Genomic DNA, 57,671 nt, shown 5'->3' on the forward strand with positions numbered 1-57,671 from the left:
ATGATTATGACATACAGACCGAGTTCGGGGATATCGCAAACTTGCTTGCCTATGTTTCTGTCGGCGACCGTCCGAAGGATATTGAGCGGCTTGTCGCGGCACTGGCGGAGATCCGTCGGAACTATCGCAAGGATCCCTCCAAGACGCTCAAGATGGAGTATATCGATCCCGTGGTCGTCTGCGGTCCGCAGGATGCGTTCTATGCGGAGAAGGAGTCCCTGCCCATCCAAGAGACGAAGGGACGCATCTGTGCAGAGTTTGTCATGTGCTATCCTCCCGGCATCCCGATCCTTGCACCGGGAGAGGAGATCACAGACGAGATTCTGACTTACATCCGCTATGCGAAGAAAAAAGGCTGTCAGATCACAGGGCCGGAGGATATGAGTATACAGCGTCTCAATGTAATGACGGAGAGATAGGCTATGGAATTTTGGTATACGGAAGAACATACACCGAATGTGCGGTTCTCCATCCGCGTAGATCGTCAGCTCTACAGCGGGCAGAGTGAGTTCCAGCGCATTGACGTATTCGAGTCGCCCGAGTTCGGGCGATTTTTGACGCTTGACGGCTATATGATGCTCACAGAGAAGGATGAGTTCATCTATCATGAGATGATCACCCATGTACCGATGTGTGTGCATCCGGAGGCAGAGAACATTCTCGTGATCGGCGGCGGGGACGGAGGGACGGTACGGGAGTTGCTGCGCTACCCGTCGGTGCGGCATATCGATCTCGTGGAGATCGATGCGATGGTGATCGATGTCTGCCGTGAATATCTGCCGTCGACGGCGGCAGGACTGGATGATCCGCGGGTGAGCATCCACTGTGAAGACGGGCTGCGCTTTGTGCGCCGACCGGTCGATGTCTACGATCTCATTATCGTGGACTCGACGGATCCGTTCGGACCAGGAGAGGGTCTGTTCACCAAAGAGTTTTATGGCAACTGCTTCAAGGCGCTCAAAGCTGACGGCATCATGATCAACCAGCATGAAAGCCCCTTTTACGAGCAGGACGCCTATGCCATGCAGCGGATGCACAAGCGCATTGTTCATTCGTTCCCATACAGCCGCGTCTATCAGGTGCATATTCCGACGTATCCGTCGGGGCATTGGCTGTTTGGCTTCTCATCCAAGAACCGCCGCCCCGTGGAGGGCGTCGATTTTGCACGATGGAAGGCACTCGGCATTCGGACGCGCTACTACAATACGCAGCTTCATGCAGCAGCATTTGCTCTGCCGAACTATGTGGAGGAGATACTCGAAGATGTGGAACCGCAACGTTGAAACATTTCTCGGCTGCGATAACACCTATGAGGAGAGCCATATCGTCCTCGTTGGTGCGCCGTTTGACTCGACGACCTCCTATCGTCCTGGTACGCGGTTTGCTGCCCGTACAATGCGGGCGGAGTCATACGGACTGGAGACGTACAGCCCGTATCAGGAACTCGATCTCGAGGATGCACGCGTCTTTGACGGGGGGGATTTGGAGCTGCCCTTTGGCGATACCGAACGAGCACTGGCGATGATCAGGGAGCGCGCAGGGGCGATCCTGCACAGCGGAAAGCTGCCCTTTCTGATCGGCGGGGAGCATCTGGTCAGCCTCCCCGCAATCGGAGCTGCGGCGAAGCGATATCCCGATCTCTCCGTCATTCACTTCGATGCACATACTGATCTGCGCGAAGAATATCTCGGCAACAAACTCTCCCATGCGACCGTTATCCGCCGTGCGTGGGATCTGCTCGGCGATGGGCGCATCCATCAGTTTGGGATACGCAGCGGCGAACGTGCGGAATGGCAGTGGGCACGGGCAGGGCATACGGATCTCCATCCATTTACCTTTGCAGGCCTCTCAGATGTGATTGCCGGCCTCCACGGACGTCCTGTCTATCTGACGATTGACCTCGACGTTCTCGATCCCTCCGTCTTCCCCGGTACGGGAACGCCGGAGGCAGGCGGTGTCACGTTTATCGAACTGATGAAGGCGGCACTCTCCGTTGTGCGTGGATGCAGGGTTGTCGCATGCGACATGATGGAGCTCTCGCCGCCGCTTGACGCCAGCGGTACATCGACGGCAACGGCACTCAAGCTCCTGCGGGAGATTCTGCTCGCACTTTCGGCAGATTTTATCCGTCCGCCGCAGGTGTAGTGATTTCCGTTTGATACCGATGAAGTGATTTGTTATAATAGCAAGGAAACTGCGACTAAGGGAATCGCTGATAAAACGAGGTGTGCCGGATGGTCGTACCGCATTTATCAGTGCTTCCCGAAGCATGGAAAGATGGTGGAGTCTATGAAGGTAACGGAACAGGATCTCAGGGTAACCGCGCATCTCTCGCGTCTTTCGATTCCGACCGAGGAAAAGGAAGAGGCACTGGCGTCTCTGGGAGACTTTCTCTCATACGTGGATAATCTCTCGCGTGTTGATACGCAAGATGTGCAGCCGACGACGTATGCACTGCCCATCGAGAATGTCTTTCGCACAGACGAGGTGCGCCCGTCTCTTTCCAACGAGGCGGCGCTTTCGAATGCACCGCTGCAGGAGGACGGGTATTTCAAAGTGCCGAAGGTACTCGAAGGGTAAGGAGGGGCTGTTTTGAGTCTATATGAAAAACCGGCGCATGTCCTGCACGATATGCTCGCGCGCAGCGAGATCAGCGCCCGTGAACTGACCGAGGATGTGCTTTCGCGCATGGATGCCGTAGAGGGCGATGTCGGCGCATACCTTCTGGAAACACGCGAGGGTGCGCTTGCTCAGGCGGATGCCGTGGATGCAAAACGTGCCGCAGGAGAGAAGATTCCGTTCCTCGCAGGGATTCCGGGTGCTGTTAAGGATAATATCTGCACCATCGGTGTACGCACGACAGCCGCGTCCAAGATCTTGGAGAACTTTGTTCCGCCCTATGATGCGACGGTCATGACGAAGCTGCACGCAGAGGACGCCGTCATTCTCGGAAAGACGAATCTCGATGAGTTTGCCATGGGCGGCTCGACGGAGAACTCCGCTTTTCAGCCAACGCACAACCCTTGGGACACGGCACGTGTTCCCGGCGGGTCGTCGGGCGGCAGTGCCGCTGCCGTGGCATCGGGAACGGCAATTTGGGCACTCGGCAGTGATACAGGCGGGTCGATTCGTCAGCCCGCATCGTTCTGCGGTATTGTCGGACTGAAGCCGACCTATGGGCGCGTGTCTCGCTACGGTCTGATGGCGTATGCGTCATCACTCGATCAGATCGGACCGCTTACGCGTGATGTCACGGATGCAGCCCATCTCCTAAACGTAATTGCAGGGCATGATCCGATGGACTCGACGGCCAGCCGCGCCAATGTTCCCGACTATACACAGGCACTCCGTGCAGATGTCAAGGGGCTGAAGATCGGACTCCCGAAGGAATATTTTATCGACGGAATGGATCAGGAGGTTGAGGCATCCGTCCGCAAGGCGATTGCGGATATGGAGGCGATGGGGGCAGAGGTTCGTGAAATCTCCCTGCCGCATACGGACTATGCCGTCTCCACCTATTATCTGATTGCACCTGCAGAGGCGGCGACCAACCTCGAGCGTTATGACGGTGTCAGCTACGGCGTGCGCGTCGATGGGGAAGATCTCGTCGACATGATGACGCGCACGCGCACGGAAAAATTCGGTGCGGAGGTCAAACGTCGCATCCTTATCGGCAACTATGCTCTTTCTGCGGGCTACTACGATGCATACTATCTCAAGGCACTCAAGGTGCGGACGCTCATTCAGCAGGACTTCATGCGTGCCTTTGAGGAGGTCGATGTCATCATGACGCCGACCGCACCGACCCCCGCCTATAAGATTGGTGAGATGACAAGCCCCCTGCAGATGTACCTGCAGGATATCTCGACCGTGCCTCTCAACCTTGCGGGGCTGCCCGGTATCTCCGTTCCCTGTGGCTTTACCGCAGCGGGACTTCCCATCGGACTGCAGATCATCGGACGTCCGCTCGCGGAGGAGACGATCCTGCGTGCGGCATATGCCTATGAGCAGGCACATGATTTCCATACAAAAATGGCACCGATTGGAGGAAAGGCATGAAATACGAAACCGTCATCGGTCTTGAGATTCACTGTGAACTTAAGACAAAGACCAAGATTTTCTGCGGCTGTGCGACGGGCTTCGGCGCAGATCAGAATACGCATGTCTGTCCCGTCTGCCTTGGGCTTCCCGGTGTCCTGCCCGTCGTCAATCGTCAGGTCGTAAACTACGCCATCAAGGCAGGGCTTGCAACCAACTGTGAAATCAACGGGTACAGCAAGTTCGACCGCAAGAACTATTACTATCCCGACCTTCCGAAGAACTTCCAGACCTCACAGTTCGACCTCCCGATTGCTGAGCACGGCTGGGTGGATATTGACACGGAGGCGGGCAAGAAACGCATCCGTCTGACCCGCATCCACATGGAGGAGGATGCAGGGAAGCTCGTGCACTCCGGCACGACGATCAAGGATTCCTCCTCGTCCAACGTGGATTACAACCGTACGGGCGTGCCCCTGCTTGAAATCGTCTCCGAGCCGGATATGTCCTCGGCGGAAGAAGCGCGTGCCTACATGGAGAAGATCAAGACGATCATGGAGTACATCGATGTCTCCAACTGCCGCATGGAGGAGGGGAATCTCCGCGCAGACATCAACGTTTCTCTGCGTCCCGTCGGCTCGGACAAACTGGGCACACGCACGGAGATGAAGAACATCAACTCCTTCAAGGCACTTGAGGATGCCATCAACTACGAAATCGAGCGACAGACTGAGGTGCTCGAGGACGGCGGTCATATCATTCAGGAAACGCGCACATGGGATCCAGAGCGCGGCATCACCCTCTCCATGCGCAGCAAGGAGGAGGCACATGACTACCGCTATATGCCGGAGCCTGACCTGCCGCCGATTGTGACGAGCGCGGAGGAGATCGAGGCGATCCGCAAGGAGCTTCCCGAGTTGCCAGACGCTCGCCGTGCTCGTCTGATGGATGAAGCGGGGCTTTCCGCTTACGATGCGGGCATCATTACAAGCTCACGTGCGATGGCGGAATACTACGATGCCATTACGGCGACGGGCGCGGACGCGAAACTCGCGGCAAACTGGCTGATGGGCGATCTCGCAAAGAACCTCAATGCAGAGGGCAAGACGATCGAGGATTCACCCGTTGATGCAAAGCGTCTCGGTGAGATGATCCTGCTCATCTCGAAGGGCACGATTTCCTCGAAGATCGGCAAAACCGTATTCAAGGAGATGTGGATATCGCCCGATGCACCGGAAAAGATCGTTGCGGACAAGGGGCTCATCCAGATCACCGACACAAAGGAGATCGAGGATATTGTCGATCAGGTCATCGCAGCGAACACAAAAGCCGTTGAGGACTATAAGGGCGGCAACAAAAAGGCAATCGGTGCACTTGTCGGACAGGTGATGAAGCAGTCCAAGGGTAAGGCGAACCCACAGATGGTCAACGAACTCTTGGCAAAAAAACTCGGCTGAGACAAACAGCCTTTTCCGAAAGGGAAAGGCTGTTTTTGTCAAAGGGGGCATTTCCATGAACTATAAAGCCGCTGTATTTGATTTGGACGGAACACTTGTCAACTCACTGGACGATCTGGCGGACAGTGCCAACGCCACACTTCGCGCACACAGCTTTCCCGTGCATGAGGTGGAGGCGTATCGCTATTTTGTCGGAGACGGCACACGAAAGCTGATGGAACGCATTCTCCCGCAGGAGAACGCTTCGGATACGATCTTTGTGGAGCAATTTATGTCTGAGTACAAGGACTGCTACGCGCGAAATCTGCTCCAAAAGACGAAGCCATACGACGGCATTATGGAGATGCTTGAGGAACTACGACGACGCGGTATTCCGATGGCAGTCTGCACGAACAAACATCAGTCTGCGGCAGAGATGATTGTGAAGACGCTTTTCCCGCACGGTATTTTTCAGGAAATCATCGGCGATCAGGAAGGACTGCCGCGTAAGCCCGACCCGCAAAAGGTGCTTCACATCATGAGAAATTTTGGGGTTACGGGAGAGCAGACCGCATATTTTGGCGATACAGACGTGGATATGGACACAGCACGCAATGCACGAGCATTTGCGGTCGGCGTTCTCTGGGGATTCCGACCAGAGGAGGAACTCGTGGCACATGGGGCAGATATTCTCTTGACACACCCGATGGAACTATTTGAAAAGGTGATGTTTGCAGAGCGATGAAACATAGAAAAGCGATAAAGCAAGCCGCGCAGACGATTCCCGTCTGCAAAGGGCGAACCTATGAACTTCAAATTGACCGCCTCGGGACAAGCGGGGAGGGAGTCGGACGCTATGACAACTTTACTGTCTTTGTCCCGAATGCGCTCCCAGGCGAGACTGTCTCCGTCATCATAGAAGAAGTAAAGAACAGCTATGCACGCGGACGCATCAAGCAGATCCTGCATGAGAGTGTCGATCGCGTTGCCCCCCTCTGTGAACTCTACGAGGAATGCGGCGGCTGTCAGCTCCAACACCTCTCCTATGAGGCTCAGCTGCGTACAAAACGTGCACAGGTCGCAGACGCACTGATCCATATCGGTAAGCTTCCGCAAATTCCCGTGATGGAAACGCTGCGTGCAGAAGAACCGTGGAACTATCGGAACAAGATGCAGTTTCCAATTGGACGAAATAGCGGAAAGATCGTGATTGGCTGCTTTGCACAGGGCAGTCACAGGATTATCAATACGGAAAACTGCCACATCCAGCGTGCGGAGAACAACGACCTTGCAAATGCTGCACGCGAGATTGCAGAGCAGCTTCACATTCCGGTCTATAACGAGGACACGCACAAAGGTGTCCTGCGGCACATCGTCGGGCGCGTCGGACGCAGCAACGATCTCATGGCGATCATTGTCACTGCAACAAAGCAGCTCCCACGCGCAAAGGACTTTGTTCGCATGATGCGCGAGCGTCTGCCAAACCTCGTCAGTGTCCATCAGAATATCCAGACCTATCGCAACAACGTCATCATGGGGCGCGACACACAGCTGCTCTGGGGACGACCGACGATTATCGATTCTTTGGGGCGGCTGAACTTCCACATCTCCCCGCGCTCCTTCTTTCAGGTCAATACAAGACAGGCAGAACGCCTTTACGAGCAGGCACTCACCTATGCCGACCTGCATGGGACAGAGACTGTCATCGACGCCTATTGCGGCACAGGAACAATTACGCTGTTTCTTGCTCAAAAAGCGCGAAAGGTCTACGGCATCGAAATCGTACAGCCCGCCATCCTCGATGCACGAAAAAATGCACGCGACAACAATGTAAAGAATGCCGAGTTCATCGTTGGCGATGCGACCGCCGTCATGCCTGCACTCTACAAGCAGGGGATTCGCCCCGATGTCGTCGTCGTCGACCCGCCGCGTGTCGGCTGCACCGAAACCGTCCTTCGCACCTTCGCAAATATGAAGCCGCAGCGCATCGTCTACGTCTCCTGCAACCCTGCAACACTAGCACGCGACCTCGCCATCCTGAAAGAACTCGGTTATCTTGCGCAGGAAGTTCAGCCGGTGGATCTCTTTCCACAGACTTCGCACGTTGAGAACGTTTGCCTGCTGAGAAAACAAAAATAAATGAAAGGGACAAATCATGGATACATTTCGACCAAGATATCAGGTTCCATTCGACGAATATGAGCCTGCTCTTATTGAATGGGATGCAGACGAAGAGATTATCCATATACCTAATGATTCGTTTGAGGAGCTTATTGATTATGATGATCAAGATGACCAGCATCTGCATCGCCGCGAGAATTTTGTAGATTACGATATTATCTTAGATCATCATATATTAAAGGGACAACACGGAAGTCTGTTGACAGCTGCAGCAGGGGGGCTTGCCTTTGGCACGGTTGGAGCGATTGCTGGGTATTGGATGGGAGCAAAGCCGGATAAAAAACTGTGTTCACGTATGAGCTTAGTGCTCTTCTTTACCGATGGAAAACGGGTCGAACGTATTGATCTTATTCAACCCACTGCTCCTGTAGAATATAACTCCTTTCAGTATGACCAAAAGTTTGATAATCTAAAAGAATGTATTTGTGCTTTAGAAGCATTTAAGCTGGCAAATTCCGGTAGAGAGGATGTATCACAGTCCGAAATAAATGATATAGCAGCAGATGTTATATACGAACTAAATAATCTCATCATGGGCGAATATGATACGTAGAAAGGTCATAATGGAAAATAACAACATTATCGACATCCCAAGCCTCCAGTGGTACCCGGGGCACATGCGGAAGGCGGAGCGTCTGGTTCAGGAGAATCTAAAGTCGGTGGATGTGGTGGTGGAGCTTCTCGATGCGCGTATTCCGATGAGCTCTGCGAATCCTGTTCTGCGCGAGATGGTGGGCGGTAAGCCGCGTCTCATTGTGTTGAACAAGGCGGATCTTGCGGATGAAAATGTGACACGTGCGTGGGTCAAGTATTATGCCGCAGAAGGGCTTTCTGCTGTTCCCGTGGATGCCGTGAAGGGGAAGGGAACGAAGGAACTCGTACAGGCAATTGCACGGTGCGCAAAGCCAAAAACGGATAAATTGGTGCAGCATGGGGCGAAACCGCGCGCCGCACGCTGTATGATTCTAGGCATCCCGAATGTCGGTAAATCATCGCTGATCAATCGTCTGTCGGGCGGAACAAAGACGAAGGTGGAGAACCGTCCTGGTGTGACCCGCGCAAAGCAGTGGATCCGCCTTGGCGCACAGCTTGAGCTGCTGGATATGCCCGGCATCCTCTGGCCGAAATTCGAGGATCAGCAGGCGGCACTTCATCTTGCATTTACAGGGGCAATTAATGACAATGTTTACGATGTAGGAAGTGTGGTATTGCTGCTCCTGAACCGTTTGAGAGAGGATAGTCCGCAGTCACTGTGTACGCGGTATCGGCTGGATGAACCTCTGCCTGAGGGGGCTAATTTGCTTGATGCCATTGGCCGAAAGCGCGGATGCCTCCGTGCCGGCGGGAAAATTGATTATGAAAAGGCGGAGCAGGTAATTTTGACGGATTTTCGGAGCGGCAGATTAGGACGTATTTCCTTGGATGCCGTGCCGCATATCCCGTCCGTGTAAGCAGTGCGGTGAAGGAATCAGAGAAAATGACGATAAAAGAAATAGAAGATGTTTTTCGTCGCGGAGATGTGACGGAGGATTTTCTCAATGCCTGCAAATGTGACGTACGTAAATCCGTCCAATCCATTCTTCGCCGCTATGAACGCACCCAACAGGAGCGTATGCGTCTCTATGCAATGTATTCGTATGAACGCTGTGCTGCCGAGCGCGGGAACTGCATCGTCGCCGGTATAGATGAGGCCGGGCGCGGCCCTCTCGCGGGACCTGTCGCTGTCGCTGCAGTGATCCTGCCGCAGGAGTACCTGCTTCTGCGCCTGAACGACTCAAAGAAGCTGTCTGAAAAAGTGCGGGAAGAGCTTTATGAAACGATCGTGTCAGATGCTGTTTCCTATCATGTCGAGCTCATTGACGCTGAGACGATTGACCGCATGAATATCTTGGAGGCGACGCGTAGAGGGATGTATGATGCTGTTGCCGCGCTTTTGCCAACACCGCAGGAGGTACTGATTGACGCTGTGGCGCTTCCACGTCTGCGCATGGCATCGCAGTCGATCGTCAAAGGGGATGCCAAATCCGCATCGATCGCGGCGGCGTCGATTCTGGCGAAAGTGACGCGGGATCGCTTGATGCTGACGTATGACAAGGAGTATCCAGTATACGGATTTGCGCAGCATAAGGGCTATGGAACACGGGAACATATCGAGGCGATACGTAAATATGGGATCTGTCCACTGCATCGTAAAACGTTCGAGCCCATTCGCTCGATGATAATTAACAGAAAAGGCTGTGAATACTGTGCCGATTGAAGCAAATGCAACTGCAGCGGCGGCTGCCGTCTCCGCACCGCAGCGGATTTCATCGGAACGCCCGACCGAAGGAGTGCAAGGCCGCGGCGATCAGGAGAATGCCTCAGCGGCATTCAGTCAACGAACCAACGTGTCCATTGAGACTGCGATTGACCATATGGCGGATGTTCTGTCCAAAATCAGCGGACGTCAGCAGATGAATGTTGAGCAGATTCCGCAGGAGCTCAAAGAGGTCATACGGAATATTATTCGGCAGTCTTTTTCGATTGAGTCCACACTTGCACAGGGACTTGGCAGTACAGCGGCAAGTCAGCGCTTCTCGACGGATCAGCTGACGACGATGGCACGTATGCTGAATCAGATGGGGACGATGGCGGAGACAAACGAAGTTCCCCGTGTCAGCGATGATGTGGCAACGCTGCTTGCGGCATTGAAAAATGCCGTTGCCAAGGATGCGGGCGGGACGTTTGAGCCGATTATGCTGACGAAAGCCGCATTTCAGCTGATTGATACAGGAAACGCCGAACTCCTCCCGAAGGATTTGCAGACCGTCCTCTCTCAGCTGAATGCAGGCGCAGGTGCTGCACCCACCGCGACAAGCGGCGGCGGTACCTCCTCTATGATGTTTTTAAATCAGCTGGTTCAGTTGCTGATGCCGCGTGACGCGGAAGCGGCGACGCAGCAGACAATGCCGCAGCCGGGAGGGACGCAGTCACCGGTACAGGCAGGAGAGGCACAGGCGACACCACAGCAGGGAAGCGCAGCACTCCCCGCAGAAGAGGGCGCGGCGCAGATGCCGGCAAGTGGACAGAACGCACGCATGGCAGCACCCTCTGCGGGCGCAATGCAAAATCCTGCACCTGCTGCCACAGCTGCATCAGATACTGCGGCTGTCACAGAGGAACTTCCCGCCGACAATATTGCACAGGGGGCAAAACAGGGGGAGGCCTCCTCTACACCGTCGGCAAAGGGAACGGAAGCCCCTGCACTTCGTCAGGCGGATACTGCCGCAGCCGGTACCGGCACGAAAGGAAATGCCGCGTCCTCTCTGCCTGCGGCAGAGGCACAGCGCGGGCAGGAAGGTACAGACGGGACACTAAGTTCTGCCCGTCAGATCATTAGTGAAGGGGTGAGGACGGGAACAACAGAAGCCGTAAAACAAACGCCCCAGAGCACGGAGCAGGCCGCCCGTTCGCAGACGGGGCGGGCGGAGACAGCGGCGACACAGCCGCCAGCTTCCTCGATGCAGGGCTCAGATGCCGCAAAGACGGCCGAGACGCCGACAATCATTCCGAAGTTCATCACGCGTCCAATGGAGAATGTGCCGCAGATGATGAGTACGCTTCGTGATTTGGCACGAGTGCTGCTGCAGAATGAAAACCTCAGCCAGCGTGAGACACTGCTGCTCCAGAACTTCGTCAGCGGACGTACGCAGATCTTGAGCGAGGGCGATGCAAAACAGCTTCAGCAACTCATCCAGCTGACGCAGCAGAATATTCCGGGAACTGTTCGCCAAGCGGCTTTTGAGCAGCAGATGCCGGATCTCCCGCGCCTATGGGCATTTATGCAGATGGCAGATCTGGTCAAGACGCGCAGGATGACAGCAGAGCAGTACAGACGTGCGGGGCGGGATGTCGCAGCACTGGCTCTGACTATGCGTCACTCACTTGAGGGAGAGAATGCGGCGCCGCAGCCAGGACAGCGTTCCATGAGCTATGTGATGCCGCTTTTCATGGGGGAGACCGAGTATCCTGCCTACATTCATGTCTATGATGAGTCCCATAAGGATGAGGCGACGGATCAGGTCAAGAAAGAGACTTGGCTCAGAATTTGTGTTCTCACGGACTACATCGGCACCGTCGAACTCATCAACCGCATTTACGAAGAGAATCATGTCGATATGCGCCTCTATTTTTCTGATGCAGATGCCGCATGGGAGTTTCGAAACGAACTCGACAGCATACGTGAGTCCGCCGATGGAACTTCTTTGGTGATTGAGGGGATACAGATCGGCGCGATTGGTGAGCGCCGTTTCTTTACCAACTGATGATGACGGTCATCGCATACCCTATTGACGATCACGGGATCGCTTCATATAATATTCTCGGGGGATCGAAAGACGAAAGGCAAGGATGGTGAGATATGCCGGATCACGCGGACAGGGAAGAGGAGCAGCGCGAAGAAGAACCGCGTGCTGTTGCCGTCAAGTATGATGCAAAGTCGGATCGTGCGCCGCGCGTGACGGCAAAAGGCCGTTCTCTCGTTGCTGACCGCATTTTGGCGGAGGCACGCAAAAACGGCATACCGGTCTATCAGAATAAATCGCTCGTCAATATGCTGATGGCGCTTGAGATTGACCGCGAGATCCCTCCCGAGCTCTATCGTACGATCGCCGAAGTGCTCGCCCATGTCTATCGGATCGACCGTCACATGGGGAGCAGGAAATCGCCATGAGCAATAAGGTGCTAGGAGATCGCGGGGAGGCCTGTGCTGCTCGCTATCTCGGCGCGCAGGGATATCGAATTCTGGCGCAGAAGTATCGCACGAAAACAGGGGAGATCGATCTGATCGCAAAGGATCATGATACGTTGGTCTTTGTCGAGGTAAAGACACGACGAAGCGTCCGCTGCGGACTTCCTGCAGAAGCGGTAAACTACCGGAAGCAGCGCAGGATCATACAGACGGCGATGTTGTATCTGTGCGAAAAACAGATGGATCAAACACCCTGCCGTTTTGACATCGTTGAGGTCTATGCCGCGGGAAGCGAGTGGAGGATCCATCATCTCAAGGGTGCCTTTGAGGTGTGATGCGGAACAAAGGATGCAGGTGCTGTTCATGTCCTGCATCTTTTCTTTTGCTTATGGAATCGAATCAGTGAATATGCTATAATGACAACGATATATGCGGTGGACAGAACCGTAATAGGAGGTACTATTTTGAATGTTGCGAAGCCAATTTATGTCATTGGACATCGTAATCCGGACACGGATTCGATCTGCTCCGCGATCGGGTATGCCCATCTAAAGCAGGCCATGGGCGTCAATGCCGTAGCCGCACGTGCCGGCAAAGTGAATAAGGAGACGCGGTTTGCATTGGAGTACTTCCATGTCGAAAAACCGCTCTTGATCCCCGATCTCTATCCGCGCGTCAAGGATATTGCGATGGACTGCAAGATTGTCGTGCGTCAGCACGATACCCTGCGCAATCTGGGGGAGGTTCTGCGCGAGAATGATCTGCGGTCGATTCCCGTGACGGACAGCCAGGGACTTCTCGTCGGCATCGTTTCGGTCAGTGATCTTGCCAAGCGATATTTTCAGGAACTTGGCATGACGAATCTCGCAGACATGCGCGTGCGTTATCGCGACATCATTCATGCTACCGACAGTCAGGTGCTTGTCCCCGGAGATGAGGCGGAGACGATCAAAGGGCAGATCCGCATCGCTGCCGGAAGTCTTGCAACGATCCAGAAGATCATCAAAGGAAACGATATCGTGCTCGTGGGCGACCGAAAGCCAGAGACGATTCTGACCTGTATTGGCCAGGGGATTTCCTGTCTCGTCGTGACCGGGGACGGCCGCGTTCCGGCAGAGGCTCTGGAGGAAGCTGAGGCGCGCGGTATCTTCGTCCTCTCGACGCCGTATGATACCTATACCGTGGCGCGCCTCATCAATCAGTGTGTGCCCATTCGGCGCATCATGCATGAGAATCCAGTCTGCTTTAAGCCGCTCGATCTCCTGTCTGATATTAAGGGAATTATGGAGGAGACCAACTACCGTAATTATCCTGTACTAGAGAATGGACGCATCGTTGGTCTCGTGAGCCGTGACCGACTGGGTGTCTCCGACCCGGCACAGGTGATTCTTGTCGATCACAACGAGCGCAATCAGGCTGTTGAGGGCATCGAGGAGGCGAAGATCGTCGAGATCATCGATCATCATCGCTTCGGTGGGATCAGTACGAGCGAACCGATCTACACTCATGCCGAGCCGGTCGGGTGCACGGCGACGATTGTCTCTAATATGCACTGGCAGAACGATATTGATATTCCTCCGTCGATTGCAGGTCTCCTGCTCTCCGCCATCATTTCCGATACGGTGCTGTTCAAGTCTCCGACCTGCACGCCAAAGGATAAACAGGCGGCGGAACGTCTCGCTGAGATCGCAGACGTGGATATGAACGCGTACGGCCTCGAGATGCTGAAGGCGGGCTCCAGTGTCGGCAATATGACGCCGATGGAGATTGTACGCAATGACCTTAAGGAGTTCACCATCGGTGCCTATCGTGTCGTTGTCAGTCAGACTTCGGTGATGGACACGAAGGAAATCATGGCGAAGGAGGATGAGCTCCTTGCTGCAATGAAGTCGATCTGCGACACGGAGGGGTTTGATCTCAGTCTCGTTATGATTACGGATATTCTCGAGGAGGCAACCTATCTGCTTTTTACGGGCTCGCCGCGTACGCTGATCGGAGAGGCGTTCCGCAAGGATACGAGCGGAACACATCTCTATCTGCCGGGTGTCATGTCGCGCAAGAAGCAGATCATTCCGCCGCTCTCGGAAGCGGTCAAGCGAATCAAGACATAAGGGATACTGTGTTATATGGGAGGGGCGGAGTTGCCGTGGCGGCGGCCCCGCCTTTCTTATTTGGAGTGAAAGGGACGATTCTATGGATTTGATGCAAGGGCTGAACGAACCCCAGCAGCGCGCTGTCGCGTGTCTGCAGGGCCCTCTCCTCATCGTTGCCGGAGCGGGCTCCGGAAAGACCCGTGTTCTGACATTTCGTATTGCCAACTTACTGGAACATGGGGTTCCGCCCTACCGCATCCTTGCCATTACATTTACCAATAAGGCTGCCCGCGAGATGCGTGAACGCGTGGATACACTGATCGGAGATGCGGCGCAGGACGTTTGGCTGAGCACATTCCATTCGTTCTGTGCCCGCCTCCTACGCATGGAGCTTGAGCACTACGGGCGCTATGCGAAGAATTTTGTCATCTACGATGCTGCGGACAGCAAGGGGCTGATCCGTGAGTGCCTGAAAGAACTCAATATCGACGAGAAGCATACCGCTCCCGGCGCGGTGCAGGCGCATATTTCCGATGCGAAGAACCGCCTGCTCGATGTCGCAGCATTTACAGCGCAGGCAACGGATTTCTTTGCCGAGCAGGTCGCCAAGATCTATGCACTCTATCAGTCCAAGCTGCAGGAGAATAATGCACTGGATTTTGATGATCTGCTGATGCTGACGGTGGAACTCCTCACGAAGAATGAGGAACTGCGGATGAAGTACCAAAAGAAGTTCCAGTACATTCTTGTGGATGAGTATCAGGATACGAACGGTGCACAGTATGCAATCACTAAGCTGCTTGCCGCAGAACACCGCAATATCTGCGTCGTCGGCGATGCAGACCAGTCGATCTACGGCTGGCGCGGCGCAGATATGCGGAACATCATGAACTTTGAGCAGGACTACCCGGAGGCGACAGTTATCCTGCTTGAGCAGAACTATCGCTCGACGAAGAATATTCTTGCAGCGGCGAATGCTGTGATCGAGAATAACTTGACGCGCAAGAAGAAGGAGCTCTGGACGGATAATCCGACCGGTGACCGCATTACGATCTATGAGGGAGCAACGGAAAAGAATGAGGCCTCCTATATCGTGCGGGAGGTGGAGCGTCTGCACACCATGTTCCATGTCAAGTATGGCGATATTGCCGTGCTCTACCGCACCAATGCGCAGTCACGCAATATTGAGGAGGCATTTTATGCGACAGGTGTTCCGTATGCGATGGTTGGTTCGGTGCGTTTCTATGATCGGCGTGAGATTAAAGACATTATCGCCTATCTGCGTGTGATCTACAATCCTCGCGATACACTGAGTCTTCTGCGCATCATCAATGTTCCGCGCCGTGGCCTTGGCCCTACCTCCATCGCCCGCATGATGGAGACGGCGGAGGAGTACCGCATCTCTCTCTTTGAGGTGATTACGGATGCTCAGCTGCTCTCCATGATTCCGAAACTCTCCGCCAAGGTAAAGGTGGCGCTGGAGGAGTTCGCCGCCATGGTCTTTACTTTTATGGGACAGCTTGGAACGCGCCCCATCCATGAGATTGTCGAGGATGTGATCGAGACGTCCGGTTATGCCGCTGCACTTGAGGAGGAGAAGAAGGAAGACAATCGTGACCGTCTCGAAAACCTGCGTGAGTTCATCAGTGTGGCGAAGAACTTTGATGATGGGGCAGAGGAGGGGGAGAACGGGCTTGCGGATTTCCTCGCACAGATTGCGCTGATTTCCGATGTTGATCAGACGGAGCAGTCGGATGGGACAGTGACACTCATGACGTTTCACGCGGCGAAGGGACTGGAGTTTCCCGCCGTCTTTATGGCGGGGATGGAGGAGGGGCTCTTCCCGCATTCCCGTACGCTGCTTGATGATACGGAGATCGAGGAGGAGCGGCGTACGTGCTATGTCGGCATCACGCGAGCTGAGCGCCGGCTCTATCTCACCTATGCACGACAGCGAACGATCTACGGGCGTACGGAGATGTCGCGTCCTTCACGCTTTCTGGCAGAGATTCCAGAGGAGCTGGTCGAGCATAAGGAGGCGGACTTCTTTGGCGGGGCTGATCTGCGTGCACCGTCCAATATATGGAGTGAGCGCAGTACCCGCACGCAGCGAAAACGCTATATAGCGCCGCCGCAGCATACGGCGGCGGACGGCAGTGTGATCCGTCCAGACGTGTCGGCAGCCTTTAAGGCGGGGGATGCTGTACGCCACAGCAAGTGGGGAGACGGGCGCATTGTCGCCATCAGCGGATCAGGTGAGGATGCCGAGCTGTCCATTGCATTCCCGGGGGAAGGAATCAAGAAATTCGTGCAAAAGTATGCACCGATTTTGAAGTTATGAGGAGATCATGAGCAAGATTGATGAGGTAAAGACAGAGCTGTCAGAGCTGCGGCGTAAAATACGGAAGTATTCCAAGCAGTACTATGACGATAATGAATCTGAGATTTCGGATTATGACTTCGATATGCTGATGATGCGCCTGAAAAAACTTGAGGCGGCGTACCCGGAGCTCATTACGAAGAACTCGCCGACACGCACCGTGGGAGGCTCAGCACAGCGCGAAGTCGGCGTACTTGTTCCTCATGATGTTCCGATGCTCTCCCTGCAGGATGTATTTTCCGAGGAGGAGATTCGGGCGTTTGTCGATAATATTCTTGCACATTTTCCTGCGGCGGAATTTATTGTTGAGGAAAAGATTGACGGCCTGTCTCTGGCACTTCGCTACGAGAACGGTGTGCTTGCACGTGCGATCACACGAGGCGACGGCATTGTGCAGGGAGAAGACGTAACAGCGAATGCACGCATGATCGACGATGTTGTACAGGAGCTGCATGATGCACTGCCATATTTTGAGGTGCGCGGCGAAGTCTATATGAAGCGCGCCGCATTTGCCGAGGTCAACGAGCGACAGGAACTTCTCGGGCTGAAGCCCTTTGCCAATCCGCGCAACTGTGCTGCAGGAACTCTGCGGCAGCTGGATTCGCGCATTACAAAGGAGCGCAGACTGTCTATGTTCGTATTCAATTTGCAGCGCAGTGACGGCCGCATGTTTTCCTCTCACACCGAGGCGTATGCCTTCATGCAGGCACAGGGGATCAAGACGATTGCGAATTACCGCGTCTGCCGTATGGCAGAGGAGGTCTGGGACGCCATCGAGGAGATCGGTGTGCGGCGCGGCAGTCTGCCCTATGACATCGATGGAGCCGTGGTTAAGGTGAACTCCTTTGCCATGCGCGAGGAACTCGGAGTGACAGCAAAGGCACCGCGTTGGGCGATTGCCTATAAGTATCCGCCGGAGGAGAAGGAGACAGTACTTCGCGATATTGAGCTTTCCGTCGGACGGACAGGCCGCATCACACCGACTGCCGTGTTCGATCCCGTGGGGCTCTGCGGAACGCGCGTCGAGCGGGCGACCCTGCACAATCAGGACTATATTGACAGTCTGGACATTCGTATCGGTGATACTATTCTCGTCTATAAGTCGGGAGAAATCATCCCGCGCGTCAAGGCGGTGCTGAAGGAAAAACGGCCGCAGAACAGCCGCCCCTACGTGATTCCGGATGTCTGTCCCGTCTGCGGCGCACATGCCGTACGCGAAGCAGATACGGCGGATATGCGCTGCCAAAATCCTGTATGCCCAGCACAGATCGAAAACCATCTCCTGAACTTCGTCAGCCGCAGCGCGATGGATATCAAGGGGCTAGGAGCAGCTGCTGTTATTGCTCTTGTCCACGCAGAATATATTCACGATATCGCGGATATCTTTTCTTTGCATATGCATCGAGAGGAACTTATTGCCTCCGGTCTGATTGGACGCGCAAAGAGTGTCGATCAGCGTCTTGCAGCAATCGAAGCGAGCAAGCAAAACCCTCCCGAGCGTCTTTTGACAGGATTGGGAATTGCAGGCATCGGACGCGCGGCAGCTGCTGCGCTGATGCAGGAGTTTTCATCCATTGATGCCCTGCAGGAGGCGGCGCGCGAGTCCCCTGAACGCATTCTCGCTGTCCCGGATATGGGTGAGATTACGGCACAGAAGCTGACGGAGTTCTTCTCCTCTGCATCCGCCTGTGCACTGCTGGATCGTCTGCGTGCAGCCGGAGTGAACTTTGCAGGAACACGAACGGAGCGTGTGGGGGCGGCACTCGCCGGAAAGAGTTTTGTTATCACGGGGACACTGCCGACTCTGTCCCGTGAGGAATGCAGTGCCCTTATCACGGCTCACGGAGGCCTGGTGAAGGGCTCTGTTTCAAAGAAGACCGATTATCTTGTCGCGGGAGAAGCGGCAGGAAGGAAGCTGAAAAAGGCGGAGGATCTCAGCATTCCCATCTTGGATGAGGCAGCCCTCCGCGCCATGATTTCGGAAGAAAAGGACGGCGTGTAAAGGGCGAGAAAAGCCTCCGACGATCGGTATGAATAGAATTATGCATTGTCATGTAGTATGAGGGACTATCATGCGATTTATCCATACAGCAGACTGGCATCTGGGCAAACTTTTCGGACAGCGGCACATGACGGAAGACCAGGCGTATGTGCTGGAAGAACTTCTGGCGCTGTGCCGCGACGTCCGACCGGATGCACTCGTTCTCGCGGGCGATGTCTATGATCGGGCAGTGCCGCCGCCCGAAGCCGTAGCGTTGTTTAATACAGTGCTGACACGACTGGCAGAGCAGGGGATCAAGGTTCTCTGTATTGCAGGAAATCATGACAGTGCAGTTCGTCTGGCATTCGGTGCACAGCTGCTGCAATCCTCTGGCGTGTATATTGCAGGCACTCTCGACGCGGAGGCAGCTCCCGTGGTGCTGTCCGATGCATTCGGGGACGTGTACTTCTCGCTGCTTCCCTATGGCGATCCGCCGCATATCCGCGAGTCTTTTTCACTGGACGAAACGCCGTCCTTCGATACGGCATTGGATGTTCAGATTGCCTCCTCACGGGCGATGATACCGCAGGGCGCACGCAGTGTTGCCGTTGCCCATGCCTTTGTGATCGGCGGTCAGACCTCCGAATCCGAGCATACCCTCTCCGTGGGGGGCAGTGATCAGGTACACGCGGATAAATTCAGGCCATACAATTACACGGCGCTTGGACACCTGCACGCGCCCCAGCGCGCGGGGGCGGAGCAGATTCGCTATGCCGGATCTCTGCTCAAGTATTCCTTTGATGAGTCACATCAGAAAAAGGGAGTCACACTGGTCGATATCGATGCGGCAGGGGCTGTCTCCCACACATTCTATCCGCTGGTACCGCGGCATGATGTGCGGATCGTGAGAGGAAAAATGGCTGAGATCATGTCCGATGAGTTCGATCCTCTTTCACACGAGGACTATATCTGCGTGGAGCTTACCGACACAGATGCCGTACTCGCCGCCCATGAAAAGCTGCGTCGCGTCTACCCAAATCTTTTTCTCATCACGCGCCCGAACATTCACATGGGACATTCCTCCAACGAAGTGCGAAACTATGAGCGCGGCAAGTCAGATCTCCATCTCTTTGCGGATTTCTATGCGGAGATGACCACGGAGAAAATGACGCAGGAGGAGACCGAGGAACTTACGCATATCATCGATGCGTTGGAACGGGAGGAGAGAATGCAATGAGACCGCTGAAACTCCGCATCCAGGCGTTCGGCTCCTATGTGGACGAGCAGATTTTGGATTTTGAGACAGCCCTTGCTGATGCCCCATTCCTTTTGATCCATGGAGTGACGGGCTCCGGAAAGACCACTATTTTGGACGCGATCGTATTCGCCCTCTACGGAGAGTCCAGCGGGGATATACGCGAGGGAGCAATGCTGCGTTCCTCTACAGCATCGCCGGATCGGACGACGGAGGTGGAGTATGTATTCGCGCTCGGGCAACGTCGTTACCGCGTGCTGCGTTCTCCTGCCTATTTTCGTATGTCACGCGGAAAGATGACGCGGCGGGCAGCGACGGGACAACTATTTCGACTGCCCAATGTTGGCAAGACAGGCGAGGAAAAACTGCTTGCCGCGAATATCACGGATGTCTCGGAACGCATCAGTCAGCTGATCGGCTTCGATGCTGACCAGTTTCGTCAGGTCGTTCTCCTCCCACAGGGACAGTTTCAGCGGTTTTTGTTGGCAGAAGTCAAGGATCGTAGCGCCATTATGCAGCGTATTTTCCGTACGGAACGGTATCAGCGCATTGAAGAAGTACTGACGAAAGAGGCACAGCAGCTTGAGCGGACGGCACAGGCGGAGCGTGAGCGCGCGGAAGGCATTCTGCGCGCAGAGGGAATGGCGTCATCGGACGAACTCCGCACGCGTCTCTCTGAACTTTCGGAGGAGATACGCCGTCAGGACGAAATCTTGCGGGAGCACGAAAAGGTGCAGAAGAGTGCACGGCGGGCACGTGAAGAGGGGGCTGCTGCACAGCAGAAACTCAGTGCACGGGATGCGGCACAAAGTGATTTGGAAAAAAAGCGCGAACAGGCAGAGTCTGTCCGCAACTTTCGTGTACGCCTGTCACGTGCACAGCGTGCACAACCGGTGCTCTACAAGGAGCGCAGCTACATCGAAGCGTTGAACACGGAACGCACCCGCAGAGAGGCATACGCATCCGCAGCAAAGGACTGCGCTGCTGCGAAGACGGAACATGATGCATCCATAGAATGCCTAAAGAAGGTGGAAGCCCATGCAGATGAGCATACACAAAATGTGGAACAGCTGCGCCGCATGAGAGATTACGCTCCGCTGGCGAACCGTTACCAGGAATGTACTTCTGCCCTGCGCGATCTTCGCGTCCGTGCCGCAGAGGGAGAAGAAAAATATGAAAGCGGCGCAGCGGAGATTGAACGTCTCACCGAGGCACAGAAGAAGTACGAAGAAGAACGTGCAAGACTGCATCAGATCCTGGTCGGGAGTGAGATCGTTCAGCAGGAGAAGAAACAGCTTGAACACTGCCAACAGGCGTCAGACCAGATACGTGAACTAGAAGATGCACTGACATCAGCACGCACACGTGTCAAAAAATCGCAGAAAAAACTGCAGACGGCAGAGGAGGCATTATCCGACGTGCGGACGACGCAGCGCCGTCTGCGCACCCTCTACGACATGGGCAGTGCCGCACGTCTGGCGCAGACACTGCAGGCAGACACACCTTGTCCGGTTTGCGGATCTCTCGCACATCCAAGTCCTGCCGTCCATGCGGAGGAGATCCCGTCCGCACAAGAGATGGATGTATGCATGCAGCATGTGGAAACAGCAGAAAAGGAGCTGCAGAAATGCACTGCTCAGGCAGAGCAAGAAAAGGCAGCGTGCCTTCGGCTTGAGCAGGAGCTTCTCCATGAGCAAAAACGCATAAAAGAGCTTCTCGCGGATGAAACCATGGAGGCGTTCTGTGTGCGTGTCGCGGAACGGGAAAACCAGCTCCGCCGTGCACAGAATGCGTGCAAAGCCCTTGAGAAAACGTATGCCGAAGAGCAGCAGCAGCTCTTTGCGCGGAAGGAGCAGCAGAAAGAGCAGGAAGCCCTGCTTCAAAAGAATCGTAATCTCATAGGGCTTCATGAGGGGGAGAAGAATGCATTGGAGCGTCAGCTGCCCGAGGAGTATCGTGATGCAGAGGCAGTACGGGAAGCGGCGGCACTTCTGGAACGGGAAGTAAAAACAGCGGAAACCGCCCGCGCTGAAGCAGAGAAGCGTGAGAAGGCGGCGGCGCAGAAATGTGCTCGTACGGAGAGTGCTAAGGCGGCGGCGCAGCGCGTTCTAAAGGAAGCGGAAGAAGTGCGGCAAGCGGCGCAGGAAGCGTATACGGCTGCATATTGTGCAGCAGATTTTCTGACCGAGGAAGAATACCATCATGCGATTGTGGGAGACTGGGCAAAGAGCGACTATCTGGAAAAAGTACGTGAACGTATCACCGCGTATGATACAGCGTTTCAGGCGGCAGAGGAGCTGGTGAAGGCGGCCAAGGCAGCAGCAGAGGGGCTTTGTCCGCCGGACATGGAGGCACTGACCGAAGCGGAGCGCATCGCCGATCAGCGTGTGCAGGACAGCGCGCGAGCACAGGGCGTCCGCATGGAGCGCTGGGCTCTCTATACGCGCATGACCAAGGAAATGGATGCGCTGGAACGGGCGGGAGCAGCTCGCGATAAGCGTTACCGTGTGATCGGGAAACTCGCGAATGTCGCTGCGGCAAAACCACCCTATCAGATCCATTTTCAGACCTATGTTCTTCGCTCGATTCTGTCGGATGTCATCGATGCCGCGAACGAGCGGCTGATGATGATGAGCCGGGGACGTTACCGCTTTATCCACGGGGAGGGCGGACAAAAGAAGAAGTGGTGGGGGCTTGAGATCGATGTCTTTGATGAGTATACGGGTTTCCCGCGTCTCGCACGCACCCTCTCCGGCGGAGAGACATTCCTCGCCTCCCTGTCACTGGCACTTGGACTTTCGGATGTTGTGCAGCATTATGCGGGCGGAATGCATCTCGATATGATTTTCATCGACGAAGGCTTCGGATCTCTGGACAGTGAGACGCTTGACGTTGCCATTCGCGCGCTTCTCGATGTGCAGCGTGAGGGCGGTCGGCTGGTTGGCATCATTTCTCACATCGAGGAACTGCGTGCACGGATTCCCGTCCATCTGGAAGTGTGCCGCGGGCAGAACGGCAGCTATGCATCCTTTACGCAAAGCGGGGGATTGGCATTATGACGGCACGGCTGGAGTTTATCATTGGGCGGTCGGGTACGGGCAAAACATATGACTGTCTCACGGCGATGAAGGATGTGCTGCGGGAGGAGCCGCTCGGGCGTCAGCGCATCCTTCTCGTTCCCGAGCACATGACCTATGCGGCGGAGCGGGCACTGGCCGAGGCTCTGACGCATGGAGCGGGATTCCTTCAAGTGTATGTATTTGGGTTTCGTCGCCTTGGTCGGCAGGTGTTGCTTGAGACCGGCGGGGAACATCTGCCGCGCATCAGCGATATCGGCAGGCGTATCCTGCTCAAGGATATTCTGCTGCAGCACAGCAGAGAACTCTCCGTCTTTCAGCGCTCCGTGCACAAGCGTGGGTTTACGGAGGTGCTTGGGCATACGATCGCAGAACTGAAGCGTGATCGGCTCAGCTCCGATCATCTGCGTCAGGCAGCAGATGTCAGTACAGGAGAGCATGCACGGCTGTCAGCGAAGCTGACAGAGCTTGCCACGATCATGGATGAACTCGCTGCCCGCATGGAGGGGCGACTGACCGATCACACCGATCGGATGGAGCGGCTCGCCGCACAGCTCATTGATGCACCATTTCTGCGCGGCGCCGAACTGTGGGTGGACGGATTCGATTTTTTCAATCCGCAGGAACTTGCGGTCTTTCGCGCGCTGTTTCGCGTTGTTGATACCGTTCATGTCAGCCTCACGATGGACGGACGTGATGATGGAACGCATGTATTTACCAATTTGCCGGAAAATATCTATGATACGGGGCTGTTTGCGCGCAGTTATCAGACGATGCACCTCCTGCAGCAGATCTTTACGGAGGAGCAGCCATCGGCGGAGATTGGAATTCGACTGATGCCAGTGCAGCATCGGGCGCGGACGGAGGGGCTTCGTCTGCTGGAAGCACAGCTGTTCGGCCACGGACATATCACGCCCGCGAAGGATGATTCCATACGTATCGTCGAGGCAGCCAATCCGCGTCTTGAGGTGGAGACGGCGGCGGCAGACATCCTCCGCCTCGCACGCGACAATGGGTATCGCTACCGCGAGATCGCCGTGCTTGTGCGTGATGTCGATCTCTACGGCGATCTGCTCTCACTTGCTTTTGCGGATTGCGGCATTCCATTTTATCTGGATGTCAAACGCCCGAGTGCGCATCATCCGCTTGCTGAGCTCCTGCGTGCTGTTGCACAGATGACGTGGCGTGGGTGGGCGTATGAGACTGTCTTCCGTGCGCTGCGCACAGGCTTCTTTCCGCTGCTCGGAACGGAGGAGGACGAAGATGCTCCTCCACTCTGTGCGGATTGGCAGGAGGCTGTCGATCGTCTGGAAAACTACTGCCTTGCCTACGGGATTCGCAGTGAATCACAGTGGACGGCGACAGAGCCGTGGGACTTTGTCCAGCGGCGGGTCACAGAACATGAGCTGCATTTGGACGAGGAGGAAGAACGCCTCAGGGAAGAGCAGTGGCTGGATCATCTGCGCCGTCGGATTGCAGAACCGCTTTCCCTCCTGACCGGGCACTTGCGACGGCATGAGAGCACGGCGCGTGTGCGTACGAAGGCACTCTACGACTTCCTTGATGAGTTATGTGTTCCGCAGACACTCCGCCTGTGGAGCGAAACGGCAGATCGGGAAGGTCGATTGGCGGATGCTGCCGCTCATCGCCAGATCTGGAGCTCCTGTATGGCACTTTTTGATCAGCTGGTCGAGGTGCGCGGAGACGACCCGCTATCGAGCCGGGACTATGAGGAGCTCTTGAGCGATGGACTTGACGCCATGTCCATTGCCCTGATTCCGCCGGGGCTGGATCATGTCACCGTTGCCTCCTTTGATCAGAACAGCATCGCGGGAGCGCGTGCTGTTTTTGTCATTGGGGCGAATGCCGGCATCATGCCGCGCGCGGGAACGACGAGCGGCGTATTTTCCGATACAGAACTCCTCTTCATCGGTGAGTCTCTTCAGACGGCGGGAGCGGATTCCGGGCATACCGTCTTTGGGGGGCGCACACAACAGAGCTTTTTGGAACGGTATCAGCTCTACCGTGGATTTACGGAGGCACGCGACTACCTCTGGGTGTCGTATGCGCTTTCTTCGGTGGATGGTTCGACCCTTGCTCCGTCGCCGCTGATCGCACGGCTGCGCCGAATCAGCAGTTCCTTTTTCTCCATCCCGCTTGCCTTGGCTGGGCGAGATGATCCGCTGCTCCTCTCTGCACCGTATCCTGCATTCTCGCATCTGACTGCTGCGCTGCGTGAAAAGAAAGAGCGCGGGGAAATGCCTGCCATGTGGGGGGATGTCTACAACTGGATGCTGCAGGATGCTGTGATGCAGCCGCTCCTGCGGCGTATGCTCCATGGACTTTTTCTCCCACCGCGCGAAGTGTCCATCCCTGCTCCCGTGGCAGCTCGGCTGTTTACGCGCGACCGTCGGCTCAGCGGAAGTACCACACGGCTGGAGACGTTTCGCCAGTGCCCGTTCCGCCACTTTGCTATGTACGGGCTGCGGCTGCAGCAGCGTGATCGCTACGAATTTCAGAGCAATGACTTCGGGACACTTCTGCACGGCATCCTGCGCGGTTACGGTGAGTGGGTGCGCAGTGCATACGGCAACGATTGGTGCGCGGCATTGGCAGAAGCTCCAGAGAAGATCGAGGAACTGCTGCAGGAACTGATCCCGCAGGTGCACAGCACCGTGCTGATGAGCCGTGCCAGCTATCGGCACCGCATCGAAAGGATCCGCTGCACAGCACAACAGACAATACAGCATCTTACGTCATGGGCGGCGGCATCTTCCTTTCATCCCTATGGGTTTGAGATCAGCTTCGGGCGCAGAAATGACGGCGTCCGCCTGGCGGATTTTCCGCTTGCGGACGGCATGACACTTTCTCTGCGCGGGCAGATCGACCGTCTGGATGTGATGGATCATCATGCCTACTATCTGGTTCTCGACTATAAAACGGGGGCGACGTCCCTCCTCCTGCCTGAGATTCGGCACGGACTGAAGATGCAGCTTCTCCTGTATCTCTTCGTCGTGCGCTCCATCCTGGATACGGGGGAGGTGTTTCCCGCAGGGATGCTCTATGCTCCGGTGAAAAACCCCATTGTCCCTTGTAACGTGCGCCTGGATGAGACGGCTCTCCGACGCCGGGTGATGAAGGGCATGGCACTCACGGGGATGCTGCTCGACGATGCGGATATCATGAAGCAGCTCGATCAGGCGGCGGATCATATTTGCATCTCGTTCAACAAAGATAACAGTCTCTCCAAATCCTCGGCGAAATTTATGCGTTCGCGCGAGGAATTTCAGCAGCTGCTTTCCTTTTTGCCGCAGCTGATCCGCGCGACGGCGGAGGACATTCTGCACGGAGATATCCGCGTCTACCCCTATCGCTTTCAGGATCGCAATGCGTGTACGTATTGTGACTATCATACCATCTGCGCTTTCGATCCTACACTTCGGCCGGGGGACGTATATCATGATATCGCCGATAATGCGCAGGAGGCGATGGAAGAAATTGCACGGATCGTAGAGGAGGTGGATCGCGATGGCGGATCGGCTGACATTCACAGCAGACCAACAGCGCGCGATTGATGCGAGAGGACACAATATTCTCGTGGCAGCAGCGGCAGGATCCGGGAAGACGCGCGTACTGGTGGAACGCATTATTTCACAGGTGCGGAATGAGGAGCTGTCCCTGGATCGTATTCTGGTTCTTACCTTTACGAAGGCCGCCGCTCTTGAAATGCGCGAGCGTATCGAGGCGGCACTCAATGCGGAGATCGATGCCATTGCCGGGGACGCCGGCATCAGCAAGGAAATTGACCGCCTTGAGCGTCAGCGCATTCTGCTGACAGGCGCAGACATTTCCACGTTTCATTCATTCTGCCAGCGACTTCTGCAGGCGCATATCGACGCGACCGACATACCTCCGACATTTCGTCTGGCAAGTGAGCAGGAAATACGTCTGCTCAAACGCGATGTCATGGATGAACTCCTTGAGCGAAAATATGAGGAGGCCAGCGATGAATTTCTTGCCTTTGCCGATGCCTATGGAGGTGTCAAGGGGGACGATGAGAAACTCAAGGAAGAGGTGCTCGCACTCTATGACTTCGCGCTCAGTCAGCCTTCGCCTGCGGTATGGCTCAGCCGGCAGGGACAGGAAGAAGATGATGTGCCGTACTGGAAGCGGCGTGGGTTTGATGTGCTGGCGCGAGAGCTGCACGAGAAACTGTTCGATCTATGTGCCGGATACCACAGCACAATGGACGTTCTGATGCAGGGGGATGCGGAACTGCACACGGCAGCTGAGAAATACATGGCAGTCATCCATCATAATCTGGATCTCTATGAGGAACTGCAGGGCGGGCTGCAGCTCCTCATAAGCGGCGCAGAAGATCAGGCATGGGAACGCTTTCGTGTGGATGCAGCTGCTGCAAAGAAACAGCGGAAAAGCATCCCGCACAAGTCCATCGAGAACTATGATCCAGAGCTTGGCGGTGCGTTGAAAAAAAAGATAACGAACATTTACAAGGCATGGGACGCCGCTGTCGATCAGCTGCCCGCCACAGCAGAGGAGCTCTGTGCCGCGGAGAATAGAGCGAATACCGCCATTCGCCAATATGCCCGTCTGGCATTGGATTTTCATCATGCCTTTCAAAATGAGAAATTGGAACGTTCTCTTTTGGACTTCAGTGATCTGGAGCATCGTGCGTTGGCACTCCTGTGTCGGCATCCAGAGCAGCTGCAGGATGATCTGAATTCCGTTGATCCGACGGATATCGCAGAGGAGCTTCGTGCATACTATGCAGCGATCATGGTGGATGAATATCAGGATACGAATGGGCTTCAAGAGGGCATCCTACGGCAGATCGCGCATGATGACAACCGCTTTATTGTCGGCGACGTGAAGCAGAGTATCTATCGTTTTCGGCTGGCGGATCCGAGCCTTTTCCAACATACCTATCGTGCTTATCGTCAGGACAGCTCTGCCGGTGAACTGATCACCATGTCAGAGAACTTCCGCAGCCGAGCCGAGGTGCTGCAGCCCATCAATGAGATATTCTCGCAGATCATGACGGAGTCGGCGGTCGAGATCGCCTACGATCAGAGTGCACGCCTGAATCCGGGACGCACCTTTGACGACGATCCTGCGGGGAAATCTTTGGCATCGCCGCTGGAGATCGATCTCCTGGATGCGGATTATTCCGCAGAAGAGGCGGATGATGAGGGCGAAGAGCTGGCTGCCTTTGCGGTGGAGTCACACTATATCGCGCGTCGCATCAAAGAGCTGGTCGATGCAGGATATACTGTCCAGAGCGGAAAAGCTCTGCGCTGGAGCGATATTGTCGTCCTGCTGCGCGGCGCAAAGGAACGGGCAGTCATCCTGATGGATGCCCTGCGAGAAGCGGGCATTCCGTCCTATGCAGATGATACGGCAGGGTATTTTGAGGCAAGCGAAATACGCATGATGCTTTCCCTTCTCGCTGTCCTGGACAATGCACGGCAGGATACTCCGCTGACGGCCGTCCTCACATCGCCGATGATCGGGATGTCGATGGAGGAACTTGCCCTGCTGCGCATTCACACACCTGTCGGCTCGATCTACGATGCTCTGAAGGGAGCAGACGCAGAGGAGGTTCCACCTGCTGTACGAAATAAGGCAAAGGAGGCACTGCAGACGATCCGATGCTGGCGGCGCGAGGCCTTACTGCACAGTGTGCCTGAGCTGCTCTGGCATCTATACCGTACATCTGGGTACTATGACTATGTCGGCGCACTTCCCGACGGCATACTGAGGCAGGCAAATTTACGCATGCTCATCGATCGTGCGGGCGATTTTGAGCGTACGAATGAACGAGGTCTGTTTCGTTTCCTGCGCTATATGGATGCCCTGCAGCGGCGCAGTACCGATCTCTCTGCCGCGCGGACATTGGGTGAGAGCGAAGATGTCGTGCGGATCATGACCATTCATCGCAGTAAAGGACTGGAGTTTCCCGTCGTTTTTCTCGCGAATATAGCCGGTGCGTTTAATACGCAGGATATATCAGGAGACGTGCTCTATCATGCGCATGCTGGGATCGGCGTACGCGTATATGAGAACACAGAAATCGGGCGGCAGAAATATGATACGCTGGGTCGGCGAAGCGTCAAAGAGGTGATCCGCCGCGAGACGATCGCGGAGGAAATGCGTATCCTCTATGTTGCGATGACACGCGCGCAGGAAAAACTCATCCTGACGGGGACACTGCGCACCTCTCGGAGCGGCTTGAGCCGCTTGGCGCAGCTGCGGGATTTCTGCCAGCAATACGCGAGGGAGGAGGGAGAGACGTTTCCGGATGCCGCCATTCTCGGTGCATCCTGCTATCTGGACTGGATTGCCCTGGCACTGATGCGGCATCCCGATGGACAGGCGTTGATGGAGGGAGTTGAGGGCATCGAGCTGCGGGAATGGAGCGATGAAAAAGCGCGATTCGCCGTGCGGATTGAGAAAGCAGATGTACGTACGTCACGCAGTGAGGAGGAGAGGGCGGCAGATGCCGAACTTTCTGCCATTCGCAGCGGAGAGCCGCTTTCGCCGGGAGTACGTGCACCGTATGTCGACTCTATTCTTAGTTGGACGTATGACAGCAGGGGAACAGAACAGATCCACGCAAAGACCAGCGTAACGGAACTCAAGCGTGAGAACTTCCCCGATGAGGAGGTTCTGCCGTCCTTTGCGCCTGCTGTTGGCGCGGGGGCAGGCGGGCAGGAATGGGAAGTTCCGCGTTTTCTGCGCACGGCAAAGCGTGCTGCATTGAGTCCGATGGAGCGCGGCACAGCCATGCATGCACTCATGCAGCATCTTGATTTCGCGGAGGTGCCTGACATTGCGGCCATTGAGCGTCAGGCACGATCCCTTTTCGATCAGGGAATTCTGACCGAAGAAGCATATCAGAGCCTCGATGTCCGCAATGTGTGGCGGTTCGTTTCCTCGGCGCTCGGACGCCGTCTGCGTGAGGCGAAGCGTGTATATCGTGAGCTGCCGTTCGGGCGGCTCCTGCCGGCGAAGAAATACTATAAGGAGGCACAGGACGAGGCAGATCGCATTTTCCTGCAGGGTATCATTGACGTCCTCTTTGAGGAAGAAAACGGCGATTATATTCTTCTCGACTATAAGACGGATCGTCATATTTCCCCGCAGGATGCACGCACACGCTATCAGTTCCAGATTGACCTATACTGTGATGCTGTAGAGACGATCCTTGAGCGACCAGTGAAGGAATGCTACCTGTTTTTGCTGGATACAGGTCGTGAAGTACGCATGGAGCGTCAGGCGGCCAGTGCATAGGAGGAAAATTCTTCCTCGCGTCGAATCCTGTTGATATCAGCGATTCCTTGAAAGGAAGTGAATTACATGGCAGATTGTATTTTTTGCAAGATTGCACAGGGAGAGATTCCGTCGACCAAAGTCTATGAAGACGATACGGTGCTTGCATTTCGCGACCTAGACCCGCAGGCACCGGAGCATGTACTTATCATACCGAAGAAGCATATCCGCAGCGTTCTGGACTTTGGCGCGGAAGATGGAGCTCTGGCGGCACATATTCTTACAGAGGTTGTTCCACAGCTTGCCCGCAGCCTTGGCGTGGATGGTGACGGATTCCGTCTCGTCACTAATACAGGGGAAGACGGGGGACAGACTGTCGGGCATCTGCACTTTCACCTTCTCGGCGGACGTGCATTTGCATGGCCGCCCGGCTGAGAAGTGTATGTATTTTACCATTAAAGGGTATTATGGTTTCATAAATAATGAAACTGTAATGCCCTTTCTGTTTAAGGTTTACCTCGAAATGCCGATATTAAAGATGAGATCGTAAATAAGAATATAAGGAGGTGTCAGCAATGGTAGAACGAGTTGAGCGTGTCATGCGCATTAAGCGCGTCCGCTTTAATAACGATGAGCTCTTTGAGCGCAGAAAAGGGTTTGAGGAGCGAGAGAAGGATGAATCCTTTTCCTCTATCTTTGAAGATGAGGTAGAAAAGAAGAAAAAGAGACAGATGAGGCAGGAGGGGTCCGAGACGGCATATCATCTGGAGATCGGGCGTGCAACGCAGTCCCTGTTTTATCAGGGAAAGGCTGACATTTCCGATGCAAAGAGAAAACTGCCTCATGCCGGATGATCTTCATGGCATGCGCCTCGCCTTGGAAGAGGCGAAGCGTGCCTATCTATGCGGAGAGGTTCCCATCGGTGCTGTCATCCTTGATGATGCAGGCAGTGTCATTTCGAGCGGATACAATCTCCGTGAGACGGAGCACGATGCCACAGCACATGCAGAGCTGATCGCGATCCGCCGTGCCTGTAAGGCACTAGGACGTTGGCGACTGACGGGGCTGACGCTCTATGTCACCATCGAGCCGTGCCCCATGTGTGCTGGTGCGATTGTGATGAGCCGCATCAGCCGTGTCGTTTACGGGAGTGCAGACAGCAAAGCAGGGGCGTGTGAATCCCTGTTCAATATCACAGGCTGTTCGGGATTGAACCATCAGCCGGATGTGTGTGCCGGTGTACTGGCCGAGGAGTGTGCCGCTCTGCTCAGGAATTTTTTTCAAGAACGGCGGAAAAAATAAAAATCTCGCGTGCATTGCTGTGCAGGCGAGATTTTTGTATAAAATGTGGACACAGACTGTAATTGACGTGTGTCCACATTATGTGTCTTGTGGAAGGTTACTTGTTCTGGTCGATGAGAGCCTGAACTTCAGCAGCTTTTCCGTCCGAACCAAGGACTTCCTTGATCTTGTGAGCAACGAGCTCCTTAATGTAGTTGCGGCCATCGGACAGATATTGACGCGGGTCGAAATGCGACGGCTCTTTCTTGAAGTGTTCGCGGATGCCTGCTGTCATTGCAAGACGCAGATCGGAGTCAATATTGATCTTGCAGACAGCCGACTTTGCGGCACGGCGGAGCTGATCCTCGGGAATGCCGACCGCATCCGGCATGTGACCGCCGTTCTCGTTGATGATCTTGACATACTTCGGAATGACAGAGGACGCACCATGAAGCACGATGGGGAATCCCGGGATGCGCTTCTCGATCTCTTCGAGAATATCAAAGCGGAGTGGGGGCGGTACAAGGACGCCATCCGCATTGCGCGTGCACTGCTCCGGTGTGAACTTAAATGCGCCGTGCGACGTGCCGATCGCGATGGCGAGAGAGTCAACGCCTGTCTTTTCAACGAAGTCCTGCACTTCCTCAGGCTTCGTGTAGGAAGCATCTTCCGCCGAGACGTTGACATCGTCTTCAATACCTGCCAGCTGACCAAGTTCCGCCTCGACAACAACGCCGTGTGCATGTGCATACTCGGCAACGCGCTTAGCGAGTGCCACGTTTTCTGTGTAGGGGAGATGCGAGCCGTCGATCATGACGGAGGTGAAACCGCCATCGATGCACGCCTTGCAGATGTCGAAGTCTGCACCATGGTCGAGGTGAAGTGCGATGGGGATATCGTTGATTTCGAGTGCGGCCTTGACGAGATGGACAAGGTACTCATGGCGGGCATACTTGCGTGCACCTGCGGAGACTTGCAGAATCAGCGGAGACTTCAACTCTCCAGCAGCATCCGTAATGCCCTGGACAATCTCCATGTTGTTGACGTTGAAAGCACCGATAGCATATCCGCCGTCGTAGGCTTTCTTAAACATTTCTTTTGTTCCGACGAGTGGCATGTGATTACCCCCTAAACAGACTAAAAGTTAATCATCGAATGTATTGATTATAGCATAGATTTAGGGGTGAAGATACCGCTTTTTGAAATTTCCCATCGGTTCTGCTATAATGGGAACACTAATCGGTAAAGGCGGGTGCATCGCGTGCAGTTAAAGCGCTTGGAGGCTTATGGGTTCAAGTCATTCGCCGAGCGAATTGTCGTCCAGTTTGATCAGGGGATCACAGCGGTTGTGGGACCGAATGGCAGTGGAAAAAGCAACATTACCGATGCGGTGCGCTGGGTTCTTGGGGAACAAAATATCCGTATGCTGCGCGGGCTGCGCGCCGAAGACATCATCTTTGCCGGCTCTTCTGCACGGCGCGCGCTGAGTGTGGCAGAGGTAATTCTTGTATTTGACAATACGGATAAGACGCTGCCCATCGACTACGAGGAGGTTGTGGTCAAGCGCCGACTGTATCGCAATGGGGACAGTGAAATATATCTGAATGACTCTCGCTGCCGTATCAAGGACATATATCAGTTGTTTGCCGACACGGGGATCGGACACGATGGCATGAGCATCATCGGACAGAATCGCCTGAACGACATTCTTGACAGCCGTCCGGAAGATCGGCGCGTTTTTTTCGAGGAAACTGCGGGGATCACCAAATACCGTACGCGCAAACAGGAGGCACTTCGCAAGCTGCGCGACAACGATGCCGACCTCGTGCGCCTGAGTGACATTATGCACACGCAGGCAGCCGAACTGCAGCCACTGTCCCAACAGGCAGAAAAGACCAAACAGTTCCGCGCACTGGATTCAGAGCGGCGGAGCTATCAGCTGACTGCTCTCGTCCAGCAGCACGAAAGCCTGCAAAAAGAACAGGAATCCGCTGATCGAGAGCTGCATGTGCACGAAGAGGCAGAGATACGTGCGATGCAGGAGAGAAAAGAAAAAGAAGATCAGAAGACTGCGCTCGAAGAGAAAATGGCTGCCATTGATCTCCGTATGGGGGAACAGGAACAAAAGAGTACAGAGCTTCAATCTGAGCTGGATCATTTAACTAGAGAAGCTGCTCTTTTGGAAGGGCGCCGGGATGAAGGGGAGAAACGAAAAGCATATATTGAGCAGCAGCGCCAGTCTGCCGAAGTTAAGATTCAGACGACCCTGCAGGAAATTGCTCAGATTGATGCTCTGCTCGTGCGGAAAAGAGAGGAATGTACCGGAAAAGAACATGCGCTGCATGAGGCATGTGCTGAACTTGAACGCGTGCAGGCTCTCGTGCATACAGAGGAAAAGGAACAGGAGCGTAATGCGCATGCACGGCACGCCGTACAGCGTGTGTTGGCACGCCTGCGTGAAAAACTTGTTGCTGTATCGGGGGTGCATCAAGACAGCGACCATGCGGCATCGGCACAAGAGGAGCTTGCCCGAAGAAAGACGCTTTTGACAGAGACACAGTCTGAGCTTACAGCAGCAGAGGATGAAGCCCGCCATATTGAAGAAGAGTTGTGCGGGGTGAAAGAAAAATGCAGCCGCATCCAAAAAGAGATGGAAGAACTGCGCCGCGCACAGGAAAATGATGAACAGCAGATCAGACAGACTGAGGGCGAGATGCTCCGTGCACAGCAGAGTTTGGAGTTTCTTCGGCGTATGCAGGAGAGCTATGAGGGATTTGGCAAGGACGTACAGATCGTCCTCCGTGCACAGGAGCCGTGGCGCAGCCACGTGGCGGGAACCGTCGCCGATCTCATTCGTATTCCGCAGCGCTTCCTTGCGGCAATGGAAGCAGCGCTCGGCGGGAGTGTGCGCAATATTGTCACCGAAGATGCACAGACGGCAAAGGAAGCGATCGGCTATCTGAAACGGAATCATGGCGGACGCGTCACCTTTCTTCCGCTGACGACGATTGCTGTGCGCTCTCCACGGGCTATAGATGCCAAGCAGTATAAAGGCATCATCGGCTGGGCGAATACACTCGTTCAAGCGGATGGACAATTTCAGCGTGTCGTGGATCATCTCCTTGGCCAGACACTGGTGATGGAAACCCTCGACGATGCTCTTGTAACAGCGAAGAAGGAAGGCTATCGTCTTCGCATCGCAACACTTACCGGAGAGTTGCTGAATCCTGGCGGGTCACTTTCGGGCGGAGGGCGAAGGAAACAGCAGACAATGCTGCTCAATCGCCATGCCGAGATCGAAGCAACTGAGGCGAATCTTGCAGCGAAAAGCAAATTATGCGGCGAATGTCGTGCTGCACGGAAAGAGCATCAGAGTGCATGGCAAATAAAAAATCGTGACGTTCAGCGTTGTACGAAGCAAATCGAGCAACTGTCGGGTGAACTCTTAAAAAACAATGGAAATCGTGAACTGCTGCAGGCGCGCGCAATGGATCATGCGGAGGCCGTTCAGAAGATGGAGCATGCTGAGCAGGAACGTGCCATATACTCCGCACAGCTCGCCAAGAAACGTGTGCAGCTGGAGCGCCATATCGCGCAGTGTGAGGCACATGAGTCTCGCTTTATTCATAAACAGGAGAAGCTGAATCAGGTCGGCAGGGAGTACGGTGCTGCATTAAAAAAGACAGCGGACGCCATCCATGCATTGGAAGTGGAGCTTGCCGCACTTCGAACCTCCATTGATACGGAGGAAATGCATCGTAAGTCCCGCGTATTGGAAGAGCAGGATGCCCGTAAGACACAAAGAGATATTGCTGCCCAGGAGAAACAGCTGTCTGAGGAACTGACGGCGGGGATAGCGCGGATTGCATCGCTCTCAGAGGAGATCTCTGCACAGGAGAAACTCCTTCGTGAGAGCAGGAAAAACAGCAGTGATCTCCGGGATGCACGTCTTGCCCACGAAGCAGACGTGCGTGTTTTGGATGAGGCACTGAAGAAATGTCTCTTAAATTTGGAAGAGATCCGCTCCAAACGTCACGAGTCCGATAAGCTCGTGGAACGGATTCATCTGCGTATGGGGGACTGCTGTGAGTGTTTACTGAGCGACTTCGGACTCACTCCTGAATCTGCATCTGTCCAGGCAAAGCATGCAGAGCCGCAGGTAGTCAGCGCACATCTGCGCGAACTCGAATCTGCCATCCAATCACTTGGCACAGTCAATCCGAATGCCATAGAGGAGTACGAAGAAAAGAAGGCACGATACGAGGAAGAAGAACGCCAAGTAGAGGATCTGAAATCGGCCAAACAGGATATCGAGCAGATCATTCAAAAGATAGACCAGGATATGACCCGGACATTCCGCAAAGCGTTCCGTCAGATTCAGGAGTATTTCAACGAGATATTTGTGCGGCTCTTTGGCGGAGGAATCGCAGAATTGCGGCTGACGGACAAGGAAGATATTCTGAACAGCGGCGTTGAGATTCTCGTTACTCTGCCGGATAAGAAACGGCAGAATCTGTCTGCTCTATCCGGCGGTGAGCGTGCACTCACGGTGATCGCCTTGTTGTTTTCCTTTCTTCGCTATCGGCCGTCTCCATTTTCCATTCTCGACGAGATTGATGCGCCGCTGGATGAGGCAAATGTGTCGCGCTTCGGTGACTTCCTGCAGGAGTTTGCAAAACACACGCAGTTTATTGTGGTCACGCATCGAAAGGGAACCATGCGGGCTGCGGATACGATGTACGGCGTTACCGTGGAGGATGCCGGTGTCTCCAAGGTGCTGTCAATCCGCCTGAAGGATTATGAGGCAGAACAGAGCGCCTAATTAGTGCTTCCTCAGAGAAAGGAGTTGTCGTGGGATTCTTTGATCGCCTGAAAAAAGGCTTAACGAAGACGCGGGAGAATTTTACCCATAGCATTGAACGCTTGATTATTGGCTATGCTGATATTGATGACGATCTCATCGATGAGCTGGAAGAAGCTCTTTTGATGGCCGATGTAGGCGTCAAGACGACGGAGATGCTGATCGCGTCTGTACGAAAGGGAATCAGAAACAAGGAAATTCAGACGCCGGATGACTTGATCCCTTTTCTGGAAAAAGAAATTGTCCGCATCTTGGATCGCGGAGAGAGTGATACGCCCATGGCGGATTGCCCTCCAACGGTGATCTTGGTGGTTGGGACAAATGGCGTCGGCAAGACGACAACCATTGGGAAACTGAGTGCCTACTACCGTCACCAGGGCAAAAGTGTTTTGCTGGCAGCGGCGGATACGTTTCGCGCAGCCGCCATCGAGCAGCTTGAGGTTTGGGGCAAGCGAGCAGATGTCCAGGTCATTAAACACGGCGAAGGATCGGATCCCGCCGCCGTTGTTTTTGATGCGCTTCAGGCGGCAAGGGCACGCAGAACGGAGCTTGTCATTGTGGATACGGCGGGGCGTCTTCAGACAAAGTCCAATCTCATGCAGGAACTGGAGAAGATCTACCGTGTGATCGGACGCGAGGTGCCGGGGGCTCCACATGAAACACTGCTTGTTCTCGATGCAGGGACGGGGCAGAACGCGATCAGCCAGGCGGAATTGTTTTCGCAGGCGGCTCCCGTTACCGGCGTCGTACTCACCAAGCTGGACGGCACGGCAAAGGGCGGCGTCACGATCGGCATCACCGCGCAGCTCAACATTCCCATCAAGTGGATTGGCGTAGGCGAGGGCATTGACGACTTACGTCCCTTCCATGCGGAGGATTTCGTCAACGCACTGTTTGCCAAACGCGAAGATGCAGAAGCATAATAGAGACAGGTATCTGTAACGAAAGAAGGGATCGTCGATGTATGAAGATCTGATCGAGCATACCGTTCGCAGCGAGGATATATTTGACGGCACGCTGCTGCATGTGCGCCGCGATACCGTGCGTCTGCCGAATGGAAAAGAGGGGGTGCGCGAGTGGATTCGCCATCCGGGGGCTGCGGCCGTACTTCCGCTCCTCCCCGATGGAAATGTTATTCTCGTGCGGCAGTATCGCCACCCGATCGGAAAGGTTACCTTGGAAGTCCCCGCCGGAAAGCTTGATGCCGAGGGGGAAGATCCGCTGCACTGTGCACGGCGGGAGCTGTCGGAGGAGACGGGCTACACCGCGGAGCAGTACGATAAACTGACGACGATTGCAACCACCGTCGGCTTTTCGAATGAGTACATTCATCTGTACCTCGCATGTCAGCTTTCCTCCGGGCGGCAGCATACGGATGAAGATGAGTTTGTCAATGTGGTGCAAATGCCGCTAAAGGAAGCGCTGCATCTGGTCAACACAGGAGAAATAATCGATGCCAAAACCATCATCTCTCTGATGATGGCAGCGCCGCATTGTCCCATCGAGTCATAGGAGATATTGATGTTCGGATTTGATTTACAGGAAATGCTGCTCGGCATTCCCGGGCTTGTCATTGCGATGACCTTTCACGAGTATGCACATGCGCGTGCTGCCGTCTCTCTGGGGGACTTTACCCCGCGTCTCATGGGGCGGCTGACGCTGAACCCGACGGCCCATATTGACCCCATTGGTCTCCTGATGCTCTTCTTAGTACGATTCGGATGGGCAAAGCCGGTCATGATTAATCCAAGCAATTTTCGTCAGCCAAAGCGTGACGATATTCTCGTATCACTCGCGGGACCAATGATGAATTTATTCCTCGGCTTTGCAGCATTTTACGTTATGCTGCTGATCAATGCACACCGACTTGATGTCTCGCAGATCACCTATACGATCATACAGATGATCTTTGTCTACAACGTGAACTTCGCCATTTTCAATATGCTGCCTATCCCGCCGCTCGATGGCTCACATATTCTTCGCAACCTGCTGCCGCCGGATCTTGCTTATCGTTATCAGTCGATTGAGCGATACAGCATTCTCATTATGATCGTATTTATTGCGACACCGATTCTGAGCGTTGTACTGATGCCGCTCTTTCGCTTGGTCTACGGATTCTATAAAGTGCTTGGATCAGCACTCCTATTTTAGGTTGTGTCATGAAGGACGATTATCTGGTCAAATTAGATGCGTTTGAGGGCCCCATGGATCTGCTCATGCATCTTATTGAAAAGAATAAGATCGATCTCTACGATATACCGATTGCCGATTTGACCCGCCAGTATCTAGATCATATTGACAGACTCTACCAGTTCAATATTGAATATGCCAGCGAGTTCTTGGTCATGGCGGCAACGCTGCTGCGGATTAAAGCCCGTATGCTGCTTCCTCCGGCCGAAACGGATGAGGAGCAGGAAGAAGATCCGCGCAGGGAGCTTGTTGAACGTCTGTTGGAGTATCGTCGATTCAAAGAAATCGCGTCGCTTCTCGCAACGATGAACGATGCACAAAGTCCCTATGTGGAACGCTCTCCCATGCCGCTCCCTGCGCATCGTATGCCGCTGCTCGGTCTTTCTCCTGATGCGCTGCTGCGGGCTTTTTCGGATGTCCTGCGTGCGCAGGAGAAGCCGCGCATACCAGCGGTTGTCATTTCGGCAGAGGAGTATCGTGTGCAGGATAAGATGGCGGATATTCTGTCTCTTCTCCATACACATCATGGCTGCATGAAACTGAGCGACGCGTTTCCCAGCGGAACGCGGGAAGAGCTGCTCTCTGCTTTTTTGGCACTGCTGGAGCTCGTCAAGATGCAGACGGTACTCGTTACGCAGGAACGTCTGTATCATGTGATTATGATTTCAACAAAGGAGGGCAGCAGTGCAGTCTCTTAGTTGCTCGAGTATTCTTGAAGCCGTTCTGTTTGCCGCAGGTGCACCGCTTCCCCTCTCAAAACTGGCAGAGATTATCGAGGTTCCGGAGTGGGAGGTGCAGGAGGCCCTAACCGTCCTCGAACGTGATATTGCTGCGCAGGAGCGCGGAATATTTTTGCGCAGATCGGCAGGCGGCTATCAGCTCGTGACGCACCCCAGCGCCTTTCCGTGGGTGCAGAAGCTCGCTGAAAAAATACAGCCGACACTGTCCTCGTCTGCAATGGAAACACTTTCTATTATTGCCTATCGGCAGCCCATCACCAAGCAGGAGGTAGAACACATCCGCGGGGTGCGTGCTGAACGCTCCATTGGACGGCTGATGGAGCTGGAACTTATCTGTGAAATGGGACGTAAACCCGTTGTCGGGCGTCCTATTCTGTATGGAACGACGGATTTATTTTTGCGCTCCTTTGGCCTGGAGCGGATAGAGGATCTTCCTGCCTTACCGAACATCGACGATATAAAAAAGACGCTGGATGATGATCAGCTGCGTCTATTTGAAGAGATGCAGGAGACATCGGATTCTGCGGAAGAAGAATAATTCAGCTTGTGCGAATAAAGGGGTGGAATCATTGGTAGAACTGCTCGCACCGGCGGGAACGAAAGAGGCTTTTTATGCTGCTGTTGAAAATGGAGCGAATGCCGTCTATCTCGCGGGAAAAATGTTTGGTGCGCGCGCCTATGCGGCCAATTTTGACGAGCAGGAACTGAGCGATGTCATCCACTATGCGCATCTGAAGAACGTTCAGGTACATGTCGCTGTCAATACGATCATCGACAATGAGGAACTCCCTAAGTTAAAGGAATATCTATCTTTTCTTTCCTTGGTTGGAGCAGATGCTGTATTGGTACAGGATCTCGGCGCGGCACGTCTGGCACAGCAAATCGCACCGTCTCTTCCGCTGCATGCGAGTACGCAGATGACCATCCACAACAGTGCAGGGGTAAAGGCTCTTGCAGCGCTTGGATTTTCCCGCGTCGTTCTCGCACGGGAATTGTCCATTCCTGAGATACAGAAGATATGCCGTGAGAGCAGTATTGAGATCGAATGCTTTGTGCATGGCGCACTCTGTGTCTGTTACTCAGGACAATGTCTGATGAGCAGCATGATCGGCGGGCGCAGCGGGAATCGTGGCCGCTGTGCGCAGCCCTGCCGCCTTCCGTATACACTGATCGATGCAGCAGGACGAGATGTGCTCGGCGATTCTGCCGGAAATTTTCTGCTCTCTCCGCGCGATCTGAATGCCGTTGATCTGATTCCACAGCTGCTCGACGCAGGGATATATTCGCTGAAGATCGAGGGGCGGATGAAACGTCCTGAGTATGTTGCGACCATTGTCCGCACGTACCGAAAGGCGATCGATCACTATCTTGCTGCAAAAAATCCGCCGATCGACGATGATGATCGCGATCATCTGGCGCAGGTGTTTAATCGGGACTTCACAACAGCATACATGGAAAGACACCAAGGGAAGCAGATGATGAGCGACCGCCGTCCGAACAATCGGGGGCTCTTGGTCGGCCGCGTCGTCGATTATGATGCCCGTACGGAAATGGTGTCGCTGAAACTTACCCGTGATCTTGCTGTTGGCGATCAGTTGGATTTCTGGGTCAAAGTTGGAGGACGCGTTTCTGCGGAGATCGAATATCTCTATAATGAAGAGGGGCGCGAGTGTCCGGCAGCATCTGCGGGGGATATTGTCTCCTTTCGGATCCGTGGGCGCGTACGTATGCATGACCGAGCCTTCAAGGTCTATGATGCAAAACTGATGGAGACAGCGCGCCGTTCGTATGCAGCGGATGCTCTTGCTAAGATCCCTGTTGCCATGCACCTTCATGCCAAAGTACAAGCTCCGCTGACCCTCCATGTTGAAGATGATGCAGGAAACTGTGTCGATGAAAAAAGTGAGTACCTGCCGGTGCGCGCGACAAAGCGTCCTCTCACCGTTGAAATGGCAAAAGCACAGATGGAACGCCTGGGAACAACGGCGTTTGTCATGAAAGAACTCACCTGTGAGATCGATCCGGAAGTAATGGTTCCCGTCAGCGAACTGAATAAACTTCGCAGAGCAGCTATTGCCGCACTAGAAGAGGTACGCATTAGCCACTTTCAGGTGAAAAAAAAGATATGTCACGTCACGGTTCCGATACGAGAGAATGTGCCGACTGCACCTCCTGCAAAATTGATGGTCTCAGTGGATTCCCTTGCGGCCGCCGAAGCGGCAATTTCCGGCGGTGCAGATGGGATCCTCTACGGCGGTGAGTCCTATGAGGGGCGCCATTTGCAGCCGTGCGATTATGATGCTGTCTGGGACTATGCACAGGCGCATCACGTACGCATTGACTATAATACGCCGCGTATCGTCCATGAAGGTGAATGTTCTGCATTGGCGGATCTTCTGGCACATTTTGAAAACAAATTACCTGCTGCTCTTCATGTCCATAATATCGGAACTGCCCATCTCGCGCAGGAGCGTTGTTCTGCTGCTCTTCATGCAGATGCATCAATGATCAGCTATAATAAGTCAACCCTTGATTTTTTGCAGTCTTATGGCTTCAAGGAAGCAACGATTTCGCCGGAACTAAACGAAAAACAGGCAGCACGCCTCGCACATGATTCTGCCATCCCGCTCAGCATGATGGTCAGCGGCCGTCTTCCGTTGATGGTATCGGAGTACTGTGTGCTCGGAAGTTTTCTCGGAAATTTAGATAAGGGACAGTGTACGATGCCATGCCGAAAAGGAACATATTTTTTGCATGACCGCAAGGGCGTCGATTTTCCCATCGCGACGGACCAATTCTGTCGTATGCATATATTGAACAGCAAGAAGCTGTCACTTCTCCCATATGTTCCGAAGATTTTCCGTACGGGGATTACAACCCTGCGCATCGAAGGACGCGGCACGGCACTGGATGAGCTGCGGCGTACGGTTTCTGCCTACAGGGATGCGATGAAATTATCTCTGCCCTTAACCGAGGAAGAAGAAAAGCGCCTGCAAATGCAGGAAGGAAGTGACATTACGCGCGGTCATTACTTTCGTGGAATCTTGTAGAAGCACAGATCAATTCTGTCTCATTGTTTTGACGCATTCTTTATAAAAAGAGGTACTTATGGACACGGAGTCATTTAAGGTTTTAGAATACGAAAAAATAAAAGCAAGACTTGCATCGTATGCCGCCACAGCCTATGGGAAAGAACGATGCAGCAATATCATGCCATCTTCCGACTATGACCACATTGCACAGCTTCACATGGAGACCGAAGAGGCAGTACGGGTTGCACAGATTCAGCCGCCTCCATTTGATGGTATTCATCATCTGCGGGAGATTCTTAAAAAGGCAGGGCGAGGTATTCTGCTGGAGCTGGATGAGCTGCGCTTGGTTAAGAGCACCATTGGCGGCATGAGAGACGTGAAGTATTTTTTTCGCGATCTGTCTGCTGATGCAGAGCTGTTGAAAGAGTTGGCGCGGCGCATCGAAATCTTGGGCATGTTGGAACGGAATCTTAAGGCAGCAATTGACGAATACGGAAATTTTCGCGATGATGCCAGCCCTGTCCTTCATCGCATCACGAATGAGCTGCGTACGGCGCAGTCGCGGGTAAAGGATCGGCTTTCTTCCGTTCTTCACGATGCAGCCTATCAAAAAATGTTTCAGGAAGCTATTGTAACAGTGCGCGATGAACGCTATGTCATCCCGGTCAAGCAGGAATATCGCAGCCAATTTCCAGGTGTCATTCACGATCAATCCGCAAGCGGCGCGACACTGTTTATTGAACCACTCGCCATTGTCGAGCTGAATAACACTGTGCGTCAGATGGGGATTGCACGCGAGCAGGAAATCCTGCGTATTATGCAGCGGTTGACCGGTGAAATTGCCCGTTCTGCTGATATTTTGTCTGCCAACTGCACGATTTTGTCCGATCTGGATCTCATTTTTGCTCGTGCTTCCTTGGCACGGGAGATGAGAGCCTATCCGCCGATTTTGAACAGAGACGGCTATGTGTACCTGCGAAGGGCGCGGCACCCGCTGCTTCCTCTGGACAAGGTCGTTCCGATTGATATAGCGCTGGGGAAAACTTTTTCCACACTGCTGATCACGGGGCCGAATACCGGCGGTAAGACGGTCAGTATGAAGACACTCGGTATTCTTGCACTGATGTCTCAGTCAGGCTGTTTTCTTCCGGCTGAGTCAGGCTCGGAGATACCGGTCTATCAAAATATTTATGCGGACATTGGGGATGAGCAGAGCATCGAGCAGAGTTTATCCACGTTTTCCGCGCACACGCGCAACATTGTACGCATCATCGATCGAGCGACATCCGGCGACTTGGTGCTCCTAGATGAGGTCGGCGCGGGAACTGATCCTGATGAGGGCGCTGCGCTTGCGCGGAGTATTATCGAGCATTTCCTTATGAATCGTATCGCTACTGTCGCGACAACGCATTATGCAGATCTCAAAACGTATGCGTATACACAGCAAGGCGTTGAAAATGCCTCGGTTGAATTTGACCTCAAAACGCTCCGTCCGACCTATCGCCTGCTCATCGGTATACCAGGAGCAAGCAATGCCTTTTCTATCAGCCGCCAACTCGGTCTGTCAGAAGAGATCGTTGCACGGGCGGAAGAATATGTCAGCGAAGACCATGCCCACTTTGAAACCGTTGTTCATGATTTGGAATGTGCCAAGACGATTTATGAGGAAAAAAATCAGCTCCTCTATAAAAAAGAAACGGATATCGGCAGAGCTGAGGAACGTCTTCGAGCAGAACGTGCAGCATTTGAGCAGTCGAAGAAGGAACTTTTCCATAAGGCACGCGAAGAGGCAAACAATATTGTACGCGAAGCAAGACGCATAGCCGAAGAGACAATTAAGTCTCTCAAAGAACAATTCGATGACCATGGAATAAAAGAGCGACAAAAAGCGATTCATGAGGCACGAAGCCGCTTAAATGAAACGTATATACACGATATGCCGCAAAAGAACCCATCAATAGGAAAAGACATACACCCTGGTGATGTTCAGATCGGTGACACGGTGTATATTCGGACACTTGCACAGGAAGGCACCGTACTCTCTCTTCAGGGGGAGGAACTCACTGTGCAGGTCGGCGGTCTTCGTACCATTGTCAAAATGAGTGCATGCTCGTTTATTGGACATCGTGAACGAAAAAACCATGTCAACAAAGTTCACGCCAGCGGCGCGATGACAAAAAAAGCGGCAGAGATTCGTCCACAAATCGATGTACGCGGTATGACTGTTTATGAAGCAGAATCTGTCCTTGAGAAATTCATCGACGATGCTGTTTTTTCTGGACTTTCCACCGTTCTGGTGATTCACGGAAAGGGCACCGGCACCCTTCGTCTTGGCCTATGGGACTACTTCAAGCGTCATTGCTCTGTATGTTCCTTCTCATTCGCAGATATTTCCGAAGGTGGGATGGGAGCAACTATTGTAAAATTAAAGTAAAGCTAATGTTGTACCACTTGCTCCGTAATAAAATTTCCTTACAAAAATCAAACTTTGTGTTACAATAAAAGAATTAAGTGCACAGAGAGACTCCAATGGCAATATCTTGGTTAGGAAGGTATCCATGCAAAAGAGTGAAAAAAAAGCGACAAAAACAACAACAGGCTCTATGTTGGGAAAAGTAATTCTCATCATAGGGATGATTCTCTTTGTTATGATTGTCGGTGTAGGCTGTGGCTTTCTAACGGCAAGTTTGAACACACGATCAAACCTTGCAGAGGATATTGTCCCTCCGGCATCGTCGCAGATCTACGATATACATGGAAATGAGATTGCAAACATTCATGCTGCTGAAAATCGCCGCCCGATCGGAATCAATGAAATTCCCAAAAATCTGCAGAATGCTTTTATTGCTGTTGAGGACAATCGATTTTACGATCATGTTGGCATCGATCCACGTGGCATTATACGTGCTGTTTGGGCCAATATTCGCGGACGGACTGTTACTGAGGGCGGTTCTACCATTACGCAGCAACTTGCTAAAAATGCTTACTTGACACAGGATCGGACGCTCAAACGCAAGGTTCAGGAGGTATTCCTTGCCCTTCAGTTAGAACGTCAGTATACGAAGCAGGAGATCCTCGAGCTCTATATGAATCAAATTTACTTTGGACAGGGAGCATATGGCGTTCAGGCTGCAGCGCAGACGTATTTTGGTAAGGATGCCAAGGATTTGACGCTTAATGAGTGTGCAATGTTGGCTGGAATCCCCAAAAGTCCGAATTATTACTCTCCCATCAACAATATGGATGCGGCAATGGAGCGTAAAGCTGTCGTGCTCGACCAGATGGTAAAGTATGGCTATATTAGTGACAGTGAAGCTGCTTCAACTAAAAAAGAACCTTTGCACATTGCGAAAAGCACAAATGATGGTGGAAAAAATGCATCCTACTTTGTTGATTACGTACTTCAACTACTTGCAGAGAAATATGGAGACGATGCGATCTACAAGGATGGTCTGAAAATATATACAACCATCGATATGGATATGCAGGCGGCGGCTGAAGCGGCAATGAAGAACTTGCCGACGTACTTCACGGATGCCAATGGCATCGTTCAGCCGCAGGGAGCATTGGTTGCTATTGATCCTCATACAGGGTACATTAAAGCGATGGTCGGCGGACGTGGAACAGACCAGTTTAATCGTGCAACGCAGGCGGTTCGTCAGCCTGGATCGGCATTTAAGCCATTTGTTTTTGCGGCGGCTCTCGAAAATAAATATACGCCTGAATCTATTATTGAAGATAAACCACTGAAAGTGGGAACATGGGAACCACAGAACTATAGCCGCAATTTCTCCGGCAAGGTTCGCCTGCGTGATGTCGTTCGCTGGTCGCTTAATGTTCCGACCGTTCGAATTGCACAGGATATCGGTATTGATAAGGCAATTTACTATGCGCAGGAAATGGGCATATCTACATTCGTCTTGGATGGCGCAACCAATGATCGTAATCTAGCAACGGCTCTTGGCGGAATGACACGCGGTGTAACCCCGCTGGAATTGACCAGTGCCTACGGTACATTTGCCAACCGTGGCATCCACGTCAAACCTGTTGCTATTCTGCGCGTCGTATCGCGGACCGGAAAGGTGCTCGAAGAAGCAGAGCGCAAAGAGAAGAGCGTTATGTCAGCAGACAATGCAGCGGCACTGACGGCGATGCTTGAGGATGTCATTCGGCGTGGGACGGGTACGCGTGCCAACATCGGACGACCTGCTGCTGGGAAGACAGGCACCACAAGCGACTATCATGACGCATGGTTTGTCGGGTATACACCGGATCTTGTCGCCGGTGTATGGATCGGGAATGACAGTGTTAGTGATCTGCATGGCATGTCTGGTGGATTGACGCCTGCGGTCATCTGGCAGGCATTTATGCAGAAAGCACATGCTGGCCTGCCAGTACGAAGTTTTGCAGGAAGTCCTGCCTATGATGCAGTATCTGCGAAGGAAGATCTTGGAGAAGATCTTGATAAAGAACATGGAGATAAAAAAAAGACAGGAGACAAGAAGAAGGAGAAAGGAAAGACCTCTGGCAATTCTTCCGCTAAGGGAGGATCAAGTACTCCGTCTGCTGAGCCAGCACGCTCCTCTCCATCGGAATCCGCAGGAGTACCACCGGAACCTGGAATGGGGATAGAAAAGGGTCAAAATTAGAGAAGAGAGGATCATTCATTGAATGCTGTTGATATTCTAAAGGAGCGCGGGTTTCTTGCACAGTGCACAGACGAAGCTGCTCTGCGCAACCTGCTCGATCATGAACAGGTGACATTCTACACAGGATTCGATCCGACGGCAGACAGCCTCCACGCAGGACATTTGATTGCGCTTATGGCCATGTCCCACATGCAGCGTGCAGGACATCGCCCCATTTGTCTTGTCGGGGGTGGTACGGGGACAGTAGGCGATCCTTCAGGACGAACAGATATGCGCAAGGTCATGACCGATGAAACAATTGCACATAATTGCGATTGTTTTCGGGCACAGATCTCACACTTTATCGATTTTACGGATGGGCGTGCCATCATGGTCGATAACGGCGATTGGCTGCGCAAGCTCAATTATATTGATCTGCTCCGCGATGTTGGAGCACACTTTACGGTAAATCGTATGCTTGCCGCAGAAAGCTATAAACAGCGGTGGGAGAAAGGGCTTACCTTCCTTGAGTTCAACTACATGATTATGCAGGCGTATGATTTTCTAGAGCTCAATCGACGCTATGGCTGTCGCCTTGAAATGGGCGGCGACGACCAGTGGTCGAATATTATCGCCGGTGTCGAACTCTGCCGCCGCAAGAAGAACATTACCGTATTTGGCCTGACAAATAAACTGTTGACCAAAAGCGATGGAAAGAAAATGGGCAAAACGGCGGGCGGAGCGCTTTGGCTTGACCCGAAGAAGACCTCTCCCTATGATTTCTACCAGTATTGGCGAAACGTCGATGATACGGATGTTTCGACCTGTCTCTCTCTGCTCACCTTCCTCCCCATGGAGGAAGTGCATCGTCTGACGGCTGTCGAAGGGAAAGAGATGAATCACTCGAAGGAAGTGCTTGCCTACGAGGTGACGAAGATTGTTCATGGGGAGCAGGAAGCGCATAAGGCACAGGAGATGGCGCGGGCTCTGTTCGGCGGCGGTGTCTCTGAACAGGTTCCACAGCTCCATGTGACATGTGGAGAGAAGCTGATTGATGCACTGACGCGCGAGGGGGTCTTTTCTTCCAAAGGAGAGGCGCGCCGCTTGATTCAGCAGGGCGGTGTCACGCTCAATGAGACGCGCATCTCTGATGAACATTATGTCTTGCAGGAAGATGACTTCTCAGAGGGGAAAGCATTGCTGAAAAAAGGAAAAAAGAAGCACTATCAATTAGTTTGCTGAATACTACGTTGACGATAGGAAGGAGATAAATAATGTCCGGGCATTCAAAATGGGCAAATATCAAGCGTAAAAAAGGTGCGAATGATGCAATTCGCGGAAAAATCACGACTAAGATCGGGCGCGAAATCACAATTGCTGTCCGTATGGGTGGTGCGGATCCAACGGGAAATATGCGTTTGAAATTGGCGCTTTCCAAGGCAAAGGCCAATAATATTCCGAAGGACAATATCAATCGTGCCATTCAAAAAGGACTCGGGGCAACTGAGGGAAGCAATTATGAAGAGGTGATCTACGAGGGCTATGGCCCTGGTGGAACGGCTGTGATGCTTGATATCTTGACGGATAACCGTAACCGAACAGCGGCGGATGTTCGCCACCTTTTCTCTAAATACGGCGGAAATTTGGGACAGGATGGCTGTGTCTCGTGGATGTTTAAGAAGAAAGCAGTCTTCGTGGTCGAACGAGATACCTTTGACGACGAGGATGCACTTCTGGAACTCGTTTTGGAGGCAGGTGCTGAGGACATGCGCTCCGAGGATGATGTTTTTGAGATCATTGCTGAGCCGGATGCCTACGACGCCATTGAGACGGTATTGGGCGAAAAGGGGATTGAAACGGCATCGGCAGAGGTGACGATGGTTCCTGATACAACGGTTCACCTCGTTGACAAAGATGCGGAGAAAATGCAGACGTTGATCGATGCGCTGGAAGACAACGACGACGTTCAGAATGTCTACAGTAACTATGAGATGGATGAGTAAACGGAGGATTTCTTTGAGTGCAGACAGCATGTCTGCACTTTTTTAAGGACTGGTCATGTTGGTACTTGGGATTGATCCAGGGACAGCCATTTGCGGCTATGGACTCGTTGAACAGAATGGCTCACGCCTCCTTCCACATGCCTACGGGGCAATTACAACATCGTCAAAAATGCCGGTGGAAAAACGTCTTTTGAAAATTTATACAGCATTGGATGAATTGATTCAGAAATATCACCCTGAGGCAATGGGGGTAGAACAACTCTTCTTCAATCGCAATGTTACGACCGCCATACCGGTTGGACAGGCACGTGGGGTCGTACTTCTCGCTGCGGCGCAAAATAATCTTGTGCTGATTGAGAGAACGCCGCTTCAGGTGAAACAATCCGTTACGGGATACGGAAAGGCAACAAAGGAACAGGTCATCTACATGGTGACGAAACTCCTCCATCTGCCTGAGGCTCCTCATCCTGATGATACGGCGGATGCACTCGCTGTCGCGATCAGCGCTGCACACTGCATGGACACAATTGCCTGGCGTAATCGATTGTAGGCTCATGTTGACCGAGATGAAATGAAGGCTGTAAATTCGCGAGGGTTTGTTTTGACAGGAGCAGAGTAGATTTATGATCGGATTTCTAAAAGGAAAAGCGACGCATATCACATCCGACTATTGCCTTCTTGATGTGCACGATGTAGGTTATCGCGTATTCATTTCCGATCAGACGCGTGCACATATCAGTCCAAATGCAGAAGTTATGCTTTACATTCATACAAATGTACGAGAGGACGCCATTCTTCTCTATGGATTCTTTTCGCGGGAAGAATATGACCTGTTCCTCCTTTTGATCGGCATTTCAGGCATTGGTCCAAAAGTCGCTCAGGGAATCCTCTCTTCGGCAACAGTAAATGATTTCTACTGTATGGTGCAGCAAAAGGACGTAAAAGGTATCACAAAACTTCCAGGTATTGGCAAGAAAACAGCTGAGCGTATCCTATTGGAACTGAAAGACAAATTATCAGATGTCTCGGTTGAAGATCTGCCGGAAGGTGACAACAACGTCGGAGCAGAGATCGAAAATGGTATGGTCGCTGAAGCAACAGAAGCGCTTCTCACGCTCGGTTTTCAAGACAGTGAGATTCAGCGTGTATTCCGCCAAAAGCATTCCTGCCAAAATACGGAGGAGCTGATCCGCTATGCATTGTCAGAACTACAGCGACTCTGATCCAGGAGAGGAGGGAACACGATGCCTGAGATGGGGGAAGATGAAGAAATCATTTCCTATGAAGAGCAGTCCACCGATGGCTGGCAGTATAGTCTGCGTCCGCGGAGGCTCAGTGAATACATTGGACAGGATAGAGTAAAGTCCAATTTATCTAAATTTATACAAGCGGCGCTGTCGCGGGGAGAAGCGCTCGACCATGTCCTCCTTTATGGTCCGCCGGGACTTGGAAAGACGACGCTCGCGGCCATTATTGCTAATGAGATGGGGGCTAATTTTCGCCAGACATCGGCGCCTGCCATTGAACGGCAGGGAGATCTTGCCTCCTTGTTGACCAATTTACAGGAACACGATGTCCTGTTCATCGATGAGATCCATCGTCTTTCCCATCATGTTGAGGAAATACTCTATTCTGCAATGGAAGATCATGCCATTGATATTATCATAGGAAAGGGGCCAAGTGCGCGATCCATCCGTTTAGATCTCGCGCCGTTTACGCTGGTTGGGGCAACGACGAAGACGGGATCTCTATCGGCACCGCTGCGCGACCGATTTGGGATACAGGCGCGGTTGGAGTACTATACGACCGACGCTCTACTGCTCATCATCGAACGTACCGCTGAGATTCTTTCCGTTCATATCGAACGCGACGGTGCACTTGAGATTGCACGTCGCTCGCGTGGAACGCCGCGCGTTGCCAACCGTATTCTAAAGCGCGTACGTGATATTGCACAAGTGGCAGGCGAGGAAATTATTTCGCGTTCCGTTACCATCGACGCACTGGATACATTGGAAGTCGACGAATGTGGCCTAGAGAGCAAAGACCGTTATATGCTTGAGGTTATGATTCAGAAATTCTCCGGTGGTCCCGTCGGCCTCAAGACCCTTGCGGCAGCACTGAGTGAGATGACAGAGACCATAGAGGATGTCTACGAGCCATATTTGATCCAGCTTGGCTTTATTGCCCGTACCGCGCGTGGACGTGTTGTGACGCAGGGCGGCTATGAGCACATTGGGGCACCGTATCCACGCGGCGATGACAGACAGGGAGAGTTGCTCTAACATGAAAATACTTTTGCATATGTGCTGCGGTCCATGTTCCTGTTATCCGGTAAAAAAATTGCGCAGCGACGGCATAGAGCCGACCGGTTATTTCTTTAACCCGAACATTCATCCATATCAGGAGTGGAAAGCACGGATGCAGGGGGCAGCACAGTTTGCAGAAACGGTGCAGATGCCGATTGTCATCGATCGGGAATATCAGATGCGTTCATTCCTGAAAAAAGCTCTTCCTGCAGAGGATACGCGCGGTGGACGGTGCCGTATGTGCTATACGTGGCGTCTGCAGGAAACTGCCGACTACGCAGCACAGCATGGATTCAATGCCTTTACGTCAACCTTGTTCTACAGTATCTACCAACAGCACGATCTCATGCGCTCTGTTGCAGAATGTTTTGCAGATCAGTACGGCATCACGTTCTACTACGAAGACTTTCGTATCGGATGGCAGGAAGGGATTGATATGAGCAAGGATATGGAGCTCTACCGTCAATCCTACTGCGGATGTATTTTTAGTGAAGAAGAACGATACAGCAAGGAACTGCAAAAAATTCGTCGGAAGGAAAATCGGGAGAAGAAACGACAACGCCACATGCTTTCCGTGTGAAAGGGGGGCAGCAATGAAATTGTGTTTGCGGTGCAGTATTCTTGTCATCAGTACACTTTTGTTCGTTGTTCCAAGCATTGTGTCCGCATCGTGGCAGCCGGAAATTACGGTAGGAATCTGTCAAGGTGTTGCGAAAGCAGAATTTTTCGGCAGGAATGCACCGCTTTATGTATACACAGATGAGCAGCAAAAGAGCCCCGTTTTGACGATTCCGCAACAGGAAAAACTGCGGGTTCGATTCCTTCATAATACATTTGAACTCAATGGAAAAACATATGAAGCCAAGCAGTTATACATTCAGGCAGGCGAAGATGAATCCATTTATATCAACGATATGCCGTATCGTGGTTATGTTACATTACTGAAACAAAATGGCATGACTGTTATCAACCATGTTTTGACGGAGGATTATTTGTACGGCGTTGTGCCCAAAGAAATGCCTTCGACGTGGCCGATGGGTGCTTTGCGGGCCCAGAGTATTGCCGCACGAACGTTTGCCCTGAAGAACAGGAATCGTCACAACGAGCAAGGATTTGATCTGTGTAATACTGCGCATTGTCAAGTTTATGAAGGAAGTTCGGCAGAAACGAAGGAAACTACGGAAGCTGTTGATCGTACACGCGGAGAAGTGATGTTTTATCATGGTGCCATCATTGATGCTGTCTTCCATACGGATTCCGGTGGTATGACTGAGTCCGCCGAACAGGTGTGGGGGCGCTATGTTCCTTATCTGCGTTCCGTATCCGAACTGCAGACGAAAACCAAGCCGTGGACACAGCGCGTTTCGACGACACTGTTTGTGAAAAAATTGGAGGAGAGCAGCAAAAGAGTCGGGCATCTGAAGTCGATTCATTTTTCTCCTCTCAGCATCGGCAAGGGGAGCAAAGATCGGAGCCCGAGCGGCCGCGTCCAGTTTATTGAGGTTCTCGGTGACAAAGGAAATTGTATTGTTTCAGGAAATGACTTACGCAGGATATTTGCACTGCCAAGTACCCTGTTTGAGATTCAGCGTGAATCGTCCGATATTGTCTTTCGCGGCTATGGCGGAGGGCATGGCCTCGGCCTCTCGCAGTGGGGGGCCAAGGCATTTGCCGACCAGGGGAAGACCGACCGAGAGATCCTATCGCACTACTATACGGATATAACCATCGAGAAAATATACTAAATGAACTACGGATATACCGAGCAATACGTTGTGTTATGCAGTCCGTAGTCATATAAGGTGAGATCTATGAATATTTCTGATTTCGATTACTTTCTTCCAGAGGAGCAAATCGCGCAAGTTCCGGCAGACCCGCGAGATTCTTCACGCATGATGGTGTTGTCTCCCAAAACACAGAGCATCGAACATCGACACTTTTATCAGCTGGATGAATACCTAACGGATGGAGATGTACTGATATTCAACGATACCCGTGTGATTCCAGCGCGTCTCATTGGTGTAAGACAGCCGACTGGGGGAAAGGCTGAGGTTTTTTTACTGCGCCAACTGGAACGAGATCGATGGGAAGTTCTTGTGAAGCCCGGCAAAAAAATGCGCGTCGGCTCTGTGATTACGTTTGGTCATGAGCTGTCCTGCGAGGTGCTTGCATATACGGATTTCGGCGGACGAATTGTAAAATTCTCCTATGAGGGAATCTTTGAAGAGATTCTGGATCGTTTGGGAACGATGCCTCTTCCTCCTTACATTCATGAGACACTGGAGGATCCGGAGCGTTACCAAACGATTTACAGCCGAGAGAAAGGTTCTGCAGCAGCGCCGACGGCAGGGCTTCATTTTACGGAGTCTCTTATGGACCGGCTGCGGAAAAAGGGGGTGCACCTCGGCTTCGTCACACTGCATGTTGGTCTCGGCACATTTCGCCCGGTTCAAGTCGATGAGATCGAAGATCATGTAATGCACAGCGAATTTTATTCCATCCCGACAGAGACAGCAGACCTGATCCGCATGGCAAAGCAGGAAGGACGACGGGTTGTTGCGGTGGGGACGACTTCCATCCGTACACTGGAGTCCGCGGCGGTCGATCACGGAATGATCGAAGAAAAGCGGGGGCAGACGAATATTTTCATCTATCCGGGGTATCAATTCAAAATCGTTGATGCTGTGATTACAAACTTTCATCTGCCAAAATCTACTCTGATTATGTTGGTCAGTGCATTTGCCGGACGAGAATTTACCCTGCAGGCATACCGAACAGCCGTCGAGGAGAACTACCGATTCTTTTCGTTCGGCGATGCCATGTTGATTCAATCACGAGCATAAAGAAAGGACGGTCATACGAAGGTGTTGCTCTTCGTATGACTGTCCTTTACTTTTCCGGAATCTCACTCAGGAGGTCACGGTGCTGATTGATCAGATCTGCCATCATTCTCTTTCCGTTGACATCCGGATGCAGCCCATCAGTTGACAGCAGCGGATTTAGGACACTCCACTTTGCATCATAGAAATATGGCTCTATGTCAATGTAATACACCTGCGATCGAATCCACGCATTGATGAGATTCAGTTTTATTTTCCACGTGGGATCTGTTTCTATATGGAACGCCAGCTGGATACGTTCTGGATTTAGCGGAAGCAGCGTTAAGAAAATAGGACGAATGCCATGCAGAGAACACTTTTTTTGGATGTCATCCAGATCCTTTATGATTTCCTCTGCTGGCGTATCCGCGCGCAGACTGTTGGATCCCGTAAGAATCAAAAGATTGGCCGGACGCAGTGGTAGTACGTCTTGGTCAAAGCGCTCCAGTGTCGTGTGCGACGTATCCCCGCTGCGGCCAAGGTTGAGACAGTCAAAGGACAGATATGTCGTATAGCTGTACTCCAGGAATGCGGGAGAATTCGATATCGCACCACCTCCATGGGTGATGCTGTCTCCGAGTGCCGCAGCGTAAACATGTCCTGATGGCGCGGGATTCACTGTAAATGATGCCACATTCGACCATGTTCCGACGGTATGACCTTTGGCATCCAACCCGCGTACACGCCAGTAGTAAGTGCCGGCATAGGGGCGTGCGTATTCATCGTAAATGGCATTGGCATCGGAGATGGTTTGTGCCCAGGCACGATGTGGATCTGGTTTTGTTCCGTGGTCGTGATCTGGTTTTTCTGTCAGAAGTTCAACCTCGTACGTGTGGACACCGTTCATCGGAATCCATTGGTAGACTGGGTAGATTGGCTGGTGAAAATTCATGACCTGGTCAAAAATGTTCGGCAAAGGATGATCGGGAATCGTAGCATTTTGATCAATGACAAGCGGCTCAGCGGAAGAAAATTCTCCGATGGGTTCCTGCTTTAATCCCAAGGCACGGACTCTCCAATAGATTATCTTATGGGAGGAAAACTTTCGCAGGTCTGCCTGCCAACCATTCGTGAATACATCGCGGGTGCTGGTCAAATGGTATTTCGTGGAAAGCGAAATGCCGCCTTCCTGCTCCGGTGGAGCAGAGAGCAGCTCCACTTCGTAGAGAACCGCGTTAGGGATGCTGTGCCAAACGAGAAAGGGCATAAGACTTGCTGGATGTTCTTTTGTATAATGATAGATTGGAATAGGTGCCTGTGCAGCGAAATAGGGGGAAGCAATCTCCGTCGATGGCGATGTCAGAGCACCAAACATACCGTATGCAGTGATCCGATAATAAAAGGGAATCGGCGCCGAGGAGATCCGATAGGAAGGCGTTGTCGTAAAGTCCGTCTTGACAAGCTCAAATCCAGCTTTGTCTGTGCCCGTTCCCGTTGTCTTGATATAGGTATCCACACGATAGTAGCATGGATATGCAGGGCGTTCCCAACGCAGCGTGACGGTGCCGTCTTCCTCGTATACCTTGGCAGAAATGTCGAGCTCACGCAAATGCAGGAAATCAGTTTTCTCAAGAAAAAAAATGCATCCGATAACGATAAAAAAGATGAGACTTGTAAAAAACAAATATTGCTTCATAGATTCACACAAAGATGATATGATAGAAAACTCCTTAGAAAGGCAGGGGTCAATATGGGAAAAAAAGGTCTAATTATCGTTCACACCGGTGACGGTAAGGGAAAAACAACGGCAGCCCTTGGTATGGCGATGCGTGCGTGGGGAAATGGAATGCGCGTACTGATTCTCCAATTCATTAAAGGAAGCCGAACCTACGGTGAATTGGAGGCGATCAAGGCACTTCATTCGCTGCAGGAGCGGATTGAGATTCGACAAGGGGGCCTTGGTTTTTCACAGCGCGGAGACAATAGGGAGGAACAACATCGTCAGGCAGCGCAGGAGCTTCTCCATAGGGCGAAGAATGAAATCCAACAGGGAATGTGGGATATGGTCATCCTCGACGAATTCAATTATGCATATTCTTTTGGATTTATCAAACGAAATGAATTGGATGATCTGCTTGCCGCACGACCTTCCTGTATGCACCTTATTTTTACGGGCAGGAATGCCGCACAGGAACTCATTGAGCGAGCGGATCTTGTCACAGAGATGAAGCTGGTCAAACATCCTTATCAACAGGGAATCAAAGCGCAGGAAGGCATCGAATTCTAATCCGATTATAGCATATTTGACAACAGCGTGCTATGAAAGATATACATGCAGAATCAACATTCGGTTGAAAAAAATGGAGGAATGCGCTAAAATCTCTGTCATGTATTTGTTATCTCCGCTTATGCTGAAAATTTATTTCTGCATAAGCGAAGTGGAAGTGGGGGAGAATCCTTATGAGAAGCGATGTTGTAAAAAAAGGTGCGACACGCTGTGCGCATCGTTCACTTTTTCATGCCAATGGATATGGGAAGGAAGATCTTGCAAAGCCGCTGATTGGTGTCTGCAATTCATTCAACGAGATTATTCCCGGTCATTTTCATCTCAATACGATTGCGGAAGCCGTAAAACTCGGCGTGGCTGCTGCCGGCGGCACACCGATTGAATTTCCGTCCATCGGTGTGTGTGATGGAATTGCAATGGGGCATACAGGGATGAAATACTCCCTTGCCAGCCGTGAGCTGATCGCCGATTCGATTGAGGCCGTTACCATGGCGTCTGGCTTTGATGGACTTGTTCTGATTCCAAACTGCGACAAGGTTGTTCCGGGAATGTTGATGGCGGCAGCACGTCTGAACATTCCTGCCATTTTGGTCAGCGGAGGACCGATGCTGGCAGGCCGCCATCACGGGCGCAACATCAGTGTTAGTCAGGCATTCGAGGCCGCCGGCATGTTTGCCGCCGGAAAGATGGACGCAGAGGAAATGACGGCGATCGAGGAACATGCCTGCCCCAGCTGTGGTTCTTGTTCTGGGCTTTTTACCGCAAACACCATGAACTCTTTGACCGAGGTGCTCGGCATGGGGCTTCCCGGGAACGGGACAATACCTGCACCGTATACCGGAGAACGTCGTCTGCTCGCCAAGATGGCAGGCACCATTATTCTCGATCTCGTCCGAAAGAATATTTGCCCGCGCGATATAATGACACGTGATGCATTCGAGAATGCCATCACCGTTGATATGGGGATTGGCGGATCGTCCAACACCGTCCTCCACCTTACGGCAATCGCACACGAAGCAGGTATTGAGCTTGCTACGCCTCTCTTTGATGAGATCAGTCGACGC

General features: G+C 53.0%; 45 protein-coding genes (2 of these 45 running past the window's edge). 43 read left to right on the forward strand and 2 right to left on the reverse strand.

What is annotated here, in order from left to right:
* From HMPREF0908_RS00305 to tadA, 24 genes are all read left to right on the forward strand, one after another.
* Positions 1–419, forward strand: the 3' portion of a protein-coding gene (locus tag HMPREF0908_RS00305) for an aminotransferase class I/II-fold pyridoxal phosphate-dependent enzyme (protein WP_006689404.1). Its footprint begins 1,036 nt before the window's first position; only the last 419 of its 1,455 coding nucleotides appear in the window; its start codon lies off the left edge, out of view; its stop codon occupies positions 417–419.
* 3 nt (positions 420–422) lie between these two features.
* Positions 423–1,283, forward strand: coding sequence for a polyamine aminopropyltransferase (speE, locus tag HMPREF0908_RS00310; RefSeq protein WP_006689405.1), 861 nt, complete (start codon positions 423–425; stop codon positions 1,281–1,283).
* Positions 1,264–2,145 carry an agmatinase gene (speB, locus tag HMPREF0908_RS00315; RefSeq protein WP_006689406.1) on the forward strand — a complete coding sequence of 294 codons (882 nt, stop codon included), beginning with the start codon at positions 1,264–1,266 and terminating at the stop codon, positions 2,143–2,145. Before speE ends, speB begins: the two co-directional genes overlap by 20 nt.
* A 144-nt stretch (positions 2,146–2,289) precedes the next feature.
* A complete protein-coding gene (gatC, locus tag HMPREF0908_RS00320) occupies positions 2,290–2,580 on the forward strand; it encodes an Asp-tRNA(Asn)/Glu-tRNA(Gln) amidotransferase subunit GatC (protein ID WP_040572268.1) in 291 nt (96 codons plus the stop codon).
* Between the two features lie 12 nt (positions 2,581–2,592).
* On the forward strand, positions 2,593–4,059 hold the full coding sequence (gene gatA, locus HMPREF0908_RS00325; RefSeq protein ID WP_040572269.1) for an Asp-tRNA(Asn)/Glu-tRNA(Gln) amidotransferase subunit GatA: 1,467 nt from the start codon (positions 2,593–2,595) through the stop codon (positions 4,057–4,059).
* On the forward strand, positions 4,056–5,495 hold the full coding sequence (gene gatB / locus HMPREF0908_RS00330; protein ID WP_006689409.1) for an Asp-tRNA(Asn)/Glu-tRNA(Gln) amidotransferase subunit GatB: 1,440 nt from the start codon (positions 4,056–4,058) through the stop codon (positions 5,493–5,495). The genes gatA and gatB overlap by 4 nt, the downstream gene beginning before the upstream one ends.
* Before the next feature lie 55 nt (positions 5,496–5,550).
* The gene (locus tag HMPREF0908_RS00335) at positions 5,551–6,219 is read left to right on the forward strand and encodes an HAD family hydrolase (protein WP_006689410.1); all 669 of its coding nucleotides are present in this window, start codon (positions 5,551–5,553) and stop codon (positions 6,217–6,219) included.
* Entirely contained in the window at positions 6,216–7,613 is a 1,398-nt protein-coding gene (gene rlmD / locus HMPREF0908_RS00340; protein ID WP_006689411.1) for a 23S rRNA (uracil(1939)-C(5))-methyltransferase RlmD, read from the forward strand. Before HMPREF0908_RS00335 ends, rlmD begins: the two co-directional genes overlap by 4 nt.
* Positions 7,614–7,629: 16 nt before the next feature.
* Entirely contained in the window at positions 7,630–8,208 is a 579-nt protein-coding gene (locus tag HMPREF0908_RS00345) for a hypothetical protein (RefSeq protein ID WP_006689412.1), read from the forward strand.
* Positions 8,209–8,218: 10 nt separating this feature from the next.
* Positions 8,219–9,106: a ribosome biogenesis GTPase YlqF gene (gene ylqF, locus HMPREF0908_RS00350; RefSeq protein ID WP_425358102.1), complete on the forward strand. Its 888-nt coding sequence runs from the start codon at positions 8,219–8,221 to the stop codon at positions 9,104–9,106.
* Between the two features lie 26 nt (positions 9,107–9,132).
* Positions 9,133–9,912, forward strand: a complete 780-nt coding sequence (locus tag HMPREF0908_RS00355; RefSeq protein WP_006689414.1) for a ribonuclease HII — start codon at positions 9,133–9,135, stop codon at positions 9,910–9,912.
* On the forward strand, positions 9,902–11,959 hold the full coding sequence (locus HMPREF0908_RS00360) for a hypothetical protein (RefSeq protein ID WP_006689415.1): 2,058 nt from the start codon (positions 9,902–9,904) through the stop codon (positions 11,957–11,959). Before HMPREF0908_RS00355 ends, HMPREF0908_RS00360 begins: the two co-directional genes overlap by 11 nt.
* A 95-nt stretch (positions 11,960–12,054) precedes the next feature.
* Entirely contained in the window at positions 12,055–12,366 is a 312-nt protein-coding gene (locus HMPREF0908_RS00365) for an EscU/YscU/HrcU family type III secretion system export apparatus switch protein (RefSeq protein ID WP_006689416.1), read from the forward strand.
* Positions 12,363–12,719 (forward strand): YraN family protein, encoded by a 357-nt coding sequence (locus HMPREF0908_RS00370; RefSeq protein ID WP_006689417.1) that lies wholly within the window; start codon positions 12,363–12,365, stop codon positions 12,717–12,719. Before HMPREF0908_RS00365 ends, HMPREF0908_RS00370 begins: the two co-directional genes overlap by 4 nt.
* 129 nt (positions 12,720–12,848) lie before the next feature.
* Positions 12,849–14,495 (forward strand): putative manganese-dependent inorganic diphosphatase, encoded by a 1,647-nt coding sequence (locus HMPREF0908_RS00375; RefSeq protein ID WP_040572270.1) that lies wholly within the window; start codon positions 12,849–12,851, stop codon positions 14,493–14,495.
* Positions 14,496–14,577: 82 nt separating this feature from the next.
* A complete protein-coding gene (gene pcrA, locus HMPREF0908_RS00380) occupies positions 14,578–16,818 on the forward strand; it encodes a DNA helicase PcrA (protein ID WP_006689419.1) in 2,241 nt (746 codons plus the stop codon).
* Between the two features lie 7 nt (positions 16,819–16,825).
* Positions 16,826–18,859, forward strand: coding sequence for an NAD-dependent DNA ligase LigA (gene ligA / locus HMPREF0908_RS00385; RefSeq protein WP_006689420.1), 2,034 nt, complete (start codon positions 16,826–16,828; stop codon positions 18,857–18,859).
* A 70-nt stretch (positions 18,860–18,929) separates the two neighbouring features.
* Entirely contained in the window at positions 18,930–20,075 is a 1,146-nt protein-coding gene (locus tag HMPREF0908_RS00390) for an exonuclease SbcCD subunit D (RefSeq protein WP_006689421.1), read from the forward strand.
* Positions 20,072–23,152 (forward strand): AAA family ATPase, encoded by a 3,081-nt coding sequence (locus HMPREF0908_RS00395; protein WP_006689422.1) that lies wholly within the window; start codon positions 20,072–20,074, stop codon positions 23,150–23,152. The genes HMPREF0908_RS00390 and HMPREF0908_RS00395 overlap by 4 nt, the downstream gene beginning before the upstream one ends.
* Entirely contained in the window at positions 23,149–26,745 is a 3,597-nt protein-coding gene (locus HMPREF0908_RS00400; RefSeq protein WP_006689423.1) for a PD-(D/E)XK nuclease family protein, read from the forward strand. The genes HMPREF0908_RS00395 and HMPREF0908_RS00400 overlap by 4 nt, the downstream gene beginning before the upstream one ends.
* Positions 26,699–30,481, forward strand: coding sequence for a helicase-exonuclease AddAB subunit AddA (gene addA / locus HMPREF0908_RS00405; protein WP_006689424.1), 3,783 nt, complete (start codon positions 26,699–26,701; stop codon positions 30,479–30,481). The genes HMPREF0908_RS00400 and addA overlap by 47 nt, the downstream gene beginning before the upstream one ends.
* A gap of 66 nt (positions 30,482–30,547) precedes the next feature.
* Positions 30,548–30,895, forward strand: coding sequence for a histidine triad nucleotide-binding protein (locus HMPREF0908_RS00410; RefSeq protein WP_006689425.1), 348 nt, complete (start codon positions 30,548–30,550; stop codon positions 30,893–30,895).
* 140 nt (positions 30,896–31,035) lie between these two features.
* Entirely contained in the window at positions 31,036–31,314 is a 279-nt protein-coding gene (locus HMPREF0908_RS00415) for a hypothetical protein (RefSeq protein ID WP_006689426.1), read from the forward strand.
* Complete coding sequence (gene tadA / locus HMPREF0908_RS00420) at positions 31,304–31,762, forward strand: tRNA adenosine(34) deaminase TadA (RefSeq protein ID WP_006689427.1); 459 nt, start codon at positions 31,304–31,306, stop codon at positions 31,760–31,762. The genes HMPREF0908_RS00415 and tadA overlap by 11 nt, the downstream gene beginning before the upstream one ends.
* 97 nt (positions 31,763–31,859) lie before the next feature.
* Here tadA and fba read toward each other — a convergent pair whose 3' ends face one another.
* Positions 31,860–32,858: a class II fructose-1,6-bisphosphate aldolase gene (gene fba, locus HMPREF0908_RS00425; protein WP_006689428.1), complete on the reverse strand. Its 999-nt coding sequence runs from the start codon at positions 32,856–32,858 to the stop codon at positions 31,860–31,862.
* A gap of 144 nt (positions 32,859–33,002) precedes the next feature.
* On the opposite strand from fba, the gene smc reads away from it, so the two are divergent.
* The 17 genes from smc (at position 33,003) to queA (ending at position 54,344) form a co-directional block, all read left to right on the forward strand.
* Positions 33,003–36,563 (forward strand): chromosome segregation protein SMC, encoded by a 3,561-nt coding sequence (gene smc / locus HMPREF0908_RS00430; protein WP_006689429.1) that lies wholly within the window; start codon positions 33,003–33,005, stop codon positions 36,561–36,563.
* A gap of 29 nt (positions 36,564–36,592) precedes the next feature.
* Positions 36,593–37,525: a signal recognition particle-docking protein FtsY gene (ftsY, locus tag HMPREF0908_RS00435; protein WP_006689430.1), complete on the forward strand. Its 933-nt coding sequence runs from the start codon at positions 36,593–36,595 to the stop codon at positions 37,523–37,525.
* A gap of 37 nt (positions 37,526–37,562) precedes the next feature.
* Positions 37,563–38,114: an NUDIX domain-containing protein gene (locus HMPREF0908_RS00440; protein WP_006689431.1), complete on the forward strand. Its 552-nt coding sequence runs from the start codon at positions 37,563–37,565 to the stop codon at positions 38,112–38,114.
* Positions 38,115–38,123: 9 nt separating this feature from the next.
* On the forward strand, positions 38,124–38,753 hold the full coding sequence (locus HMPREF0908_RS00445; RefSeq protein WP_006689432.1) for a site-2 protease family protein: 630 nt from the start codon (positions 38,124–38,126) through the stop codon (positions 38,751–38,753).
* Positions 38,754–38,761: 8 nt separating this feature from the next.
* Positions 38,762–39,490 carry a segregation and condensation protein A gene (locus tag HMPREF0908_RS00450; RefSeq protein ID WP_006689433.1) on the forward strand — a complete coding sequence of 243 codons (729 nt, stop codon included), beginning with the start codon at positions 38,762–38,764 and terminating at the stop codon, positions 39,488–39,490.
* Positions 39,477–40,070: an SMC-Scp complex subunit ScpB gene (scpB, locus tag HMPREF0908_RS00455; RefSeq protein WP_006689434.1), complete on the forward strand. Its 594-nt coding sequence runs from the start codon at positions 39,477–39,479 to the stop codon at positions 40,068–40,070. Before HMPREF0908_RS00450 ends, scpB begins: the two co-directional genes overlap by 14 nt.
* A 22-nt stretch (positions 40,071–40,092) precedes the next feature.
* On the forward strand, positions 40,093–42,582 hold the full coding sequence (locus tag HMPREF0908_RS00460; RefSeq protein WP_006689435.1) for a U32 family peptidase: 2,490 nt from the start codon (positions 40,093–40,095) through the stop codon (positions 42,580–42,582).
* Positions 42,583–42,640: 58 nt separating this feature from the next.
* Positions 42,641–44,998, forward strand: a complete 2,358-nt coding sequence (locus HMPREF0908_RS00465; protein ID WP_006689436.1) for an endonuclease MutS2 — start codon at positions 42,641–42,643, stop codon at positions 44,996–44,998.
* A 124-nt stretch (positions 44,999–45,122) separates the two neighbouring features.
* Entirely contained in the window at positions 45,123–47,213 is a 2,091-nt protein-coding gene (locus HMPREF0908_RS00470) for a transglycosylase domain-containing protein (RefSeq protein ID WP_006689437.1), read from the forward strand.
* Positions 47,214–47,231: 18 nt separating this feature from the next.
* The gene (tyrS, locus tag HMPREF0908_RS00475) at positions 47,232–48,434 is read left to right on the forward strand and encodes a tyrosine--tRNA ligase (protein WP_006689438.1); all 1,203 of its coding nucleotides are present in this window, start codon (positions 47,232–47,234) and stop codon (positions 48,432–48,434) included.
* Positions 48,435–48,466: 32 nt separating this feature from the next.
* On the forward strand, positions 48,467–49,195 hold the full coding sequence (locus HMPREF0908_RS00480) for a YebC/PmpR family DNA-binding transcriptional regulator (RefSeq protein WP_006689439.1): 729 nt from the start codon (positions 48,467–48,469) through the stop codon (positions 49,193–49,195).
* Positions 49,196–49,250: 55 nt separating this feature from the next.
* Entirely contained in the window at positions 49,251–49,745 is a 495-nt protein-coding gene (gene ruvC / locus HMPREF0908_RS00485; protein WP_040572272.1) for a crossover junction endodeoxyribonuclease RuvC, read from the forward strand.
* 73 nt (positions 49,746–49,818) lie between these two features.
* A complete protein-coding gene (ruvA, locus tag HMPREF0908_RS00490) occupies positions 49,819–50,418 on the forward strand; it encodes a Holliday junction branch migration protein RuvA (RefSeq protein WP_006689441.1) in 600 nt (199 codons plus the stop codon).
* Positions 50,419–50,439: 21 nt separating this feature from the next.
* Positions 50,440–51,477, forward strand: coding sequence for a Holliday junction branch migration DNA helicase RuvB (ruvB, locus tag HMPREF0908_RS00495; RefSeq protein WP_006689442.1), 1,038 nt, complete (start codon positions 50,440–50,442; stop codon positions 51,475–51,477).
* 1 nt (position 51,478) lies between these two features.
* Positions 51,479–52,081: an epoxyqueuosine reductase QueH gene (locus HMPREF0908_RS00500; protein WP_040572273.1), complete on the forward strand. Its 603-nt coding sequence runs from the start codon at positions 51,479–51,481 to the stop codon at positions 52,079–52,081.
* Between the two features lie 13 nt (positions 52,082–52,094).
* Complete coding sequence (locus HMPREF0908_RS00505) at positions 52,095–53,246, forward strand: SpoIID/LytB domain-containing protein (RefSeq protein ID WP_006689444.1); 1,152 nt, start codon at positions 52,095–52,097, stop codon at positions 53,244–53,246.
* A gap of 66 nt (positions 53,247–53,312) precedes the next feature.
* On the forward strand, positions 53,313–54,344 hold the full coding sequence (queA, locus tag HMPREF0908_RS00510; RefSeq protein ID WP_006689445.1) for a tRNA preQ1(34) S-adenosylmethionine ribosyltransferase-isomerase QueA: 1,032 nt from the start codon (positions 53,313–53,315) through the stop codon (positions 54,342–54,344).
* 46 nt (positions 54,345–54,390) lie between these two features.
* Here the strand turns inward: queA and HMPREF0908_RS00515 are convergent, their stop codons facing one another.
* Entirely contained in the window at positions 54,391–56,016 is a 1,626-nt protein-coding gene (locus HMPREF0908_RS00515) for a GDSL-type esterase/lipase family protein (RefSeq protein ID WP_006689446.1), read from the reverse strand.
* 54 nt (positions 56,017–56,070) lie between these two features.
* On the opposite strand from HMPREF0908_RS00515, the gene cobO reads away from it, so the two are divergent.
* Together cobO and ilvD are read left to right on the forward strand one after the other, a co-directional pair.
* Positions 56,071–56,607, forward strand: coding sequence for a cob(I)yrinic acid a,c-diamide adenosyltransferase (gene cobO, locus HMPREF0908_RS00520; RefSeq protein WP_006689447.1), 537 nt, complete (start codon positions 56,071–56,073; stop codon positions 56,605–56,607).
* A 173-nt stretch (positions 56,608–56,780) separates the two neighbouring features.
* Positions 56,781–57,671: the 5' portion of a dihydroxy-acid dehydratase gene (gene ilvD, locus HMPREF0908_RS00525; RefSeq protein WP_006689448.1), read on the forward strand. The gene runs 762 nt beyond the window's last position; the window shows 891 of its 1,653 coding nt (coding positions 1–891); the start codon lies at positions 56,781–56,783; its stop codon lies beyond the right edge, outside the window.

The sequence above is a fragment of the Centipeda flueggei ATCC 43531 genome (assembly GCF_000160695.1).
Taxonomy (GTDB): domain Bacteria; phylum Bacillota; class Negativicutes; order Selenomonadales; family Selenomonadaceae; genus Centipeda; species Centipeda flueggei.

Excerpts from the sequence above, each read along its gene's own strand:
- speE (WP_006689405.1), top strand. The coding sequence starts at position 423 with ATGGAATTTTGGTATACGGAAGAACATACACCGAATGTGCGGTTCTCC.
- speB (WP_006689406.1), top strand. The coding sequence starts at position 1,264 with ATGTGGAACCGCAACGTTGAAACATTTCTCGGCTGCGATAACACCTAT.
- gatC (WP_040572268.1), top strand. The coding sequence starts at position 2,290 with ATGAAGGTAACGGAACAGGATCTCAGGGTAACCGCGCATCTCTCGCGT.
- gatB (WP_006689409.1), top strand. The coding sequence starts at position 4,056 with ATGAAATACGAAACCGTCATCGGTCTTGAGATTCACTGTGAACTTAAG.
- HMPREF0908_RS00335 (WP_006689410.1), top strand. The coding sequence starts at position 5,551 with ATGAACTATAAAGCCGCTGTATTTGATTTGGACGGAACACTTGTCAAC.
- rlmD (WP_006689411.1), top strand. The coding sequence starts at position 6,216 with ATGAAACATAGAAAAGCGATAAAGCAAGCCGCGCAGACGATTCCCGTC.
- HMPREF0908_RS00345 (WP_006689412.1), top strand. The coding sequence starts at position 7,630 with ATGGATACATTTCGACCAAGATATCAGGTTCCATTCGACGAATATGAG.
- ylqF (WP_425358102.1), top strand. The coding sequence starts at position 8,219 with ATGGAAAATAACAACATTATCGACATCCCAAGCCTCCAGTGGTACCCG.
- HMPREF0908_RS00355 (WP_006689414.1), top strand. The coding sequence starts at position 9,133 with ATGACGATAAAAGAAATAGAAGATGTTTTTCGTCGCGGAGATGTGACG.
- HMPREF0908_RS00365 (WP_006689416.1), top strand. The coding sequence starts at position 12,055 with ATGCCGGATCACGCGGACAGGGAAGAGGAGCAGCGCGAAGAAGAACCG.
- HMPREF0908_RS00370 (WP_006689417.1), top strand. The coding sequence starts at position 12,363 with ATGAGCAATAAGGTGCTAGGAGATCGCGGGGAGGCCTGTGCTGCTCGC.
- pcrA (WP_006689419.1), top strand. The coding sequence starts at position 14,578 with ATGGATTTGATGCAAGGGCTGAACGAACCCCAGCAGCGCGCTGTCGCG.
- ligA (WP_006689420.1), top strand. The coding sequence starts at position 16,826 with ATGAGCAAGATTGATGAGGTAAAGACAGAGCTGTCAGAGCTGCGGCGT.
- HMPREF0908_RS00390 (WP_006689421.1), top strand. The coding sequence starts at position 18,930 with ATGCGATTTATCCATACAGCAGACTGGCATCTGGGCAAACTTTTCGGA.
- HMPREF0908_RS00395 (WP_006689422.1), top strand. The coding sequence starts at position 20,072 with ATGAGACCGCTGAAACTCCGCATCCAGGCGTTCGGCTCCTATGTGGAC.
- HMPREF0908_RS00400 (WP_006689423.1), top strand. The coding sequence starts at position 23,149 with ATGACGGCACGGCTGGAGTTTATCATTGGGCGGTCGGGTACGGGCAAA.
- addA (WP_006689424.1), top strand. The coding sequence starts at position 26,699 with ATGGCGGATCGGCTGACATTCACAGCAGACCAACAGCGCGCGATTGAT.
- HMPREF0908_RS00410 (WP_006689425.1), top strand. The coding sequence starts at position 30,548 with ATGGCAGATTGTATTTTTTGCAAGATTGCACAGGGAGAGATTCCGTCG.
- HMPREF0908_RS00415 (WP_006689426.1), top strand. The coding sequence starts at position 31,036 with ATGGTAGAACGAGTTGAGCGTGTCATGCGCATTAAGCGCGTCCGCTTT.
- tadA (WP_006689427.1), top strand. The coding sequence starts at position 31,304 with ATGCCGGATGATCTTCATGGCATGCGCCTCGCCTTGGAAGAGGCGAAG.
- fba (WP_006689428.1), bottom strand. The coding sequence starts at position 32,858 with ATGCCACTCGTCGGAACAAAAGAAATGTTTAAGAAAGCCTACGACGGC.
- HMPREF0908_RS00440 (WP_006689431.1), top strand. The coding sequence starts at position 37,563 with ATGTATGAAGATCTGATCGAGCATACCGTTCGCAGCGAGGATATATTT.
- HMPREF0908_RS00445 (WP_006689432.1), top strand. The coding sequence starts at position 38,124 with ATGTTCGGATTTGATTTACAGGAAATGCTGCTCGGCATTCCCGGGCTT.
- HMPREF0908_RS00450 (WP_006689433.1), top strand. The coding sequence starts at position 38,762 with ATGAAGGACGATTATCTGGTCAAATTAGATGCGTTTGAGGGCCCCATG.
- HMPREF0908_RS00465 (WP_006689436.1), top strand. The coding sequence starts at position 42,641 with ATGGACACGGAGTCATTTAAGGTTTTAGAATACGAAAAAATAAAAGCA.
- HMPREF0908_RS00470 (WP_006689437.1), top strand. The coding sequence starts at position 45,123 with ATGCAAAAGAGTGAAAAAAAAGCGACAAAAACAACAACAGGCTCTATG.
- HMPREF0908_RS00480 (WP_006689439.1), top strand. The coding sequence starts at position 48,467 with ATGTCCGGGCATTCAAAATGGGCAAATATCAAGCGTAAAAAAGGTGCG.
- ruvC (WP_040572272.1), top strand. The coding sequence starts at position 49,251 with ATGTTGGTACTTGGGATTGATCCAGGGACAGCCATTTGCGGCTATGGA.
- ruvA (WP_006689441.1), top strand. The coding sequence starts at position 49,819 with ATGATCGGATTTCTAAAAGGAAAAGCGACGCATATCACATCCGACTAT.
- ruvB (WP_006689442.1), top strand. The coding sequence starts at position 50,440 with ATGCCTGAGATGGGGGAAGATGAAGAAATCATTTCCTATGAAGAGCAG.
- HMPREF0908_RS00500 (WP_040572273.1), top strand. The coding sequence starts at position 51,479 with ATGAAAATACTTTTGCATATGTGCTGCGGTCCATGTTCCTGTTATCCG.
- HMPREF0908_RS00505 (WP_006689444.1), top strand. The coding sequence starts at position 52,095 with ATGAAATTGTGTTTGCGGTGCAGTATTCTTGTCATCAGTACACTTTTG.
- queA (WP_006689445.1), top strand. The coding sequence starts at position 53,313 with ATGAATATTTCTGATTTCGATTACTTTCTTCCAGAGGAGCAAATCGCG.
- HMPREF0908_RS00515 (WP_006689446.1), bottom strand. The coding sequence starts at position 56,016 with ATGAAGCAATATTTGTTTTTTACAAGTCTCATCTTTTTTATCGTTATC.
- cobO (WP_006689447.1), top strand. The coding sequence starts at position 56,071 with ATGGGAAAAAAAGGTCTAATTATCGTTCACACCGGTGACGGTAAGGGA.